The 41,951-nt window shown below is 71.3% G+C and carries 22 protein-coding genes, 1 tRNA gene and 2 pseudogenes (1 of these 25 only partly in view); 7 read left to right on the top strand and 18 right to left on the bottom strand.

Features of this window, described 5'->3' with window-relative positions:
* The 3 genes from ACSNN9_RS02525 to ACSNN9_RS02535 form a co-directional block, all read right to left on the bottom strand.
* Positions 1–673, bottom strand: the 5' portion of a protein-coding gene (locus tag ACSNN9_RS02525) for a SanA/YdcF family protein (RefSeq protein WP_436670995.1). The gene continues 47 nt to the left of window position 1, outside the view; the window shows 673 of its 720 coding nt (coding positions 1–673); the start codon lies at positions 671–673; its stop codon lies off the left edge, out of view.
* Between the two features lie 253 nt (positions 674–926).
* Positions 927–1,733, bottom strand: coding sequence for a M23 family metallopeptidase (locus ACSNN9_RS02530; protein WP_436670996.1), 807 nt, complete (start codon positions 1,731–1,733; stop codon positions 927–929).
* Between the two features lie 439 nt (positions 1,734–2,172).
* A complete protein-coding gene (locus ACSNN9_RS02535; protein WP_436670997.1) occupies positions 2,173–6,135 on the bottom strand; it encodes a S8 family peptidase in 3,963 nt (1,320 codons plus the stop codon).
* 240 nt (positions 6,136–6,375) lie between these two features.
* On the opposite strand from ACSNN9_RS02535, the gene ACSNN9_RS02540 reads away from it, so the two are divergent.
* Positions 6,376–7,356 carry a LuxR C-terminal-related transcriptional regulator gene (locus tag ACSNN9_RS02540; RefSeq protein ID WP_436670998.1) on the top strand — a complete coding sequence of 327 codons (981 nt, stop codon included), beginning with the start codon at positions 6,376–6,378 and terminating at the stop codon, positions 7,354–7,356.
* A complete protein-coding gene (locus ACSNN9_RS02545) occupies positions 7,344–8,414 on the top strand; it encodes a hypothetical protein (RefSeq protein ID WP_436670999.1) in 1,071 nt (356 codons plus the stop codon). Before ACSNN9_RS02540 ends, ACSNN9_RS02545 begins: the two co-directional genes overlap by 13 nt.
* A 101-nt stretch (positions 8,415–8,515) precedes the next feature.
* Here ACSNN9_RS02545 and ACSNN9_RS02550 read toward each other — a convergent pair whose 3' ends face one another.
* The 7 genes from ACSNN9_RS02550 to ACSNN9_RS02580 form a co-directional block, all read right to left on the bottom strand.
* Positions 8,516–10,756 (bottom strand): penicillin acylase family protein, encoded by a 2,241-nt coding sequence (locus tag ACSNN9_RS02550; protein WP_436671000.1) that lies wholly within the window; start codon positions 10,754–10,756, stop codon positions 8,516–8,518.
* A gap of 74 nt (positions 10,757–10,830) precedes the next feature.
* Entirely contained in the window at positions 10,831–12,021 is a 1,191-nt protein-coding gene (locus tag ACSNN9_RS02555) for an MFS transporter (protein ID WP_436671001.1), read from the bottom strand.
* A 74-nt stretch (positions 12,022–12,095) separates the two neighbouring features.
* Positions 12,096–14,816, bottom strand: coding sequence for an amino acid adenylation domain-containing protein (locus ACSNN9_RS02560; protein WP_436671002.1), 2,721 nt, complete (start codon positions 14,814–14,816; stop codon positions 12,096–12,098).
* Positions 14,817–14,850: 34 nt separating this feature from the next.
* Complete coding sequence (locus ACSNN9_RS02565; protein ID WP_436671003.1) at positions 14,851–21,537, bottom strand: amino acid adenylation domain-containing protein; 6,687 nt, start codon at positions 21,535–21,537, stop codon at positions 14,851–14,853.
* Positions 21,538–21,547: 10 nt separating this feature from the next.
* Positions 21,548–24,907 carry an AMP-binding protein gene (locus ACSNN9_RS02570; protein ID WP_436671004.1) on the bottom strand — a complete coding sequence of 1,120 codons (3,360 nt, stop codon included), beginning with the start codon at positions 24,905–24,907 and terminating at the stop codon, positions 21,548–21,550.
* Between the two features lie 9 nt (positions 24,908–24,916).
* A complete protein-coding gene (locus tag ACSNN9_RS02575; protein WP_436671005.1) occupies positions 24,917–27,217 on the bottom strand; it encodes a pyridoxal-phosphate dependent enzyme in 2,301 nt (766 codons plus the stop codon).
* A 93-nt stretch (positions 27,218–27,310) separates the two neighbouring features.
* Positions 27,311–28,735 (bottom strand): argininosuccinate lyase, encoded by a 1,425-nt coding sequence (locus ACSNN9_RS02580; RefSeq protein WP_436671006.1) that lies wholly within the window; start codon positions 28,733–28,735, stop codon positions 27,311–27,313.
* A gap of 1,273 nt (positions 28,736–30,008) precedes the next feature.
* On the opposite strand from ACSNN9_RS02580, the gene ACSNN9_RS02585 reads away from it, so the two are divergent.
* Both ACSNN9_RS02585 and ACSNN9_RS02590 read left to right on the top strand, forming a co-directional pair.
* Entirely contained in the window at positions 30,009–31,709 is a 1,701-nt protein-coding gene (locus ACSNN9_RS02585) for a tetratricopeptide repeat protein (protein ID WP_436671007.1), read from the top strand.
* A 132-nt stretch (positions 31,710–31,841) separates the two neighbouring features.
* Entirely contained in the window at positions 31,842–32,537 is a 696-nt protein-coding gene (locus ACSNN9_RS02590; protein WP_436671008.1) for a hypothetical protein, read from the top strand.
* 121 nt (positions 32,538–32,658) lie between these two features.
* Here ACSNN9_RS02590 and ACSNN9_RS02595 read toward each other — a convergent pair whose 3' ends face one another.
* The 7 genes and pseudogenes from ACSNN9_RS02595 to ACSNN9_RS02625 all read right to left on the bottom strand — a co-directional run.
* Positions 32,659–33,318: a response regulator gene (locus tag ACSNN9_RS02595; RefSeq protein ID WP_436671009.1), complete on the bottom strand. Its 660-nt coding sequence runs from the start codon at positions 33,316–33,318 to the stop codon at positions 32,659–32,661.
* Positions 33,315–34,472, bottom strand: a complete 1,158-nt coding sequence (locus tag ACSNN9_RS02600) for a sensor histidine kinase (RefSeq protein ID WP_436671010.1) — start codon at positions 34,470–34,472, stop codon at positions 33,315–33,317. Before ACSNN9_RS02600 ends, ACSNN9_RS02595 begins: the two co-directional genes overlap by 4 nt.
* Positions 34,469–35,305 carry a CPBP family intramembrane glutamic endopeptidase gene (locus tag ACSNN9_RS02605; protein WP_436671015.1) on the bottom strand — a complete coding sequence of 279 codons (837 nt, stop codon included), beginning with the start codon at positions 35,303–35,305 and terminating at the stop codon, positions 34,469–34,471. Before ACSNN9_RS02605 ends, ACSNN9_RS02600 begins: the two co-directional genes overlap by 4 nt.
* 387 nt (positions 35,306–35,692) lie before the next feature.
* On the bottom strand, positions 35,693–37,621 hold the full coding sequence (locus ACSNN9_RS02610) for a carboxypeptidase regulatory-like domain-containing protein (protein ID WP_436671011.1): 1,929 nt from the start codon (positions 37,619–37,621) through the stop codon (positions 35,693–35,695).
* A 137-nt stretch (positions 37,622–37,758) separates the two neighbouring features.
* Complete coding sequence (locus ACSNN9_RS02615) at positions 37,759–38,205, bottom strand: hypothetical protein (RefSeq protein WP_436671012.1); 447 nt, start codon at positions 38,203–38,205, stop codon at positions 37,759–37,761.
* Between the two features lie 212 nt (positions 38,206–38,417).
* Complete coding sequence (locus ACSNN9_RS02620; protein WP_436671013.1) at positions 38,418–38,795, bottom strand: hypothetical protein; 378 nt, start codon at positions 38,793–38,795, stop codon at positions 38,418–38,420.
* A 66-nt stretch (positions 38,796–38,861) separates the two neighbouring features.
* A pseudogene (locus ACSNN9_RS02625) lies at positions 38,862–39,599 on the bottom strand (Hint domain-containing protein); the annotation flags it as partial.
* Between the two features lie 229 nt (positions 39,600–39,828).
* On the opposite strand from ACSNN9_RS02625, the pseudogene ACSNN9_RS02630 reads away from it, so the two are divergent.
* Together ACSNN9_RS02630 and ACSNN9_RS02635 are read left to right on the top strand one after the other, a co-directional pair.
* Positions 39,829–40,389: pseudogene (locus tag ACSNN9_RS02630) on the top strand (hypothetical protein); the annotation flags it as partial.
* Positions 40,390–40,534: 145 nt separating this feature from the next.
* Complete coding sequence (locus ACSNN9_RS02635) at positions 40,535–40,813, top strand: hypothetical protein (RefSeq protein ID WP_436671016.1); 279 nt, start codon at positions 40,535–40,537, stop codon at positions 40,811–40,813.
* 5 nt (positions 40,814–40,818) lie between these two features.
* Here ACSNN9_RS02635 and ACSNN9_RS02640 read toward each other — a convergent pair.
* Positions 40,819–40,902: transfer RNA gene (locus ACSNN9_RS02640), tRNA-Leu, on the bottom strand.
* A gap of 221 nt (positions 40,903–41,123) precedes the next feature.
* Here ACSNN9_RS02640 and ACSNN9_RS02645 point away from each other — a divergent pair.
* Positions 41,124–41,951: tetratricopeptide repeat protein (locus ACSNN9_RS02645; RefSeq protein WP_436671014.1), on the top strand; the 828-nt coding region annotated here is incomplete at its 3' end.

Here is a 41,951-nt window from a genome sequence, read left to right on the forward strand (position 1 = left end):
GGTGCGCCGGATCGCGGCCGGAGAGGAGGTCGAGGGCGGCCTTCACGCAGGCGCCGTACTCACGGGTGGAGCTGATCCGCCACGTCCTGTCGTACCGGCGGGCGGTCTCGTCGCCGACCCCGTTGGCGTCGACGCCGAGGCGCCGGCACACCGTCACGGCGCGGGGTAGGTGGAAGGACTGGGTCACCACCGTCGCCCGCTCCACCCCGAAGACCCGCTTCGCGCGGGCGCACGAGTCGTACGTGTCGAAGCCGGCATGGTCCAGCACCACCCTGGTCGCCGGCACGCCGTTGTCGACCAGCCAGCGCCGCATCGCGCCGGGCTCGTCGTAGTCGGGGTCCATGTTGTCGCCCGAGAGCAGGATGGCGCGTACCTTGCCGGTGGCGAGCAGCCGCCGGGCGATCTCCAGGCGGCCGGTGAGGAACGGCGACGGGGTCCCGTCGGGGTGGACCTTGGTGCCCAGCACCAGGGCGACCGGCGCCTCGGGGACGTCCTGCTCGGTGAAGATGTGCCCGTCCGCCCCACCGCGGATCCAGTGCACGCTGGCCAGGGTGGCGCCGGTCAGGAGCACCGCGCCGACGACGGCCGCGACGACGGCGCGGCGCAGCCAGGGCGTACGCCGGCGAGCGGCCGGGCGCGGCCTTCGGGTCAGCGTGGGGAGTCGGGGCCGCATGGGGCGAGTATCCCAGGGCCGCCCGACGACCGGTGCCGCCCCTGGCCGTGCGCGTCGCCAACGGCGGAGAGCGGCTGACCGGCCCTCGGCGGCGGTGACAGCTGCTGAGGCAGATCGGCACCTGTGGTGCCGATCTGGGCGTCGATGGCGATGCTGCCGGACGGCCGAGCGGTCAACCGTGAGATGCCGGAATCCGGCCCGCTTCTGACGCAGCGAGCCGGCCCGGCGTCTCCGGGGTCACCCCGGGGACGGATCAGGCAGGCACCGTCCCGTTGAGGTACGCGTTGATCTGGTCGATCTCCAGTGCGTTGAAGACCTCAGGCTGGGCGGCGGCCTGGTTCGAGTTGATGATCCGCTTGAACAGGTTGTAGTGCGCCATCGACCGCAGCCCGATGACGCGGTTGGGGGTGACCAGGTAACCGGTGCCGCCGGTGCTCCAGATGAGGTACATCAGTCCATCCTTCGTGACAATCTCAGGGGGAGATCCGGGCGCCCCGGCGTACGGGGCACCCGTGAGAACCGACTCGGGGTCAACCCGCTGACCGTTCGGCTGGAAGATCTCAAGATGCAGGTGCGGGCCGGTGGAGTGGCCGGTGGATCCCACGCCGCCGATGTGCTGGCCGGCGGCGACCTGCGCGCCCGTCCCGACCCTGGGAGCCTCCCGCATGTGCCCGTAGACACTCCGCCAACCATCGGCGTGCGTGATGGTGGCGTAGTGGCCAAGGCCGCTCGCGCTGTACGAGACGCTGGTTACAGTGCCCGCCGCGATAGAACGGATCGGATAGCCGAGGATCCCCGAGTAGCTGTAGTCCGTGCCGTTGTGCATCCTGGACTGGCCAGTTATCGGATCTGTCCGCATCCCGTACGAAGACGTGACCGGAACCCATTTGTCGAATGGCCGGTTCCATCTCGGCGTTGCGCCGTACGCGGCTTCCGCGAGCCACGCTTCCGGAATGATGCCGGCCGCCAGCGTGGCGGTGACCAGGCCAAGCAGATGGCGACGGTCGATGCCACGCGACGCCGACCCATCCCCCGGCGATGTTTCGTCGAATGTCTGCATTCGGCCCCTTGCTCACAGTGAAAAACGAACAATCAGCATCGAGGAGACCGCCGACTGTGACTGCTGCCCAGTTCCGGGCCGCTGGATCGGGACGGGCCGACCAACCTCTTCGCGGCGAACCAGCCGACCCCACATGCATCTGGGATCTTGAATATTAAGGGATCGAACAACTCCATTGGTGTCAAGGCTCGGTTTCCGCCCGGTTGGTACGGCCCGAAGCCACGTCGGCCACCCCGGCGGCGCCGGCCCTCGGTCAAGGCCGGGACGTGAAGGTGCTGACGGGCGAGAAGAACAGCGGATGCGGCGGGGAAGTCCACGCAGAGCCGACACCACCGCCGCCCGGGACGTGACCGGCGGGGGTACGCGCGAGCCCCACGTGAAAGAACGGTCGCCCTCCGCGACAGGAGCGCGGAGGGCCACCAGGGTGCGGGGGTGAGGGTTACCGGGCGTCGGTGAGGCCGTAGGCGCGGTCGATGGTCTGCACGACGCGGTTGCCCGACCGGTCCCAGGCCTCCGTGCGTACGGACACCGCACCGCTGGTCTCGGCCAGCTTCGGGTGTACGACCAACGCGTGGTAACTGCCGCCGAGGCCCGGCACGACTGCCGCCTGCTTCCAGGTGGCCCCGTCGTCGTACGACACCCAGGTACGCAGCCCGGCGATCCGGGGAGCGTTCGGCGCGGCGTGCGGGGTGACCTCGAACCGGTACGCCCGCCCGGCCTGTGTGGTGTCGGTCAGCGACAGGTCGAAGTCGTGTTCGAGCTGGATCAGCGGCTGCCAGTCGCACCGGCCGCTACCGATGCGGATCTGCTCGGTGTAGCAGGACGCCGGCTGCCGCACGGTGCCGGTCGCGCTGGCCGACCGGAACGTCCAGTCGGTGGCGATCCGCTTCGCCAGGGTCTGCCCGGAGAAGTTGTCGTTGCGGACGGTGCGCAGCGTGTACTGGCCCGGCGCCGACGGCACGGTCCAGTGCATGAAGTTCGTCCCCCGGCCCGGCGGCGGGTTCGGGGTGATCCGGACGCCGTCGCGTTCGAGGGTCGCCTGCACCCGGCGGCCGCCCGAGACCGTACTTGTCAGGTCGGCCGCCGACGACGAGCGTTCCAGCAGGTAGATGCTGTCCCCGTCCCGGCACCCCATGCAGGTGGTGGGCAGGCCGGAGTCGTCCGGCAGCGCACCCAGCACGACCGGCGGCTGGTGGATCTTCTCCGTCCTCGTGGTCGCCCGGGGGAACCTGCCCACCTGGTCGGAGCCTCGGGTGGTGTCGTCGGCGGGGTTGCGCACGGTGAAGTACCGCGCCCAGAGAACATCCGGACCGGACGCGTTGTAGTACTCGGTCCGGGCTACCGGCACGTTGTACGGGTGCGCGGCGTTGGCGCTGAAGTTCTGCCCGGGAGAGTACGTGTGGCTGACGTCGTGGGCGTTCGTCTCGTACTGCGGCACGGAGACCTGGGCGTGCTGCTCGCTGCGGACCTGGACGAGGCCCCCGTGCCGGACGGCGCCGACCGGTTTGGCGGGCATCCGGCCTTCGGTGTGCGGGCGCAGCTTGTACACGTACGGGCTGACGACCTGGGCGTCGATGTCGACGTAGGGACGCTTCGCGCCGGCGAGCACCTTCGCCACCTTCGCCCCCTGGTCACCGTCGAGCCACAGCAGCGGCAGCCGGGGCTTGACGACGTCGTACGGGGGGATCTGGTCGTAGGAGCCGGGATCGTCGCGGCCGGCGAAGTACTGGAGCACGCCCGCCGCTCCGGCGTCGGCGGCCCGCTCGACCTCGTCGACGTACCAGGCGTCGGCCGGGGTGTCGAGGAAGACGAGCTTGCCCCTGACGTCGCGCCCGGCCAGCAGGTCCGCCCGGCTGGCGAGCTGGAGCCGCTGGTCGGTGGTGAACTTGGGCGCGAACTCGGCGTCGGTGAGGTACGTCGGGGCGACCTTCACCCGGCCGTTGCCGTGCACCGTGGTGGTGGCCTCCGGCGCGGCGAGCATCTGCTCGAACCAGGTCCAGTAGTCACCGATGGTCGGCTTGGCCGAGGTCGGCACGACGTGGGTCCGCCAGCTGTACCCGTGCCCCGGGCCGCTGTACCAGACGCTGGCGTAGTTGGCGCCGGACGCCGTGGAGAAGCTGCTGCCCATGGCCCGGTGCACCGCCTCGCTCGGCAGCGGCGTGTCGATCTTCTTGACCTCCACCAGGTCGCGGGCGAGGTCGAACTCGATGGTGGTGTTCCCGGTGACCTTGTACTGCGGGTCCTCGATCCAGGCCTGGTGCCGGAACGACTTCCCGTCGCCCCAGTAGGCGCCCCAGCAGCTCAGGTGGTACTCGCCGTCCGGGACGTACCCGGTGCCCTGCATGTCCTTGCCGCCCAGCGGGACGGTCATCATGACCTGGTAGTTCGTGTCGTCCCGGAGGTTGCGGAAGTCGCAGGGGGCGGCCCCGATGGCGATGGGTTCGCCGGGCCGGCTGAGGATCCGGGTGGTGATCTGGCGCATCGGCGGCTGCCGGACGAGCCCGACCGCGAGGGTCAGCCGGGTCGCGGTGGCCTCGTCGGTGGCGACGAGCGACCCGGTGTAGCTGCCGATGTCGAGCCCGGCGGCGTCGAGGGTCACCGTGGCCTGCGCGGTGCCGCGAGCCGGCACGGTGACGGAGGCGGCCGTGGAGAGGGCGCCGGTGACCGCGCCGCCGCCGACCTTGTGCAGCGCCGGGGTCAGGGTGAGGGTGACCGGTGCGTCGGTGGGGTTGTGGTAGGCGACCTGCCGCTCGACGCGGGGATCGGTGTTCGGCGACACGGTGCCGAAGTCGACGTTCACCGTGCTGGTGGTGACCTGCTGACGCACCGCGCGGGCCAGGTCGAGCCGTCCGGCGCCCTGCTCGTAGGCGGTGTGGCCGTTGTCCTTGCTGGTGCCGATCAGCGTCGGCTTGAGCTGGGCGGCGGTCCAGTCCGGGTGCTGCTGGGCCAGCACCGCGGCGGCGCCCGCCACGTGCGGAGTGGCCATCGAGGTGCCGTTCGCCGAGGTGTAGAGGTCGTCGACCGGGGTGCCCATCGAGGTGCCGGTGGCGCGGGCGGCGACGATTCCCACGCCCGGGGCGGAGATGTCCGGCTTGATGGCCCGGTCACCGAGCCGGGGCCCGCGGCTGGAGAAGCTGGCGAGTTCGTCGGTCTTGGAGGTCGCACCCACGGTCAGGGCCGCGTCCGCGGCACCGGGGGCGCCGACCGTGTTCTCCTGGCCGGAGTTGCCCGCGGCGATGACGAAGAGCGTGCCCGTCTCGGCGGTCAGCCGGTTGACCGCCTGGCTGGCCGGGTCGGTGCCGTCGGTCGGCGCACCGCCGAGGCTCATGCTGACGACCTTCGCGCCGCTGGTGGCGGCCCACTCCATCGCGTCGATGATCCACGACATGTCACCGCTGCCGGCGTCGTCGAGCACCTTCGCGACGAGCAGGTCCGCGCCGGGGGCGACGCCCTTGCGCGCCCCGGCCGAGCCGGCGCCCGTGCCGGCGATGGTGGCCGCGACGTGGGTGCCGTGGCCGTGCCCGTCCGTCACCGACGCGGCGCCCGGCACGAAGCTCTTCGAACCCACGACCTTGCCCCGCACGTCCGGGTGGTCGGCGTCAATGCCCGTGTCGAGCACCGCCACCTTCACCCCGGTCCCGTCGAGCCCGGCGGCCCACGCCTGCGGCGCGCCGATCAGCGGCACGCTCTCGGCGAGGTCGACCTTGACCTTCTGGTCCAGCCACACCTTGCCGATTCCCGCGCCCAGTACCGGTCCGCTGGTCGCCGCCGGCCCACGGGCCGCGGCGGTCCGGCCGGCGCCACCGGTCAGCGCGGTCCAGAAGTCACCCGTCCTGGCCTTGTCCACGACCAGGCCCGCGCCGGCCACGCTGGGCAGGTCACGCCGTACGGTGGTGCCGGGCAGCGCCGCCGGGGAGGCCGCCCGGGCCTTCGCGCCCGCGCCGTAGCTCACGATCACCGGCGTCGCCTGGGCGGCGTCGTCGCCGTAGCCGTTGCGGGCCAGGTACCGCACGTCGAACAGTTCCCGGTCCAGCAGGCCCCTGGCCACCAGACCCTGCGCCGACTGGGGAATCACGTAGACACCGGTCTGGTCCGAGTAGGAACGGAACGCGTCCGCCGCGGCGGGGCCGCCCGGCGAGCTGACCACCGTGGCGCTGCTCCTGCCGTCCGCTGCCTCCACGTACCGCACCCGGTGGCCGGTGATCAGGGTGACGGTCGCCTCGAGGTCATCGCCGGTCCCGGTGGTCGCGGTGCTCGTCGCGGTCGGGTTCGGCCCCGGTTCGCCCGCCGTCGGTGCGGCGGTCACCGGCGACGGGACCCCGATGGTGGCGACGGCCACCGCGACGGCGAGGCCGCAGGCGACCCCGCCACGCCGTGATCGCCGTTGGATCAGGCTCGACATGAATATTCCTCTCCAAGGGGGTGTACGCAGGGGGAACGGATGCGTCCCGTGGAGCTTCGCAGCGGGTTCGGCGGCACGGAAGCCGCCCGTCTGCCTGGTTCACGCCACTGGCGTGAATGGGGCACACCCCGGAGGGCCCTCGCCGCCGCAGGTGACGGTGGGTACGGACCGGATCACCCGCCGAACGATCGATCACACGACCCCTTGTCGCCACCGCCGGTCCAGGGGCAGCATGACCGGATGCGGGATGATCAATGGTCGTTCCCCGACCTCGGCCTGTCCCCCGGGCAGCAGGCCCTCTACGAGTCACTGGTCGCCAGCCCGGGCCCGGTGTCGGCCGACGTCGCCGGGACCGCCGACTTCGCGCGCCTGGCCGAGCTCGGCCTGGCCACCCGGCTGCCCGGTCAGCCTCCCCGGTGGACGGCGGTGGCGCCCGATGTCGCGCTGGGCCCCCTGCTGACCGAGCGCCGGGAATCCCTGCGCGAGTTGCGCCAGCGGGTGACCCGGATGGCCGACCGGTTCCAGCGGGCCGCGACCGCCGAACACTCGGAACTGGTCGAGGTGCTCCACGGCCGCGACGCCATCCACGCCGCCTTCCAGAACCTCAAGGACAGCGCCAGGCAGGAGTTGCTGATCTTCGATGCGCCGCCGTACCTGAACGCGTTCGCCCTGCCCGCCGAGGAGGCGGAGCGTCGGCAGGTACGGATGCGCACCATCTACGACCGGGAGGGCATGGCCATCCCGGGGCGGCTCGCCCAGCTTGCCCGCTTCGTCTCGGCGGGTGAGCACGCCCGGGTCGCGGACGTTCCGATGAAGTTGATGCTCTGCGACCGGCAGGTCGGCCTCGTGCCGTTGCGACCGGACCTCGCGCTGGAGACCTGTCTGCTGGTCCGTGACTCCGTCCTGCTGTCGGCACTGTCGGCGCTGTTCGAGAGCCTCTGGGAACGGGCCGTGCCGCTGGACGTGGGGGTCCGGCAGCGGGTCGAGTCGGACCCGGACGCGCCGTCGGACCTCGAACGTGACCTGCTCGCGCTGCTGGTCGCCGGACTGACCGAACAGGACGTCGCCGAGCACCTCGGCTGCCACGCGCGCACCGTCCGGCGGCACATGAACCGGCTGTTCGCCCGGCTCGACGCGGTGACCCGGTTCCAGGCCGGTTACCAGGCCGTCCAGCGCGGCTGGCTGACCGCCGAGGACCGGGAGGATCTGTGTACGAACTGATCGGTGACGCCGAGGAGACGGCCTACGACCTGCTGCTCGAACGCCCCGGCGCCACCCTCGCCGAGCTCGCCGCGATGTGGTCGGGGCCGGGCCGGTTGTCCGACGCGCTCGCCCGGCTCGAGGCCGCCGGCCTGATCGGCGTCCAGCCCGGGACCCCGCCCCGGTACACCGCATCCGCCACCGACGTCGTCGCCGGGCTCCTGCAGGAGCGCGAGGCCGTTCTGGACCGGACGCACGACCACTTCCTGCGGCTCACGGAGGCATACCGGGATGCCCGTGCCGACGTCGACCCGCGCGTCGTCGAGGTGGTACGTGGCCGCCGCGCGGTACAGCAGGCGGTCAACCAGGTGCAGCGCAGCGCCCGACGGGAGTTGTGCTGCTTCGACAAGCCGCCGTACGTCCACCTGGAGAGCACCGCCGCGACCGACCGGGAGCTGCTCGCCGCCGGAGTGCAGTGCCGCTGCATCTACGACCGCGCTGCCGTGGAGGAGAGCGGTGGGCTGCCCACGATCGAGGAGCTGATCCGCACCGGGCAGCAGGCCCGCGTCCTGCCTGATCTGCCGATGAAGATGTACATCGCCGACGACCAGCAGGCGATCCTGCCGATGCAGCCCGGGCCGATCGGGCAGGAGAGCGCCATCATCGTCCACCCGTCGGCCCTGCTCGACGCGCTCCGCACCCTGTTCGACAGCCTCTGGCGCCGGGCGGTGCCACTGCACCTGCCCGCCGACCGCGGTGGCGGCGAGGGCCGCAGCCGGAGCACGGAGATCGACGACGGGCGGTTGGTGGTGCTGCTGTTGTCCGGGTTGACCGACGAGGCGATCGCCCGCCAGATCGGCGTCGGGTACCGCACCGTGCAACGGCGTATCGCCACCCTGATGAGCGACCTCGGCGCGCGTACCCGGTTCCAGGCCGGCGTCCAGGCGGCGTTCCGCCAGACGTCCCCCGCCCCGCAGGTGCCGGCCGGCCACCGCTGCCCGGCCAGTGGCGGCGACCGACCCCGACCGCCGGCCGCGGCGGAGACCGGCGGGTCTCGGGGATCTCCCGGGGCCGAGTAGCGGCGGGCGGTCGACCTCGGCCGTGGACGACCCGCCCCGGCTGCCACCGCCGGTCCGTGGGCTCGTGCGCCGCGACGACACCGTCGGCGTGCGCGATCCGATCACCCCGCCGTCCGGGGCGCCAGGGTCAGGCGTCCACGTACCTCCGGCGGGCTGTCGAGGCGTACCTCGTACAGCCGCCCCTCGGCGTGCGCCAACGTCTGGTCCCCGTAGTGCGGCGAGAGGGGATTGCCCGAGCTGCCGTGGCGGAGCACGTCGCGGATGCGGGTGCCGCCGGAAGGGCCGAACTCGACGACGAAGCGCCACGGTGCGCCCTCGACCACCTGGCCGTCGCGGTCGGGGTACATCAGACAGACGCTCTGCCCGCCGCCGCCCACCGTGGTCGGGGGCGATCCGTACAGCGATCGCAGCGTCGCCGACGCCGCGGCCAGGGGGTGCTGGTCGGCGATCCGGTTCGACCTGCCGTAGCGCCAGCCGGTGGGGTCGTCGCCGAATCTGTCGGCGAGTCGACGCGCCGCCTCGGTGAGGGCGTCGGCGACGATGGCCGGCAGTTCCTCCGTCTCGCCGAGCCGCCGGCGGGCGTCCACGTCCATCACCAGGTGATCCACCTGAAGGGTGACGTCGGTCATGGCGTCGGCGACGGCCGCACCGAGCCGGCTGGTAATCCAGCGCTCGGTCAACACCCGGGTCAGCGCCCCGAAGACCAGAGGTGCGGCCTGGTCGGCGTCGTCCCTGCCATCCCAGGTGGCCAACGACTGGTGGCCGAACACGGCCAGCGGCGACTCCGGTGGATTCTCATCGAGCGCCTTCAGCAGGGTGGGCAGGATGCGCCGTGCCCGGCCGTTGCGCAGGTCCATCTGCCACGCGCCGAAGTCGTCCGGACGGGCCGTCGGCGTCGCCGTCAACAGCTCCTCGATCCGGTCGGCCCGGTACGGTCCGCCCCAGTCGCTGCCCAGGTGCGGGGCGGCCCCGTCGGGCAGGATCTGGTGGTTGGCGCTGACCACGAAGCCCGCGGGCGGATCGACGACCTCCGGCAGCTCGTCGAACGCGAGCGTGGTGGTCCAGCGAGCGGCCACCTCGGCCGCGCCGGCCGGGGCGAGGCCCTCCTGACGGTCACGGCGGGGCACGATTCCGGCCGTCCGCAGCGCGACCACACCGTCGCGGGTCGCGACGACGAGGTTGAGCACGGGCACACCGAAACCCCGCAGGGTGTCGCGGAACGCCGGGTAGTCGCGCGCCCGCCACATCCGCTGGCAGCTCTCGGCCTCGGTGGACGGGTGAAGACCACTCCAGTAGAGGGCCACCGGGTCGGCGTCCGCACCGCGTGGGCCCGGCAGGTCGACGTATCCCGTCCCGCCCGCGGCGGTCACGGTGATCTCGTTCCCGCCTCGGACCCGGACGACGCTGGTCTGCGACCACCGTGGCTCTCCCGTCGGGTCCGTCCGCTCCCCCACGGCCAGGTCCTGGGTGTCGACGGTGGAGTTCGTCACCCCCCACGCGAGATCCGGGTTGGCGCCGATCACCAGTCCGGGCACGCCCGGCACCGTCACCCCGTACGCGCGTTCGCCGTCGAGTTCCAGTCCCAGCTGGTACCAGAGGCTCGGCTGGGTGAACAGGATGTGCGGGTCGTTGGCCAGCGCGGCGTAGCCGGTGGCGGACCTGGCCGCGGACACCGCCCACGCATTCGAACCGCTCCCCTGCCGGCCAGCGAAGAGGTCGCCGAGGTGGGCGGCACCGGCCGCGGAGAGCAGCGCGGTGTCGCCACGCCGTGCCGCCGGCCCTGCCGGGGCGTCGGCGGCGATGGTGACGCTGCCGCCGGGCGGGTACTTCGGCGCCAGGAAGCTGCGGACGAGGTCCGGTCGCTCCGCGAGCAGCCGGCTACGGAAGATCTCCTGCTGCAGGTTGCGGCCCAGATGGAAACCGAGCTGCTTGACGATGGCCAGCGAGTCGCCGACCGACCACGGGCCCGGCCGGTACCTCGCCAGGTGGAAATCGAGCGGGAGCTGCCCGCGGCGCCGCATCCGGCGCACCGCGGTGTCGACCCCGTGGACGAAGGCCGCGAGGTTGGCGCGGGCAGGCGATGAGAGCAGGGCCTCGCTCTGGTGGGCGGCCCGCTCGAAGGCGAGGGTACGGGCGAGGACGTCCGAACCGGCAGCGCGTTCGCCGAACACCTCCGCCAGTCGGCCGGTCGCCCGCCGGCGCAGGACGTCCATCTGCCACAGCCGGTCGTACGCCATCGCGACCCCGACGCCCACGTAGAGATCACGCTCGTCGCCCGCACGGATCCACGGGATGCCGCGTTCGTCGCGGTCGATGTCGACGGTCCCGTGCAGGGCCGCCATGGAAAGTACCCGGGTTCGCCGGAGCGCACGACTGCTCGGCCAGGCGGCCAGGCGCAGGATGCCCGCCGCGGCTCTCATGACGCCTTTTCGGTCTCCGGGAGCGTGTCATCGCGACTCAGGTCAGGGATGCGCCGGCCGACCAGCAGGTAGATCGCGACGCTCACCAACGCCAGGGAGCCGATGGCGAGGAACATGGCCGGCCCGCCGAAGGACGCGAGGACGAGGCTGCCGAGGAACGGTCCGGTGAACCCGCCGACCTGCGCGAAGGTCTGTGCGCCGAAGTAGGCTCCGCGCCGGTCCTCGGGCGCGATGCGGTCGACGAGCGCGAACTCCGACGGCACGATCAGGGTCTCGGCGACGGTGAACACCACCATCGCCACGATGTAGTGCCACATCTGCTCGGAGATGGCGAAGCCGGCCATCCCCACGAAGGTGAGGATCCCGCCGAGGGTGATGGCGTTCAGCGGGCTGTAGCGCTGCACGTAGCCGGCGGCGAAGAGCTGGAGGATGATCACCGCCACCGCGTTGGTGGTCATGACCGCGGCGAGCACCCGGGCGCTGTCGGCGAAGTCGATGACGAAGTTCTGGGCGAGCAGCACCGAGATCCTGCTGTGCACCGTCTCCAACAGGATCGCGCCGATGAGCAGGAGAAGCAGGCGGCGGTCCGACATCACCGCCCGGGCCGATTCGCCCAGTCCGCGGACGATGGCGCCCGTGCTGCGGCCGAGGGTCGCCAGCCCGGCGTTCCCGACGGACGGTCGCGGCAGTTGCCGCGTGGCCGTCCAGAGGACGGCGAAGTAGACCACATACACGGCGGCGGCGGCGGGGAAGGAGATCCGGGCGCCGGTGAACCCGAGGGCCACGCCGATCAGCGGGCCGACGGCGTAGCCGGCGTTGATCGCGAGGTACTGGTAGGAGAACCACTTCACCCGCAGCGCGACGGGGAGCAGGTCGCTGATGAGCACCTTCGCGACCGGGCTGAAGGCACTGGTGGCGAACGCCATGGACGCGTTGAAGACGAACGCCGTCACGGCGTCGCGCGCGAAGAAGAACCCGACGAAGCTGCCGATCACCACCAGCAGGCAGGAGAGCAGGACCCGGCGGCGTCCCACGATGTCGGAGAGCGCGCCGCCGAGGAACCCACCGGAGATGCCGAAGAGCACGGAGGAGCCGATGACCAGGCCGACCGTCGAGACGGACAGGCCGAGTTCGTTGCGGAGGTAGATGGCGAGGAAGGGAATCGTCACGCCGTTGGCCAGGCTCATCACGCCGGAACCGCCGACGAGGATCCTGGCCAGTCGCGGTGGGCGGAACGCTGGGCTCGCAGCCGGTTCCCGGGTCAACTCGGGTTTCCTTCCGTCTTGTCCTGCTGGCTCTGGAATTCGATCATTGCCTCGGCGACGGTTGCCGCCTCGGGGTCACGCAGCATGCCCTCGTGGCTGGTGGCCACCACCCTCTCGGTCAGGTTCGGCAGCACCAGGTGCCAGCCCTCGGTGTGCCCGTCATCGTCGTGGGACCTCTCCAGGCCCGCCACCAGCAGCAGTGCGGGCACGGCCAGGGCAGGCGCGGGCTCCGCCATGATCCGTCCCATCGTCCGGTAGTGCTCGAAGGCGGGGGCGAGCTCGCCGATCGTGGCAGCCAGCGCGGGCGCCGCGGTGGAGGCGGCCCAACGCAGGAGTTCCGCGTCGGCCAACCCGACCGCGGACTGCGGGGAGTGCTCGCGCCACCGGCGGGTGTGCTCGGGAAACGCGAGGGCGACGTCGGAGAGGAAGGCGACCAGCCGCGTCCGGTGATCCTCGGAGAGGCGCTGGTGGAGACAGCGTGGGCTCGGCGCGTCGAGCAGGGTGATGCTGCGCACCTGGCGGCCGGCCGCCCGCATCGCGTGGGCGAGGTGCAGCGCCATCGCCCCGCCCAGGGAATGTCCGACGAGGTGGACCCCGGGATCGGCGACGGGCGGCAGCTCGGTCAGGCAGGCCTGCGCGGCGGCGGCGGCCGACGGCGTGCCGTCCTGCGCCCGGAGGAGGTCGCGGGTGTGCAGGGCGTAGAACGGGCGGCCCCGCACGTGCGTCGACAGCCGCGCCATCGAGGCGCCGATCCCGAAGACGCCGGGCAGCGCCACCACGGGCGCCCCGCCCGCCGTGGAGTCCCCCAGCGGCAACAGGTCGACCGGGCGGCGGGACGCCGCACCCTGTCCGGCCGGCCGGGCCCGACGGACCGCGCCCGCCACCGCTCGTATCGTCGGTGCCTTCAGGAAGTCGCGCAGCGGGACGACGACACCGAACTGTCGGCGTACGGCGGCCAGCAGGCGGGTCGCCAGCAGGGAGTTCCCGCCCTGCCGGAAGAAGTCGGTGTCTGCTTCGACCTCGGTGCCGGGCAGCAGTTCGCCCAGGATCGCCAGCAGGGACCGCGTGACGTCGTCGACGCCTGCGGGGACGTGTGGCGTCCGGACGGGGCCCGGGTCGGGCAGGGCTGCCCGGTCGAGTTTGCCGTTGGCGGTGCGCGGCAGCGCGTCGACGAGGATGAACGCGGACGGAACGGCATACCCCGGAAGCCGACCCTCCATCCAGGAGCGCAGCCGTGCCGGGCCGGCGACACCGTCCCCGACGACGTACGCCACCAGCCGCGTTCCCGTGCCGGGTGCGGTGTGCGGCACCACCGCGGCCTGCCGCACACCGGGCAGGGCGACCAGGGCGGCATGCACCTCACCCAGCTCCAGGCGGTAGCCACGGATCTTGACCTGGTCGTCGTTGCGCCCGTGGTACTCGTACTCGCCGGAAGGCGCCCGCCGGGCGAGGTCCCCGGAGCGGTAGCCGCGTACGGGCCGCCCCTGCGCGTCGGTGACGGTGATGAACCGCTGCGCGGTGAGTTCCGGTTGCCCCAGGTATCCGAGGGCCACGCCCGCACCCGTGACGATGATCTGCCCGATCTCGCCGTCGGCGACCGGCTGGTCGTCCTCGTCCCACAACAGGAAGTCGAGGTCGGGCAGCGGAGCGCCGATCAGGCTGGTCGTGCCGGCGACGTCGGAGGCGAGGATCCGGCGGTACGAGGCGTGGACGGTGGTCTCGGTGATCCCGTACATGTTGACCAGTTCGGGCGCGGCGTCGCCGTACTTGGCGACCCATGGCCGCAGGTCGGCGAACCGGAGCGCCTCACCGCCGAAGACCACCCACCTCAGCGGCAGCCGGTCGTCGTACTCGTCCTCCTGCGCCGCCAGCGAACTGAAGGCGGTGGGCGTCTGGCTGAGCATCGTGACCCGCTCCGCCCGCAGCAGGCGCCGCAGGGCGACCGGGTCCCGCATGACCTCGGCCTCGACGACGACCACACACCCGCCGGTGAGCAACGCCCCCCACATCTCCCACACCGAGAAGTCGAAGGCGAACGAGTGCGCCATGGTCCACACGTCCCCGGGCCCGAACCCGAACAGTGGCTGCGTGGTGCCGATCAGGCGCAGGACGTTGGCGTGGGAGACCTCGATCCCCTTGGGACGGCCGGTCGTGCCCGAGGTGTGGATGACGTACGCCCGGTCGGTGGGCGCGATCGGGCGGGCCGGTGCGGCGGGCGGGTCCGGCTGCTCCTCGCCGCCGTCCGACGCGTCGAGCAGGACAGCCGCGACCGTCGCGGGCAGGGAGTCGACGAGCGCATCCGTGGTGATCACCAGGGACGGCGCCGCGTCACCGACGATCATGCCGGTACGGGCGGCGGGCGCCTCCGGGTCGAGCGGCAGGTACGCGGCCCCCGTCCGGAGCACCGCCAGCGCCGCCACGATCATCCGCGCCGAGCGCGGCAGCAGCACGCCGACCGGCTGGCCGGGCGACGCGACCGTCGCGATACGGCCGGCCAGGGCCCGGGAGGCGGTAGCCAGCTCCCGGTACGTCAGGGCCTGCCGGTCGCAGCGGACGGCGACCCGGTCGGGGTGCCGACCGGCGACCTCGTCGAAAGCGGCGACCAGGTTGTCGGCGGTGACCGTCGCGGTGTCGGTCCGGCCGACCGCCGGTACGGACACGTCGCGGCGTCCGGCGAGCCGCCGACGCAGCCGTAACGCGCGATCGGTCGACGTCATGAGCGGTTCTCCCCAGGTTTCGGATCGCCGGTTCTCACAGGGCGAGCACCAGCGGGACGATCAGCCCTGCCGCTTCGACCCGCGACACGTACGCGCCCCAGTGCGGGGAGTCGATGAGCGTCGCCGTCGCGCGGTGGTCGATCTCCAGGGACTGGCCGCTCACCTCCCGCCAGATCTCCCCGAGCGCTCCGCGGTCCTCGTCGTCGACGAGCGTCGCCTCCTCCACCGGCCGGTCCGGGCTGGCGAGGAAGAACCTCAGCAGCCGGTCGGCCGCCCCGGCCAGCCGGTCGACGGCCTCCGGGGTGAACAGCGACCGGTCGTACTCGATGGTCAGCGCGATCCGGTCCGCGTCGGTGAAGTGCAGCAACAGGTCGAAGCGACTCGTCTGCGCGCCCAGCGGGGTCACGGTCGTGTCCAGGCCCGGCAGCGCGGCGGCACCGCGCATCGACCGGGCGACGGAGACCACGACCTGGACCAGGGGGCTGACTCCGGGTCGACGGGGTACTCCCACGAGGTCCACGATCTTCTGCAACGGCAGGCTCTGGTGGTCCAGGGCGTTCAGGGCGCTGTCCCGGACCGCTGCGATGACGGCCCGCGCGCTGTGCTCCGGGTCGACCTGGTAGCGGAACGGCACGGTGTTGGCGAAGAAGCCGACGAGGTCCTTCGTCTCCGCCGGGTGCCGACCGGCGACGGCCGCACCGATCACCACGTCCGACTGCTGGGCGAGCTTGGCCATCAGCACCGCGCTGACGGCGTGCACGACCATGAAGAGGGTCACGTGGTGTTGCTGCGCGAACGCCCTCACCTCGGCGGAGAAGGTCTCGTCCCACTCCCGGCGGCGCTGGCCCGCGGCCCGCGCGCGGTCCTCGGTCCGCTCCAGGTCGGTCGCGAGGGCGAGCTCCCCGTCGTAGCCCTTCAGGTAGGACCGCCAGAAGTCGCCATCGCGTCGGGCCGACGCCGATTCGAGGTAGTCCCGCTGCCAGCGGGAGTAGTCGCCGTACTGGATCGGGAGCGGGGCCAAATCCGCCTCCCGTCCCGCCCGGTGCGCCGCGTACGACTCCGCGATCTCCCGCAGGATCACCTCGTTGGACCAGCCGTCGGTGACGACGTGGTGGCTCGTCCATTCGAGCACGTGGTCCCGTTCGGAGAAGCGGTACAGGGTGGCCTGGGTCAGCACACCACCGAGGTCGATGCGCCGCGTCGCCCGCTGCGTGACGTACTCCAGCATCGCCTCGGTGTCCCCCTGCGCGACCACCGCGTCAGTGGCCTCCCGCACCCGCAGGCGCGGCTTCGCTTCGGGATCCACGACCAGCAACGGCACACCGTCGCGTTCGACGACGCGGCTGGACAGCACCTCGTGCCGCGTGACGAGGCGGTCGACGGCCGCCCGCAGGGCCGGCACGTCGAGTTCGCCATGCAGGTGCAGGAGGTAGCCGTCGGTGTAGGCGCCGTCGGAGTCGAGCTGGTCGAGGTACCAGAGGCTCGACTGCGCCATGGACAGCGGGAACTCCCGCAGGCCGGCGGGCCTCGCCGGGATCGGCACGTCCGCCTCCCGGTCGTCCGTCAGCGCCGCCTCGACGCGGGCGGCGAAGCCCCGTAGCGTCGGGTTCTCGAACAGCTCCCGGATCGGCAGACGGACCCCGAGACGGTCCCCCAGCCGGGCGAGGACCTGCGTCGCGTGCAGGGAGTGGCCGCCCAGATCGAAGAAGCTGACCTGGGGCCCGGGCCGGCGCCCGGACAGCACGGAGGCCCAGATCTCGGCGACGGCCTCCTCCATCGAGGTCATCGGGGCGGAGCCCTCCTCGGTCGGTTCGTCGACCGGGGACAGGGCTGTCGCCGCCAGCGACCGGGTGTCGACCTTGCCGTGGCTCGTACGCGGCAACTGGTCCAGGCGGACGAGGAAGTCCGGGATGGCGTTGCGGGGCAGGACCTGGCTGAGCCCGGAGCGGACCTCCTCGGGCCGCAGGTCCCGGCGGACCAGGGCGCCCTCGGTCGAACCGCCGGCGCCGCCGGAGACCACCTCCGGTACGAAGAATCCGGCGAGCTGCTTGCCGCCGTCGTCGGACCGCCGGACGATCACCACGCTCTCCTGGACGCCCTCGACCCCGGCGAGGGCGCGGTTGACCTCGTCCAGCTCGACGCGGTTCCCTCTGATCTTGAGCTGGTTGTCGATCCGGCCGAGGAACTCCAGCGCGCCGTCCGCCAGCCGGCGGCCGCGGTCGCCGGTGCGGTACATGACGCCGTCCCCGTCGACGGTGAAGGGGTCGTTGACGAAGACCGCGGCGGTCCGGTCGGGGTCGTTGACGTAGCCGCCGCCGACGCAGATGCCGCCGGCGTACAGCTCCCCCGGCGTGCCGGTGGGCACCGGCTCCCGGGCGCCGTCCAACACGTACAGGGCGGTGTTGCGCACGGGCCGTCCGAGGGGGACGGAGGCGTCCCGCTCGTCGACGTCCGCCGCGACGAGGTGGTGCAGGACGTCGTCGGACGTCTCGGTCGTCCCCCACATGTTCAGCAGCCCCACCCCGGGAAGCAGCCGGCGGAACGCGTTGGCGGACTGCGGGGTCAGCGTCTCCGCCTGCGAGGCGACCCAGCGCAGGCGGAACGGAGGGAACGCGTCGACGCCGTAGAACGCGAGTTCGGCGCACATGATGTTGAGCACGGAGGGCGTCACCTCCAGCACGGTGACCCCGTCCTCGGCCACGGCCCGCAGCAGCGACGCCGCGTCCTGACCGGTCTCGTCCGGGTAGATCACGGTCGTGGCGCCGACGGCGAGGGGCGCGAGGAGCTGCCAGACGGAGATGTCGAAGGTGGCCGCGGCGTCCTGGGCCAGCCGGTCGCCGGGCCGCAGGTCCAGTTGCTGGATCTTGGCGTCGAGGTGGTTGAGCATGCCGTCGTGCCGGATCAGGGCACCCTTGGGGTCGCCGGTGGAGCCCGAGGTGAAGAGGATGTACGCACTGTCCCGACCGCTCGGTGCCGGGCCGAGCGCGACCGGGGTGTCAGGTGCGGCGAGGACGTCGGCCAGGTCGGCCAGCTCGAGGTCAGGAATCGCGGCCAACGCGGCGCGGTGCGTCTCGTCGCACACCACCAGCCTCGCCTCCGCCCGCCCGACCATACGGGCGACGCGTGCGACCGGGCCCTGCGGCAGCGGCAGGTACACCGCGCCGAGGCGGAGGATGGCGAGGGTGACGACGAGGTAGTCGATGTTCCGGCCGCTGGCCAGGCCGACCACGGTGCCGTGACCCACCTGCCGCGCACGCAGCCATCCGGCCACCCGCTCGACGTGTGCGGCGAGCTCCCGGTAGGTGATCTCGCGGCCGCGGCAGACGGCGGCCACCTCGTCGGGGAACGTCTCGACCGAACGGGCCATCCGTTCGAGGAAGCCCGTCGCCGTCGCCGGCTCGACCGGCCCGCGTGAGATCTCCAGCAACGCCCGGTACCGCTGCTCACCGAGCAGCGCGACCTGCGTCGGCTCGTCGTCCGGCTGGTCGACGACGCTCGTCAGCGCCCGCAGGAAGATGTCCGCCACCTCGTGGAGCTGGTCCTCCGAGATCCGCTCCATGTTCGCTTCGAGGTCGAGCGTGAGCAGTCGACTGAACGGATCCTTGTTGAACTCGGCCCGCAGGGTGAAGTTGGTCTGGATGTAGCCGAAGCCGTCCACCACCTCGATGCCCGTGGCATGGGCGAGCCGTTCGTAGCCGTGGAAGTGGGTGTAGTTGAACATGATGTCGGTCAGCTCGGGTACGCCGGCGAGGCGGAGCATCTCGGCGTGCGGGAAGCGCCGCACCGGCAGCAACTCCCGTTCCTTGTCGCTGGTCGCCGCGATCAGGTCGCGCCAGGTGCGACCCCGCGGCCGGAGCCGGAAGGGTACGAGGTTGAGGTGCAGGCCGATGACCTCGGTGCCGCCCTCCTCCTCGACCCGCCCGTTGGCGGCGACGCCGAGCACGACGTCGTCGCGTCCCGTGAGCACCATCACCACCCGGGCCTGGACGGCCATCACCACGTGTTTGACCGACACCCCGCAGGCGGCGGCGAGCTGGTGCAGGCGGTCGGAGAGTTCCGCCGGGAGGTCCACGCTGAGGAAGCCCATCCGTCCCTGGTGGACGTCGCCGGAGCCCCGGGCCAGGCGGGGCAGCAGGCTCGGCTCGACGTCGGCCAGTTCCTGCCGCCAGAAGTCCCGGACCGCCTCGTCGCGAAGCACGGCCTGTTCCTTGGCGATGAAGTCGGCGTACCGGCGGACGGGCAGGGCACGGTCGTGCGACGCGATGCCCCGCAGGTCCTGCCAGTAGTCGACGAGGATCTCCGCGAGCAGTGAGGTCTCGCTCCACCCGTCGAACATCGTGTCGTGGAAGCTCATGGAGAACATGAACTCGTCCGGGCCGAGCAGGTGCGCCGTGAACCGGACCAGTGGCGGCCGCGCCCAGTCGTACGGGTTGCTCATCTCCCGGCGTCGCCAGGCCTCGAACTCGGCCAGCTGCCGGTCCTCGTCGAACCGGCTCAGGTCCGTCACGCTCAGCGGGGTGCGGGCCTGCGCGTGGACGACCTGGAGCGGCTGCGAGAAGCCGGACAGGTGGAACGACGTCCGCAGGATCTCGTGGCGCTCGGTCACCCGCGCGAGCGCGCGGCTCATGGCGTCGTGGTCGAACCTGGCGCGCAACCGGAACATGAAGATGTCGCAGTACATGTTGACGCCTTCGGCGTACGCGCTGTGGAACAGCACGCCGGCCTGGAGGGTGGCCACCGGGTAGGCGTCCACCGTGCCGGCCGGCAGGAGCGCCCGGTCCGCCGGGTCGATGAGGCTGAACGGCTCGACCGGCGGGTCGACCGACTCGTCCGTGGCGACCGCGTTGGCGGCCAGCGCACGCGGCGTCCTCAGCTCGTAGATGTCGGCCAGGTCCAGCGTCATCCCGCGGTTCGCCGCGGCCGCACGCAGCTGCACCGCGACGATGGAGTCCCCGCCGATGCCGAAGAAGGAGTCGTCGGGTCCCACCCCCTCGACGCCGAGCACCTCCTCGAACAGCGCGCAGATCGCCCGCTCCACGGCCGCCGACGAGGCGTCGGCGATTGCCTCCGTGGCCATCGGCGCTCGGAGCTGGTTGGCCGCGGTCGGTGCGGGCAGGAGCGTGAAGTCGACCTTCCCGTTGGCGTTGACGGGAATCTCCGGCACCGGGACGATGAACGCCGGAAGCATGTACGACGGCAGGCTCGCCCGCAGCAGTTCCGGAATCTCCGCCAGCTCGCAGCCGGGGTCGTGGGTCACGTACGCGACGATCTGCGTCCGGTCGTTGCCGGTGCCCGACGCCGCCGGCCGCCCGGCCCGGACGAGGCTGCGGACCGGGGAGATCCGCCCGGACACCGCTTCCTCCTTCACCACCGGATTGCGCTGCGGCCGCGCCCGACGGACGGTCACCGCGACCTGCCCGACGCCGGGTACCGCGGTCAGCGCCGCGTGGATCTCCCCGAGCTCGACCCGGTGCCCACGGATCTTGACCTGGTCGTCGGCCCGCCCCAGGTACTCGTACTCCCCCGCGGGAGTCAGGCGCGCGAGGTCACCGGACCGGTATCCCCGCACGGGCCTGCCGTCGACGGTCAGGTCGAGGAACCGCTCGGCGGTTGATCCGGGCTGGCCCAGGTATCCGGTGGCCACCCCCGGTCCGGTCACGACGATCTCACCGGTCTGGCCCGGGGCCACCGGCCGGCCCTGCTCGTCCCAGAGCAGGAAGTCGAGGTCCGACAGCGGACGCCCGATGAGGCTGGCCGTGCTCGTCAGGTCGGCCTCCAGAACCCTGCGGTACGAGGAGTGGACCGTCGTCTCCGTGATGCCGTACATGTTGACCAGCTGCGGCTGCTGGTCGCCGTATCTGCCCACCCAGGGCCGGAGGTCACCGAAGCGCAGCGCCTCACCGCCGAAGACCACCCACTTCAGCGGCAGCCTGTCGGCCTGGGAGACCTCGTGCGCGGCCAGGCTGTTGAAGGCGGTGGGCGTCTGGCTGAGCATCGTCACCTGTTCCACGGCGAGCAACGCCCGGAAGGCCACCGGGTCCCGTGCGACGTCCTGTCCCACGATGACCAGCCGGCCACCGGACAGCAGCGCCCCCCACATCTCCCAGACGGAGAAGTCGAAGGCGAACGAGTGGAACATCGTCCAGACGTCCCCGGCGCCGAAGCCGAACTGCGGCTGGGTGGCCCGGATCAGCCGCAGCACGTTGCCGTGGCTGACCTCCACGCCCTTCGGCCGCCCGGTGGTGCCCGAGGTGTAGATCACGTAGGCGCGGGTGTCCCACGCCGCGGGGCACCGCCCGTCGGTGTCGTCGCTCCGGTCCTCCGCGACGTCCCGCGGCCCCATCACCGGGGTGTCCGGCGACAGCAGCTCCGCCAGCTCGGGAGTCGTCAACACCACCGAGGGCGCCGCGTCCGCCACGATCAGCCTCAGCCGGGCGGCGGGAGCGGACGGATCGACCGGCACGTACGCCGCGCCCACCCGCAGCACGGCCAGGCTCGCGATCACCATGTCCACCGAACGCGGCAGGAGCAGCAGCACCGGACGGGACGGGTCGTCGACCCGCGCCCTGATCGCCACGGCGAGAGCCGTCGACCGGGCGGCCACCTCGGCGTACGACATCCGCCGGTCTCCGCAGCACACCGCGACGCTGTCCGGGTGACGTCGGACGACCTCGTCGAACGACTCCACCAGATTACCGACGGCAACATCGGAAGCAGTCATCATCTCCGCCTTAGCTGAGTCGAACCGTGTCGTGAGCGAGTGGTGTGGACGGCCGTCGGACCAACCGGACGAGACTCTCGGAGAAGCGCCGACACACCTCGGCTGCCACCTGCGGGGACACGAGGTTGCGTTGATGGACGAGGCGGAACGCGAGTCCACCGGCGTCGAGGGCGCCGTAGAGGCTCGTCGCGAAGGCGGCGTCCACGGGCGGCAGGTCGAACGTCTCGACGTCGTGGGACCCGATCCGTCGCCGCCGGCGGCTCCAGGGCACGGACAGTCCCACGTCGCTGCCGTCCACCGGCTGCTGAAGCGTCAACGTCGCCTGGAAGAGCGGATTCTGGCCGTGCCGATCGGCGGCGAGTGCCCGGACCAGGTCGCTGAAGGGGACGTCGGCGGTCGACAGTGCCGCCCGCAGTTCCCGCCACAGGCGTTCCTCGAGGGTCGACGGATCGGGCCGGTCGGTCAGGTCACCGAGGATGGGCACCATGTTGACCAGGTAGCCGACGGTGCCGGCGAAGCGCTGGTCGGTGCGCCCGTGATGCGGCGCGCCGATGACGATCCGCGGCTCGCCGGTCACCTGGTGCAGGGCTTCGGCGTAGGCGGTCAACAGGGAGACGAAGGGGGTGAAGCCGCGCCGCGCCGCGTGCCGGTGGAGGAGCCGTACGACGTCCGGGTCGACCTCGAAGTCGATCCAGCCGGCCCGGTGCCGCTCCGGGTCCGGTCGTCGTCGTCCAGACCGGGCTGAAGCAGGTCGCTCCGGAAAGAGGACGAGGTCACGCAGTGGTCGCCACTTCAGCGCCAGGGCCGTGACGCGGTCCCGCCGATCGGGATCGAGTCGCGCCTGCTGCTGCAGCCGGGCCCAGTCGGTGGCGTCCGCCGCGCCCGGTCCCGCCGTGGCCGGCGGGGCGTCGCCGCCCGTGATCCGGGGCAGGATCTCGGCGAGCAGGAGCTGGAGCGACCAGTGGTCGACGACCGCGTGATGACACGCCACGAGCAGCACCGTGCCGTCCGGCGGGTACGCCACCCCGGCCCGCACCAGCGGGCCCTTCACCAGGTCGAACGGACGGTAGGCCCGCTCGTGCAGGTAGGCCCGTACCGCCTCGTCGGGACCGTCCGGGAAGGCCCGGCACTCCCAGTCGACCGCGCCCTGGTCATGAACGGTCTGGACGCCGGAGCCGAGCGGTCCGAGCGTCGTACGCAGCGCGGGGTGCCGGGCGACGGCCGTGTCGATCGCGGCACGCAGCAGTTGCTCCTCCACGCGGCCGGAGACGCGCAGGGCGATCGCGAGGTTGTTCGCCCGGTTGCCGCGGGACACCTCGTCGTAGAAGTGCAGCTCGACCTGGCCGGCCGAGGCGGGGCCCACCGCGCCGGTCTGCGCCGGCAGCGGGGCGGCGGCCGGGCCGGGCGCCGCGGCGGCGGCGACCAGCTCGGCCACCGACCGGTCGCCGAAGAACAGCTCGGTGTCCAGGGTGCCGTTCACCAGCCGCTCGACCGCCGCCTTGAGTTCGATCAGTCGCAGCGAACCGAGTCCCAGCGCCGCCAGCGGCAGCGACCGGTCCAACTCGGCCCCGCCGAGGTTCGCGTACCGCCGGACGAGCTGTTCCACGGCGGTGGACCGGTCGCCGGGGTGGGCGTCGGCGGCGGCCCGCTCGGGTGCCACGGTCGCGACCGCCGGCACGACGAGCTTGAGCCGTCCGCCGGCGAACAGCTCCCTGGTGGCACGCCGGCGGATCTTCCCGCTGGAGGTCTTCGGTATCGCGCCGGGCATGACGACGACCACGTCGTCGAGGTCCAACCCGCACTCGGTGGCGACCCGACGCCGCAGCCCATCGGTCAACGACGTGAGCAGCGCAGGGTCCGCGCGCAGCCGCACCAGCCCGCTGCGGGACGCCTCGACCACCAGCGCCACCCGCTGGTCACCGGTCTCCGGCTGGAACGCCGCGGCACCGCCCTGGCGCAGGTGCTCGTCGCCCGCGGTGGCGACGGTTTCGATATCGTGCGGGTGGTGGTTGCGGCCCGCCCGGATGATCAGATCCTTCTGGCGCCCCGCGACGTAGAGTTCGCCGTCGTACATCGCGCCGAGGTCCCCGGTACGCAGGAATGTCCCCGGCTGGCCGCCGACGGTGGCGGCGAACGTCGCGGCGGAGTCGGACCTGCCCCAGTATCCGGCGGCCACCCCGCCGGATCGCACGCAGATCTCGCCGACCTCGCCCGCGGCGCAGGGTTCGCCGTCCGCGCGGCGCACGGCGACCGTCGTACCCGGGGGCGGGGTGCCGCAGGAGACCAGCGTGACCGGATCCGTCCCGGCCGCGCCGGTCGCCTCGGTCAGCCGGCCCGTTGCGAGAGCGTCCCGGTCGAAGGTGCTGGCGCGGTAGCCGGTGGACGCCTCGGGGCCGCTGACGAAGAGCGTCGCCTCCGCCAGGCCGTAGCACGGGTAGAAGGCTCGGCGGTCGAACCCGAGCGGCGCGTACGCGGCGGAGAACGCGTCCATCGTCCGCCTGTCGACCGGCTCCGCGCCGTTGAACGCGATCCGCCACGAGCTGAGGTCGACCCCGTCGAGCAGCCCGGCGTCGAAGCGGTCCGCCAGGAGCTGGTAGGCGAAGTTGGGTCCACCGGAACAGGTCGCCTTGAAACGGGACACCTCCGCCGGCCACCGCAACGGATCCCGGACGAACGCGAACGTGTCGAGCAGGATCGCCGGCACGCCCACGAACAGCGGCAGCAACGTGGTGCCGATGAGGCCCATGTCGTGGTACATCGGCAGCCAGCTGAGCACCACGTCGTCGCTGCCGATCCCGAAGCCGGCAGCGATGGCCCGGTGGTTGTCGGTGAGGTTGCCGTGGCCGACCATGACCCCCTTGGGATCGCCCGTCGATCCGGAGGTGTACTGGAGGAAGGCGAGGTCGCCCCGCTCCGGCCGGTGCGGCCCCACCGGAGCGGCTTGCGCCCGCACCGCCTCGATCGGGTGCACCGTCGGTCCGTCCGGCCCGGCCGCCAGCCCCGACAGCGGTTCGACCAGCTTCTCGGTGGTCAGCGCGTGGGTGGCTCCGCAGTCGCGCACCACGGAGGTGACGCGGTCGAGGCGCGTGTGGGGGCCCGGTGGGTAGAGCGGCACCGCGACCACGTTGGCGTAGAGGCAGCCGAGGAAGGCGGTGACGTAGTCGAGGCCGGGTGGGAAGAGCAGCAGCGCCCGGTCGCCCGGTTCGGCGATCGACCGCAGGTGGCCGGCCACGGTACGAGCGGCCTCGTCGAGCTGCCCGTACGTGGTGCTGGTCGCCGCCCCGGCACTGTCGACGAAGGTCAGAGCGTGGTCGTCCGCCCGGGTGTCCGCCCAGGCTGACAGGGCCGCGATGAGCGAGGTGTGCGTCATGGTCGTCTCTCAGTGGGCCGGGGCCAGGGACGCTTCGTCGCTGAAGGCCTCCGGGCGCTCCTCGTCGACCAGCAGCTGGACCTGGTCCACGGCGGTGTGGATCCGGTGGACGACCTCCGCTCTGCTGGAGCCCGTGGCGATGACGTACCCCAGGCGGTCGTAGGCGTTCCGTGGTGGTCGCACGGGCGTGCCCGGGGACGCCGTCACGGTCACCTGTTCGACGCCGTCGAGGCGCTCGATCTCCGCCCCGCCCGCGGTGCCCCGGAATGTCCCGGGTCGAGAAGCCACCAGGAACCCGATCCCGGCGTAGCCGTGCGTGGTCGAGGCGAGCCGGGTCGGTTCTCCGACGACCGAGGCCAGCTGCGCGGCGAGCAGGTCGGAGCCGGTGGCGAGGCGGTAGAGCTCGGGGATCATCCCGCCGGCCGGGCGGGGATTGATCTCGATGATGGCCGGGCCGGACGGCGTGCGGCGTACCTCGGTGTGGGTCGCCCCGTGTGACATCCCGACCGTGGCGAGTGCCCGCAGGACGGCGTCCACCAGCTCGGATGCCTGATCCGCCGGCAGGTCCGCGGGAAAGACGTGGCCGAGCTCCACGAAGTGCGGCCCACCGGTCACCCGCTTCTCGGTGATCCCGAGACAGCGGTTCCCGGTGCTCTCGCCGAACACCTCGACGCTGAACTCGGCACCCGGCAGGTACTCCTCGACCAGTGCGCAGCGGGCGGTCGGCATGCCCCGGACGTTGAGGCGCATCGCCAGGACCGTCTCCACGTGCGCGGTCGCCTCCTCGACGGTGGCGCAGAGCAGCACGGCGTTCGATCCGGAGTCGTCCGCGGGCTTCACCACGCACGGCAGGCCGACCTCGCTCACCGCGGCAGCCGCCCGGGCCGGGTCCGTCACCGCGACGAAGCGGGGTTGCCGGATCCCGCTGTCCCGCAGCGCCTCCCGCAGCAGGGCCTTGTTCCGGCAGGCGGCCACGGCTGCCGGCGGGTTGCCCGGCAGTCCCAGCCAGTCGGCCAACTCGGCGGCGAGCACGGTGTAGAAGTCGCTCGTCGTCGTCACCCCGGCGAGCTGTTCACGACGGAACCTGCCCTGAATGAGCGAGCGCAGGGCCGGCAGGTCGTGGGTCTCGCAGACGAGGACCTCGCAGTCGGTGTCGGCGAGACCCGGGTAGCGGTCGGGACGGTCGGTGAGGAGTACCGGACGCAGCCCCATCCGTCGCGCGACGCTCAGGGCGAGCACGCCGGTCCCGCTCGTGTTCGCCTCCAGGAACAACAGGTACCGCTCGTCGTTCGTGCGCGCGACGTCGTCCGTCCGCGACCAGCTCACGGCGACCTCGCCGGAGTTGATCGGACGCGGCTGGTCCATCGCGTCCATTTCGTGGAGGCGGTCGACGGCCCATCCGTCGTCGTAGACGGTCTGCGCGTACCGGTCGCCGCGGTCGGGGAAGATGCCGACGATCCTGGTCCCCGGCTCCGTCCGGCGAGCCACGTCCTTCAACACCTGGTAGACCGAGCCCGACGTGTTCCCGCCGAAGATCTGCTGTTCGCGGGCCAGGTCACGGGTGGCGCGGAACGCCTCACGGTCGTTGAGCCAGTGCACCTCGTCGATCTGGCGACGGTCCAGGTTGGCGGGCTCGAGGCTGTTGCCGAGTCCGCCCTGGAGCCTGGTGGGCACGTCCGGTTGGCCGAACAGCACGCTGCCCACGCAGTCCACCCCCACCACTCGCAGCTCGGGCAGCGCGCGTCGCAGCGCCCGGGCCGAGCCGCACAGCGATCCACCGGTGCCGACCGCCCCGACCAGGACGTCGAAGGAGGTGAGGTCCCCCAGCAGCTCTGCGGCCAGGGACCGGTACGCACCCGGGTTGTCCGGATTCCGGTACTGCTCGGGAAAGAACGCACCCGGCAGGCCTTCGAGGAGCTCGTGCAGCCGTTCGAGGCGGGCGCCCTGCCAGCCCTGGCTGGACATCCGGTCGACGACGTGCACCTGGCAGCCCAGGGCCCGCAGCTTGGCGAGCGTCACGGGGTCGATCCGGGGGTCGGTGACGACGTGCACCGGATGTCCCAGGGCGGTTCCGACGAGGGCGACTCCCAGCGCCATCGTGCCGGAGGAACTCTCGACGATCGGCGCGCCCGGCTGGAGTACGCCCAGCCGTCTGGCCTCGAGGATCACGTGGCGGGCGACTCGGTCCTTCATCGCGAAGAGGTTCTGGAGTTCGAGTTTGGCGTACACCTGGACGCGTGGGTCGACATCCATCCGCAGCCTGATCAACGGCGTGTGCCCGATGGCGTCGACGACGTTCTGGAAGATCACGCGCTGGCCCCCGATCGTTCGTAGGTGCCGATGTCGTTCGCGCCGAACCGGGCCGCTCCGCTCAAGATCGTCATTCCTTCCCCGATTCGACGCTCATTGACGCCCGAGCAGCGCCCGAGCGGAACCTCGCCGTTCACGACGGTCGTCCCACTGCTGCCGGAGGAGTCGGAAGTCGTCCGCCTGGCTGGCGAGCAGGTCGGTCAACGCCTGGGGATTGACCGAGCCCGCCGACCGCTTGCCACGAATCGCGTTGTCGATGTCGAAGGCGTTGGCGAGCACCCGTGCGCCGTCGGAGACCTGGTATCCGTGCCGGCCGGCGACCTCGGCCAACAGCGCGGGGTCTCCGGGATGGGGCGGGATGTCGGAGGAGATGGCCGCGGCGATGTACTGCCCGACGACGATCTGGGCGTCGCGCCAGGGAATCCCGTCGTTCAGGGTCAGGTCGTTCGCCAGTGTGAACGCGCCCAGGTACTCCCGCCGGCAGGCTTCCCGCATCCGGTCGGATCGGAAACGCAGGTTGTCGATGACAGTCGAGAAGAGCCGCAGAGCGGTCCGCGTGGTGGAGACGGAGGCATGGAGGTTCGCGGTCGCCTCCTTGGACACCTCCACCATGTTGGAATAGGGCGTCGAGCGTTGGGCGAGGACGATGTCCACACCAAAGGCGCCGAGATGTGCCAGCTTTCCGCGGATCCGCTCCAGGATCGGGAAGTTCTTCTTCTGCGGCATCGCCGCCGAGATGCCGGAAAGTTCGTCAGGCAGGTCGATGAAGGCGTACTCGTTGCTGCCCCAGGCCATGAGATCGGTGACGAAGCGGCTCAGTTCGGCACTCAGAATGGAGAATTCCGCCATCATCTCCAAGGCCAGCGACCGGGACGCCACCGCGGTCAGGGAGTGCGGAACCGGTCCCGCGAAGCCGAGCAGACGTGCCATGCGATGGCGGTCCCAGGGCAGCTGCTGACCCGCCATCGAGCCCGCGCCGAGCGGGGAGAGGTCGTTGCCGTCATAGGTGGCGAGCCAGCGGCGCAGGTTGTGCAGGATCTGCTGGGAGAGGGCGGCCAGATAGAAGCCGGGAGTGATCACCTGGGCTGCCTGCAGATGGGTGTATCCCGGCATCAGCAGATCGGTCGTACCGTTGGCGAGTCGATGGACGGCCTCGCCGAGGCCCAGCAGGTCCTCCGCCGCCCCACCGAACCACTCGCGTGCCGCGAGAGCGTGTGCGGTCGCCTGAGAATCGTTACGACTGCGGTCGACGTGCCAGGTCGGGACCGGCTCGGTCAGCTGACGATGCACCCATTGCTCGATGGCCATCGACGTATCGGACATGTTGGTGGCGGGGTCGGCGCTGAGCGTCGTCTCGTCGATCCTGCCAAGCTTGTCCGCGATGTCTCGGCGCTGGTCGCCGGTGATGACCCCCATCCGTTCGTACTCGAACAGGAGGACCACTTCCACAGCGAGATAGTGCGGAAGCAGGTGAGTCATGTCGAAGATGAACTGCGGTCGGAGGATCTCGTCGTGCACCTGGCGAGACGGGCCGCTGGACAACCGTCCTGACATCAGGGCGGAGCCCTCGGGAACGAGCTGCAACTGAAGACCCCCGTTACGGAAGTTGCACGGCCGGACCGCAACCCGACTCCGCGCCTTGCGGCGCGGGACATCGCCTACGGATCAGACCGCCTCGAATGAAAGACAGTCACCTGGGCAAGGCGCGACGATTCACAGGAAAGGCATGGCCGCATAAAACCGCAGTTCGGAACAATATGCGATCTTCAATGCGGCGAGCGTAGCCGCGCACCCGGTGCCACGCAAGGGACCGCATTTCGCGCGCTATGTCTGGTACGGGTCGCATTTGCTCGTCCCGGTACCCCGCGCCGAAGCACCCGCCCGGGCACCCTAACGACGGTGGGAGCTTTTCCCGGACCGAGGCCGCCCCTGGCCATTGATGCTGCTGGCAGGGCTGATGGCCTGGACCGAGTGCCCTTGGCGCCGAAAGACGGGGAACGGGTCAGGCGATCCAGGCCAGTGGGAGTTGACCCCGACCCATCCTCAGCCAACAGGGGACAGCGCCTGTCCACACCTGGCCCCTTCAAGCAGAATTCCAGGTTCCGTCGATGATGCCTGACTGGAAGCAGCCCCGCGACTACCGACCGTGCGGGAGGCCATCGCATTCCGGCCCCCGACGGGCGACGACTTCCCCGTCATCATGATTTGAGGGACTGCACAAATAATGGCTGATCGACCGATCAGGGGAGAGACGCCAGATGACGACCGAGATCACCTAGGGGCAGGAGCCGGCCGCCGGGCCGGCGTCATGGGAGGGTTCCGTCGACGCGGGCCCTGCGTACAGCGTGGAGCGGGAAGAAGGACGGGCGGCGAGGAGGTGTCCGACGCGGACCGCCGCGAGCAGCGCGACGCGTCGCTCGGTCGGGACCAGGCGGGCGCGCCGGCGCGTCCCGTCGGTGTCGGCGCCGCCCCGGTAGCCGAACACCAGGACGTCACCGCCTTCGTCCAGCACTGCGACGGCAGCAGGCGAAGCCGGCTCGGCGCGGGCGGGGAGGCTCGACTACCGCCCGACGCCGCGAGTCAGCTTCATATCTATACAGATATCGATTAGTCTCGAACCCGTCCCAGAGTGATCCACATTGGAGGAACCTCATGAGGAAGATGACCGTCCGTCGCAAGAGCTCGCTGCGCCTGCTGTCCGGGGCCCGCCGGCTCTGGATCGAGTGGTGCTGGTAGCAGCCGACACGGCGGGCGCTCCCGGGCGCCCGCCCCGGCGGCGATCGACCGGGCCATGACCGACGAGCCGGCCGGCTACGACTGCCACCGCGCCCACGGGCCGTACGCCGGAGTCTCCGCCTTCCTCGGCCGAATCGCCGCCGACCGCCCCCGCCTGGCGTCCCGCCACAGGATCGAGCTGCACGCGATCGCTCCCCACCTGGACGGCACGGCACGATCGGCCGCCGAGGAGGAGCCGATCCGGTTCCATCCCGCCCGACGCACCGCCTACCTGGCCTACGGCGCGGCCGAATTCGTGGCGGCCTGGGCAGACCGGCTCCGCCGCCCGGTCACGGTGCGGTTCACGCACGTCGGAAGCGCCGACGACACCACCCGCGAGCTGCTGGACGCGCTGACGCGCCGACTCGGCCCGTCCCCCGTGAGCCTCGCCCTGCACGACAGCGGCCCCCGCCAGGCGGCAACGGCCGCCCCGACGCTGGAGGCGATGCGCACGGCCCTGGGTGACAGCCTGGCCCACGGCTTCTACCACCACGCGGCCCGAACCGCCCGACGCGGGCGCGCCGTGGTGACTCCCGACGGCGACCTGCGGCACTGGTGGGCGTTCACCACCGGCCTGGCCACCGCCCTGGCGGCGCTGGACCGCGCCACCGAAGCCCTCGACCTCTACCACGAAGCCCGCGCTGCCACCGACAACCCCAAGATCACCATGTCGGCCGCGTACGCCACCGCCATGCTGTACGCCCGGCACCTGCCGGCCGCCGACCAGGACCCGGCGCAGGCGCGGCACTGGCTGGAGAAGGCGCTCCACCTCGCCGGCGGGCTGAACGACCCACGGCAGCGGGTGCTGTCCACCGTCTTCTACGAGCAGGGCCTGGCACTGCTGGACAGCAGGGAGGGCGATCCCGCCTCCGCGCTACGGCTGATCGACGACGGGCTGGCCCGGCTGGCCGCGGTGCTCGCCCCGGGCGAGCGCCCGCAGGACCTGGCCCGGCTACGTCACAACCGGGCGCAGGTGCATCTCGCCCTGGGCGATCCGGCGCGGGCCCTGACGGACCTCGACGCCGTGATCGCCCACGACCCCGGCAACTGCGAGTACTACGTGGACCGGGCCGCCCTGCACCGGGCGGCGGGGCGGCCACGGGCCGCGATCAGGGACTACGACACCGCGATCCGCCTGGGACCTCACCTGCCGGAGGCGTACTACAACCGGGCCATGATCCGACAGGAGCGGGGCCGTGCCGCGCGGGCGCGTGCCGACCTGGAGCGCGTGCTGACAATCGACCCCCGGCACCTCGACGCCCGGATCGCCCTGGTCAACCTGCACGTCCGAGGCGACGCGTTCGATCAGGCCGAGACGCACGCGCGGGCCGGGCTGGCGCTGGCCCCGCAGGAGCCCGCGCTGCTGTGCACCCTCGGGCTGATCCGCTCGGAGCGCGGCAGCCTCGCCGAAGCCGACCAGCTGTTCAGCAAGGCGCTGGCCGGGGATCCGGAGCTGGTCGAGGCTTGGACGAACCGTGCCGCGATCCGCTTCGAACGCGGCGACGTGCCCGCCGCCCTGGCCGACCTGGACCGGGCGGTCGCGCTGTCGGAGGCACCTGTCCCCCGCTACAACCGCGGCACGGCGCTGATGCGGCTGGGACGGTGGGAGGAAGCGGCCCGCGACTTCACCCGCGCGCTCACCCAGCCCGAGGTGGACCGGTCGCTGCGCCGCGACCTACGCGCGGAGCTGGCCCGCTGCCGTCGCGCCATGCGGTGACCACCGACCAAGGCGGTGTCGGCGGCCCCGCCGCAGCCGACCGAGGAAACGGCGCGCACCGGCCCATTGGCCGAGTCACGGTGCGGCACCGCCAACGGCTGGGTCGGCCTGACGAGGCAGTATCGTCCCGGAATGACCCCGGTGACCCCGACGCTGCCCGCAAGCACTGCGATGCTCCACTACTACCTGCTGCAAGCGGGCGGCGGGGAGGACACGACGGGGGCGGGACTGCTGGTCGAGGAGTTCGTGCTGGACGACGACCTGTCGGCCGTACGGCTGCGCGGTGCCTGCTGGACGGCGGCGGACGCCGGCTGGTGGAGCTCGGCGGCATTCGTGCGAGCAGTCCGCACGGACCGGCGCCTGCGCTCCCGGCTGACGGCCGTCAACCGCCCCGGGGCGGAAGCGGCGTACGGTCGACTCGGCGGCGGGACGCTACCGGACGAGGACACGCTGCGCCGCCACTTCAGCGACGACGTCCCGCTGGCGGCCGGCGCACCGCTGCGGCTGGGCACCGGCCCGGCCGTTCACCGGGTGCTCTTCGCCGGTGAACCGGACGGTGACGCGATAGCCCGCCTGTCGGCGTTGCTGCGGCTCGGCGCCGCCCCCGGCACGGACGTGACCGAGCCTGGCGTGGTCGGCACCGGCCGGCTGCGGGTCAACGACACGAACCACCTCTGGCGTCTCCGCCGCGTCGGCGGTGTCGCGTGGAGCATCGACGTGACGTCCGACCCGGCCGGTGGAGAGGGACTGCGCTGGGTGCTGCGCCAGCTCACCGACGTGGCCCGCGGCCACGGCCTGGTCCCCACGACGATCGAACGCCTCTCCTGACGACGACCGGCGCCGGCCGATCACACGTGGGGCAGGCGTGGGCTGGCGTCGACGCACGCCAACTCCGGCTGGGCCCGGCCCTGCTCGTGTGCACGAACACCGCGAGGAGTAGCGGGCCGCCTCAGGTCACCAGGCCCCGACGGTACGCGTACACCACGGCCTGGACCCGGTCGCGCAGGTCGAGCTTGGTGAGGATGCGGGACACGTACGTCTTGACCGTCTCCTGGCTGATCACCAGGGCCGCGGCGATCTCGCTGTTGGACAGGCCCTCCGCGATGAGCCGGAGCACCTCCATCTCGCGCGGGGTCAACGCGCCGCCGCCTGGGTCGCCCTCGGCCGGGCGGATGCGGGCCGCGTAGCGGCCCACCAGCCGCCGGGTCACCTCCGGGGCCAGCAGCGCGGCGCCCGTCGCCACCGTGCGGATGCCGTGGAGCAGCTGTGCCGGTGGGGCGTCCTTGAGCAGGAAGCCGCTGGCGCCCGCACGCAGCGCCTCGTAGACGTACTCATCGAGGTTGAACGTCGTCACCACGAGAACCTTCACCGGCTCGGGGACCCCGGCGCCAGCCAGCAGGCGGGTCGCCTCGATGCCGTCGAGCACCGGCATCCGGACGTCCATCACCACCACGTCCGGCCGGAGCCGAACGGCCAGGTCGACCGCCGCGCGCCCGTCGCCGCACTCGCCGACGATCTCCATGTCGGGCTGTGCGTCGATGATCGTCGCGAATCCGGCGCGGATCAGCTCCTGGTCGTCGCAGACCAGCACCCGGACCGGCGCGGTCATGACGGGTTTCCAGCGGGGATCCGGGCCCGCACGAGGAAACCGCCGCCGGCCTGCGCGCTCGCGCTGAAGTCGCCACCGAGGGCGGTGACCCGCTCGTGGAGCCCGGCGAGGCCGCGCCCGCTGCCGCCCGGGGACGCGCTGCCGGATCCGGAGCCGTCGGTGCTGATCTCCACGGTCGTCTCTCCTTCCCCGTGGTGGACGTGAACCCTGGTCCGGCTGCCGTGCGCGTACTTCAGCGCGTTCGTCAGCGCCTCCTGCACCACCCGGTACGCCGCCACCTCGGCGCCGCCGGTGGTCGCCACCGACGTGCCCTCCCGGACGAACTCGACCGGCTGTCCGGCCTGCCGGGAATGGTCGACGAGGGCGTCCAGGTCGCCGACGGACGGCGTACGCGGATCGCCTGTGCTGTGATCCGGGTTGAGCAGGTCGAGCAGCTGCCGCAGGTCGCCGACGGCCCGGCGGCCGGTGCCGGTGATCGCGGTCAAGGCCTGGTCCAGCTTGTCCGGGGCGCCGGTCAGGTAGCGCGCCGCCTCGGCCTGCACGACCATCGCCGTCACGTGGTGGGTGACGACGTCGTGCAGCTCCCGGGCGATGCGCGTGCGCTCCGCCGTACGGGTGGCATCCTCGACATGGCGGCGGCGTTCCGCCTCGGCGGCCCGGTTCTGGCGCAGCCACGCCCCGATGCCCCACGCGAGCGCCAGCAACAGGTAGAAGGTGGTGAACCCCGCGACGCCCTCACCCGAGCCGAGCCGGTCGAGGGAGATCGCCAGGGGCACGTACGCCGCCGAGGCGAGACCCGCGACGACCCAGCGGCGCCGCTCCAGGTGGGCGCCGGCGCTGATGAGCGCGATGGCCAGTCCCGTACCCGCGATGGTGTGGTAGCCGCGAAGCTGGTCGATCGCGAAGCCGAGCGACACCAGCGCGAGGCAGACGGCCGGCCACCGACGGCGTACGGCCAGCGGCAGGCACTCCAGGGCGACGACACCGACGGTCAGCGCGTCGTACGGGCGGTCCGGGAGGTCGCCGAGCTGCGTACCCTGCCGCTCCAGCGCCGGGACCACCGCCGCGAGGGCGAGGGCCAGGGCGAACGGGAGATCCCGGACCGTGATCGGCCACTGCCGCCACAGATCCGGAAGCCTCCGGAGCTTGATCACTGGGTGACTGTAGCGGTTGCCGGGGCCTGCGCCGCGCGATGGCGGCGCGGGACGATGTGCCCGCGGCGCTTGGCCAGCCACAGGAACACCACGGTCAGCACCGCGCCGGCCAGCACCGCGTACAGGCTGCCCTCCGGCCCGAAAGCGCCGCCGCTGAGTGCGACCGGCCCCGACGTCGAGGCCTCGAGCAGCCCCTTCGACTCGCTGTTACCCGAAACCACGACGCTGAAGATGCCGCCGGCGGCGAAGTTCCAACCGAAGTGCAGGCCGATCGGGACCCACAGGTTCCGGGTGGCGGCGTAACAGGCGGCCAGCATGAACCCGGCCTCGATGGCGATGGCGGTCGCCCCCCACACGGTGGCGTCCGGGTTCACCAGGTGCATCGCGCCGAACACCACGCCGGTCAGGGCGAGAGCGATCCAGGTGCCCGTACGCTCCTCGATGATGCGGAACAGCACCCCCCGGAACAGCAGCTCCTCGGTGACCGCGGCGGCCGCCATGAGCCCGAGCACACCCAGCGCCTGCGTCGGCGAGCCCCAGCCCTCGACGTGGTAACCGCCGAGGAACGCGATGTTGGCGATGACGGCCGCGAACATGGCGAAGCCGATGAGCGTCGCGCGGCCCAGCTTCCCGCCCCAGCCGTCCTGGCCGAGCTCGGTCGGCTCACGGCGCTCGGTGCGCCGCACGACCCACCGGTAGACGACCACGCCCAGCACCGCCGTCACAGCGCCGATCACCAAGGCGAGGAAGAAATTGCCCTCGACGGCGGCGACGCTCTGCCCGCCGACGAGGGCGACGGCGGCGACGGCGAGAAGCTGTTTGAGGAAGCGCATGATGACTCCTTCGCAGACCGCGACCGGAGCGCCGCGGACACGAAGAAACCTATGAAGTTCCGCCGCCACAATCGTCACCGTGCGGTGGACACTTGCGGGTAGCTCGCACGGGGGACAGACCCCCTCCGGAGGCCGGCCACCCGGTCGGACATGGCGCGCTCCGCCGCTCGCCGCGCCGCGTCCGGCCGTGGGACCTAGGCCCCGGTGGCGTGCCCGGCGTCCGAGGTCGCCGACCGGTACCTGGGCCTGAGGGCCGCCGGCCGGCTGTGACCGGCGGAGCCTTACCGTCTCCGCCGGCACTGTGAACGATCTGCCGGTGGCTCCGGGCAGGTGGATCGTCGGGTACCGGCGGACCAGCCGGTACCCGACGATCCGTCGGCGCTACGGTCAGGGCGTCGGTACGTTGAACCGCAGCCCGAGGCTCGGTCGCAGGACCGGCTGCCGGTAGGTGTACTGGATCGCGGAGCTACCGTCGCCGTTCTCGATACCGATGGTGGCGCCGCCACCACGCTCCAGGAACGTCCCGTCGTTGTCGGTGTAGGCGAAGCTGTAGCCACCGGCCTCGTCGATGATCACCTGGAAGGTGACCCGGGTGAGCGGGTCCTCGTACGAGTGCACGTTGCGCCACTCGATGACGAACTGGCGGTTCGGTGCGGTGCCCCGGACCGAGGTCCGCACGCTGGCGTTTGCGTCCACCACCCAGTCGTGCCAGAACGGGTAGAGCGCGGCGTTCGGTTCCTCCGGACTCTCCACCGACGGGATCGGCCAGGCGTCCGGCGACGGCTCACCCGGGTCGGCGAAGGTCACCAGACCGTTGATGTCCACCCAGCCGGTGGTGTACGTCTGGCCGTACAGGGTGACCGGGAAGGGCAGGCTGACCTGGGTGTACGCGTCGCCCCCGGTGATCGGCAGGACCGTGGTGTCCGCCGGGGTGTACGCCACGGGCTGCTCGGTCACCGTGTAGCCGGCCCCAGCCGGGGTGGTCGCCAGGGCGACGTCGACAACCTGTTCGGTGTTGGTGCCGACCACGACCTGGTGGACCGAGGAGCCTTTGCAGGCGCCGGCGGATACCGTGCTGATCACGGCGTACGATCCGGCCGGCACGTTGTTGACCTGGTAGGTGCCGTTTGCCGCGGTGGTGGCCGACAGGCCGGCCACCGTGACGCTGGCCCCGGTCGCCGGCGTGCCCTGGCAGGTGACGACGCCGGTGACCGAACCCAGTCCCGGCGGGTTGGGCTTGAACGTCACGCCCTGCCCACTGGCCAGCCACGCCTCCCTGTGCAGGTACTGGAAGCCGAGCGACCCGCTGGCGTTCTCGATGCCGACGGTCGCCTCGGCGCCCTGCTCGACCGGCTTGGCCGGGTCGATCCCGCTGTAGGCGAGGGTGATGTCCCCGCCCTCACTGAAGATCACCTCGAAGGTGGCCCGGGTGTTGGTGTCCCCGTAGAGGTGGACGTTGCGCCATTCCACCACCCACTGCCGGTTCGGCGCGCTGCCGCTGATCTTCGTGGCGATCTTCGCCTGCGAGTCGACCACCCAGTCGTCCCAGTGCACGTAGACGGCGGCGTTCGGGGAGCCCTCGGCGGCCGGCGACGGGAGCGTGCCGGGAATCGACCCGATCCACCCGAAGTACGCCGGGTCCTTGAAGCTGATCAGACCGTTGGCGCTGATCCAGGCCGACGTGTACGACTCGCCGTAGAGCTTGACCGGGAACGGCGGGTTCTTGGGCCACACCGTCTCATCACCGCTCCACCCCTCGACCACGTCACCGGGGACGAAGGTCTGGGCGCCGGTGGTGCACTTGTAACCGAACTCGTCCCCGTCGACCATCACCGACAGGTCCACCCCGGAGACCCCGCCCGGGTGGTTGACGGTCTCCTTGGCGTACCGCCCGGCACAACGGTTGTCGCCGGTGGACGCGGCGAGCGTGTACTCGCCGACGGCGACGCCGGTGAACTGGTAGCCGCCGTCGGCGCCGGTGGTGGTGCTGCGGTTACCCGGGTTGAGGGTCACTGTCGCGCCGGAGACCGGTTGACCGGTCACCGCCGTGGTGAGCGTGCCGCTGACCGAGCCGACCGGGGCCGGGGTGTAGGTGATCGAACTGTTGCCGGTGAGCGCCGCCTCCTGGAAGGAGTAGAGCGCGGCGACCGTGCCCGAGCCGTTCTCCAACCCGATGGTCGCGGCCGCTCCCTGCTCGGTGGGGGTGGTCATGGTGCCGTAGTGGAAGGCGATCCGGCCGTCCTCGTGGAAGATGACCTCGAAGGTCAGCCGCCCGGCGTTCGGCGGTCGGAAGTTGACGTTGCGCCACTCGACCACGAACGACCAGAGAAACTCTCATAGGCGTCAATATTTACGCCCGTCGAGTTGAAAAGATGCCACGAAGCCGCTGACATCCGCACCGACGGCAGAATTGTCAGACTCGGAGCGATCGGAGAAACAGGCGACCCGCCTGCTCAACCAGCGGGGCAAACCTCATTCAGTTCTTTTTGGACCCTGATCAGATCAGTCCCCGTCGCATCAGCGCTGCCCGCCGCCTGCTGGCGAAGCAGGTCGGTGTAGTGACGCAGAACGGCGCGGAGTCGCTCGTCGCTCACCCGCTCCACCAGTGGACGGAGTTGCGCGGCCCACGCCTCGAAATAGCGGCGACGCAATTCGGCCACGTCAGCCGCGCCGGGGGCGCCGGTGTACGCCGCTTTCACCGCGTCGTGGTAGGCGCGACCCTCCGGCGTACCACCGGCGACGTACCGCTCGTCGATCACCCTGACGTCCGCGCAGACCTCCGCCGAATTGTCAGGTGGAACCGGGCGGCCCCCCGGTTCCGTCTCACCACAGCCAGCGACCGCGAGGACCACCGCCGCCACCCACCACCACCGCTGCCAGCTTGCCATCAATGCGATCACAGGTCCTCAACTCGTCTGATCTGGTCCCGGTCCGTCAGCGGCTGACGGGCCGGGGAGTGTGCTGCATCGAACCACACCAACCTATCCCTCCGCGGGTCTCTGCCAGAATCGGTGTCGACCCTCCGCTCGCCAGGCGCAACTCCTTGCCGTTTCACCCTCAGCCCATCCGTTGCGGACCATCTCCGCCCCGAGGAGAATCCTCCCTTACTTCGTCATTGAGATTTCAACCAATAGGCTCGGGTGGCATCAACTATGGATTTGAAATCGTCTTCATCAATTCTTGCGACGAAAATGGGACCGGACGCATGCGTCGACACTTCTTGCGCGACGATGGTGAACCGCCCTGCACGTACGTAGCTATATACCGTCCATCGATCCAGTGACTCGACGCTCGACATGATGGCCGAGTCATGCAGGAATTCATCATCAGCCAGCAGTTCCATAAATCCCACAGGGTCAGTGTCGAGCAGATCCAGCCTTCTGTCGTCGATATGCGGCCGATTCTTGAGCTGCGTCATCACCGAACCGAGGATGCAACCCTCGCTATCACCCACCAGCTGGCCATCCACGATGAGCTGGAAGCGAAACATTCGGCGATCAGAGAGAGGGCTCACCAGCAACCCGAATTGACCATCATCGTCCAGGAATCTCAACCCTTACCCCCGCCGGACCTGGATAGGAATATGATTCAAGGGAATCTCTACCGGATTACCCCGATTGTCAACACCATTAGAGCTGCCACTCCAATGCCAATTTCCATGCTCATCGTTGGAATATATATAGTAGACGGCCTTCTTGCCGGAACCGATTTTAGTCCAACGCGTCCCGCCAATAAGAATACTATTCTGGAACTGCGCTTCCGCGTCGGCCGGCAAGACACCCTTTTTGGGATTGTACGGGTTCGGTCCACCATGTGGATCATGGTGTCCAGGGTTTTCATAGCCGGGGATACAACCGTCCGGCCCTGTGTTGTGCACGAGGACCGGGATATTGCCGGTGAGCACATAGTACGTGTGGATGTCATCGACGGTCAGGTTGTAGGCCAGTGCCACCCGGCTGCTGCCCTTGACGAAGCCGATGACCTCGGTCTCTGAACCGTCCGCCGTCCGCAGCAGATCACCGGGGTCCAGTTCGCTGGCGAACTGCCACTGCTGGTCGGTCACGTTTCAGTAGGGATGATCCTCGGTCGTGCGGAGGCGCCCTCCCGTCACGTTCAGGTCACGGAGTTCGTCGTCGTGGACCCACACCTTGGTCACGGTGCGCGGTCCCTGCTCCCCCGTCTCCGGGTCGGTGGCCAGTACGACGTCACCGACCTCGATCTCTTCGATCGGTTTGGTGTCTCCGGCGGCCAGCAGGACTTCCGTGTCGCCAGCAAAGCTTCTGCACCCGTGTACCCGGGGACCACGCGGACCAGGTCCTCCCCGAGGCCCGCGTGGACCGACGATGCCGTGCATGCCGCCCGGTTCCGGGGTGATCTGGCCGCTGATGCCCGCCACCCACAGCTTGAACTGGCCTGATCCCTTGATGTATCCGTTGTTGGTAGCTAGCAGCAGGCCGGCCCGGGTCACCTCATATCGGCGTGTGGGACAACCAGCGTGACGATCTCGAAAATCCCCTGACTCGATGGCTCAACAGCCAGCCGCAGGCCCGTCCGCAACCGCCTACCCGCCGGCGGTGTGGTCTGCGGTTCGCGTTCTACGGCCGGATGTCGACAGTCGAGCACCAGGACCGGGTGACCTCTCGGCACTGGCAGCGGGACTGCGCCAGCGAGCTCGTCGCCGGTCACGGGGTGATCGTCGCCGAGAACTTCGACGTCGGCTGCTCCCGCCGCCGCGGCTGGCGGCAGCGCCCCCAGGCCGCCGCGCTGCTGGCCGCGCTCGACGACCCAGATCGCGGGGACGGTATCTCGGTGGCCGGCCGCCCTACGGTTACCGACTCGCCGACGCCGCCCCTCATCCGAACGCCGCGCACGCCCGCTGGGGTCGCCGGCTTCGACGCCTCGAACCAGATCCGGCCACGGCCGGACACGTCCGGTGGACGTTCGCACAACGCCTGGATGGCCCGAGTCTCGCCAGCATCGCGCGCGCCCTCAACGACGCCGGCATACCGTGCCCGTCGGGCATCGGTCCCGACCGCAATTCACACCGCAGCGGCGACCGGTGGACCCTGCGAACGGTCGCGGCGACACTCGCCAACCCTCGCTACACCGGCCGGCAGGTCTGGAATCGGCAACCCGCGCACACCAACACCGACGCCAGCCGCCCACCACGGCACGACCCGCCGCTACCCGCTCACCGGCCTACTGCGCTGCGCACCATGCGGCCGAAGAATGGAATCGCACTGGATCGATCAGCGCCCCGGCTACCGATGCCGCCACGGCCACACCAGCACCCAACCAACCGCCGGCGCAAGATCCTCTATCTCAGGGAAGACCACATCATCGCAAGGCTCGCCGAGCATCCCCAGCGGCATCCAGACTCCACACGACCTGGTCACGCTCCCGCAAAGGAGGAAGGTCACCATCGTCTGCGACCAGGAGCACTTGCACACCGACCATAGAGTCATCCGCGCAGGACGACCCGCTCGGATCATGATCGATATGTGGTAATGATGTGTCCGAGGGGGGACTTGAACCCCCACGCCCTATACGGGCACTAGCACCTCAAGCTAGCGCGTCTGCCATTCCGCCACCCGGACCTGCTCGTCCAGCCTACCGTGTCGACCGGGGTGAACTTCCACCCGCGCCCGCCCTGGTGGGCCGCACGGGGAGTTACTGTACACGCCCCGGGTGGATCATGCACATCAGCTTCCGGCCGATGGGTCGACGCAGGTCGGAAGGGTGCCCGGACCCGTGTGAGCCACCGCCAACCGGTGGGCCTGGGTAGCGTCCGACGGGCCTCACGCGGCAGCATGGCCACGTGTCCCATCCCTCTCCCCTGGCCGCCGTGCAGCACCGGGCCCTCGCCCTGCGCGCCGCGGGCGATCTCTACTCCGCCCGTCGACTGCTCACCGACGCCGTCGGCTCCGCCCGGCCGCCGTACGGCAAGGACCACCCGGATGTGCTGAGCACCGCGCACCTGCTGGCCCGCCTGCACAGGGAGGCGGGCGACCCGGGCGCCGCCCGCCGGGTGCTGGAGGAGGCATTCGCCGCCGGCGAGCGGCTCTGGCCGCCGTCCGATCCGCTGATGCTGGCGCTCGCCTTCGAGTTGGCCGCCGTGGCGGACGAGCTGGGCAACCGGCACGAGGCGCGCCGCAACTACACCCGCGTCGCCAGTCTCGGGCCCGCCGTGCTCGGTCTCGACCACCCGGCGGTACGCACGGCGCGGCAGTATCTCGGCGACGCCGCTCCCGCCCCTGCGCCCGCGCCGCCGGTCGCGCGGCCCGCCATGTCCGCGCTCTCCGAGCCGACGATGTCGCTGGCGGTGCTCTCCACCACCTGGCGGCCGCACGAGCCCGCCGCCGTCGGCCCTCCGCAGCCGCCGGCCGCGCAGCCGATGCCGCCGCACGTCACCAGCACCCCACCGGCCGCACCGGCGTCCCCGCACACCCCGCCGATCCCGCCGCCGCCGCCCGTTCCGGGCGTGCGCGGCGTGGGACGGGCGACACCCGTCGCCCCGGCGTCGCACCCTGCGGCGGGTCCGCAGCCGCCCCGCTCGGCCGGCCACGCGCCGCAGGTGCCGCCCGCGCCGCCGCAGCCGTATCCGGCCCCGCCGCAGGGTGCCCAGGTTCCGCCCCCACCGGTGGTG

Origin of the sequence: Micromonospora sp. URMC 107, assembly GCF_051386315.1 — a bacterium.
GTDB lineage: Bacteria > Actinomycetota > Actinomycetes > Mycobacteriales > Micromonosporaceae > Micromonospora.

Excerpts from the sequence above, each read along its gene's own strand:
- ACSNN9_RS02530 (WP_436670996.1), bottom strand. The coding sequence starts at position 1,733 with ATGCAGACATTCGACGAAACATCGCCGGGGGATGGGTCGGCGTCGCGT.
- ACSNN9_RS02535 (WP_436670997.1), bottom strand. The coding sequence starts at position 6,135 with ATGTCGAGCCTGATCCAACGGCGATCACGGCGTGGCGGGGTCGCCTGC.
- ACSNN9_RS02540 (WP_436670998.1), top strand. The coding sequence starts at position 6,376 with ATGCGGGATGATCAATGGTCGTTCCCCGACCTCGGCCTGTCCCCCGGG.
- ACSNN9_RS02550 (WP_436671000.1), bottom strand. The coding sequence starts at position 10,756 with ATGGCGGCCCTGCACGGGACCGTCGACATCGACCGCGACGAACGCGGC.
- ACSNN9_RS02555 (WP_436671001.1), bottom strand. The coding sequence starts at position 12,021 with ATGAGCCTGGCCAACGGCGTGACGATTCCCTTCCTCGCCATCTACCTC.
- ACSNN9_RS02560 (WP_436671002.1), bottom strand. The coding sequence starts at position 14,816 with ATGACGTCGACCGATCGCGCGTTACGGCTGCGTCGGCGGCTCGCCGGA.
- ACSNN9_RS02565 (WP_436671003.1), bottom strand. The coding sequence starts at position 21,537 with ATGACTGCTTCCGATGTTGCCGTCGGTAATCTGGTGGAGTCGTTCGAC.
- ACSNN9_RS02570 (WP_436671004.1), bottom strand. The coding sequence starts at position 24,907 with ATGACGCACACCTCGCTCATCGCGGCCCTGTCAGCCTGGGCGGACACC.
- ACSNN9_RS02585 (WP_436671007.1), top strand. The coding sequence starts at position 30,009 with ATGACCGACGAGCCGGCCGGCTACGACTGCCACCGCGCCCACGGGCCG.
- ACSNN9_RS02590 (WP_436671008.1), top strand. The coding sequence starts at position 31,842 with ATGACCCCGGTGACCCCGACGCTGCCCGCAAGCACTGCGATGCTCCAC.
- ACSNN9_RS02595 (WP_436671009.1), bottom strand. The coding sequence starts at position 33,318 with ATGACCGCGCCGGTCCGGGTGCTGGTCTGCGACGACCAGGAGCTGATC.
- ACSNN9_RS02605 (WP_436671015.1), bottom strand. The coding sequence starts at position 35,305 with ATGCGCTTCCTCAAACAGCTTCTCGCCGTCGCCGCCGTCGCCCTCGTC.
- ACSNN9_RS02620 (WP_436671013.1), bottom strand. The coding sequence starts at position 38,795 with ATGTTTCGCTTCCAGCTCATCGTGGATGGCCAGCTGGTGGGTGATAGC.
- ACSNN9_RS02635 (WP_436671016.1), top strand. The coding sequence starts at position 40,535 with ATGGAATCGCACTGGATCGATCAGCGCCCCGGCTACCGATGCCGCCAC.